At 69.6% G+C, this 55,177-nt stretch carries 56 protein-coding genes (1 of these 56 cut by a window edge); 35 read left to right on the top strand and 21 right to left on the bottom strand.

Annotation, left to right across the window (positions count from 1 at the left end; genetic code table 11):
- Together EP26_RS18570 and EP26_RS18565 are read right to left on the bottom strand one after the other, a co-directional pair.
- On the bottom strand, window positions 1-534 hold the 5' portion of the coding sequence (locus EP26_RS18570) for an MFS transporter (protein ID WP_245624449.1). Its footprint begins 1,158 nt before the window's first position; the window shows 534 of its 1,692 coding nt (coding positions 1-534); it begins with the start codon at window positions 532-534; its stop codon lies off the left edge, out of view.
- Between the two features lie 202 nt (window positions 535-736).
- Complete coding sequence (locus EP26_RS18565; protein ID WP_052389360.1) at window positions 737-1,546, bottom strand: ferredoxin--NADP reductase; 810 nt, start codon at window positions 1,544-1,546, stop codon at window positions 737-739.
- 95 nt (window positions 1,547-1,641) lie between these two features.
- Between EP26_RS18565 and EP26_RS18560 the strand changes: the two genes are divergently transcribed.
- The 3 genes from EP26_RS18560 to EP26_RS18550 all read left to right on the top strand — a co-directional run bounded on the left by EP26_RS18560 (window position 1,642) and on the right by EP26_RS18550 (window position 4,450).
- On the top strand, window positions 1,642-2,889 hold the full coding sequence (locus EP26_RS18560) for an amidase (RefSeq protein WP_245624448.1): 1,248 nt from the start codon (window positions 1,642-1,644) through the stop codon (window positions 2,887-2,889).
- Between the two features lie 74 nt (window positions 2,890-2,963).
- Complete coding sequence (locus EP26_RS18555) at window positions 2,964-3,494, top strand: GNAT family N-acetyltransferase (RefSeq protein ID WP_043340786.1); 531 nt, start codon at window positions 2,964-2,966, stop codon at window positions 3,492-3,494.
- A gap of 53 nt (window positions 3,495-3,547) precedes the next feature.
- Window positions 3,548-4,450 carry an MBL fold metallo-hydrolase gene (locus tag EP26_RS18550; protein WP_043340785.1) on the top strand — a complete coding sequence of 301 codons (903 nt, stop codon included), beginning with the start codon at window positions 3,548-3,550 and terminating at the stop codon, window positions 4,448-4,450.
- Between the two features lie 76 nt (window positions 4,451-4,526).
- Here EP26_RS18550 and urtE read toward each other — a convergent pair whose 3' ends face one another.
- The 6 genes from urtE to EP26_RS18520 all read right to left on the bottom strand — a co-directional run bounded on the left by urtE (window position 4,527) and on the right by EP26_RS18520 (window position 11,062).
- Complete coding sequence (gene urtE / locus EP26_RS18545) at window positions 4,527-5,222, bottom strand: urea ABC transporter ATP-binding subunit UrtE (protein ID WP_043340783.1); 696 nt, start codon at window positions 5,220-5,222, stop codon at window positions 4,527-4,529.
- A 3-nt stretch (window positions 5,223-5,225) separates the two neighbouring features.
- Window positions 5,226-5,963: an urea ABC transporter ATP-binding protein UrtD gene (gene urtD, locus EP26_RS18540; protein WP_043340782.1), complete on the bottom strand. Its 738-nt coding sequence runs from the start codon at window positions 5,961-5,963 to the stop codon at window positions 5,226-5,228.
- Entirely contained in the window at window positions 5,960-7,009 is a 1,050-nt protein-coding gene (gene urtC / locus EP26_RS18535; protein ID WP_456303882.1) for an urea ABC transporter permease subunit UrtC, read from the bottom strand. Before urtC ends, urtD begins: the two co-directional genes overlap by 4 nt.
- A 41-nt stretch (window positions 7,010-7,050) precedes the next feature.
- Entirely contained in the window at window positions 7,051-8,610 is a 1,560-nt protein-coding gene (gene urtB / locus EP26_RS18530) for an urea ABC transporter permease subunit UrtB (protein WP_043340780.1), read from the bottom strand.
- 53 nt (window positions 8,611-8,663) lie between these two features.
- On the bottom strand, window positions 8,664-9,908 hold the full coding sequence (gene urtA / locus EP26_RS18525; RefSeq protein WP_043340779.1) for an urea ABC transporter substrate-binding protein: 1,245 nt from the start codon (window positions 9,906-9,908) through the stop codon (window positions 8,664-8,666).
- Window positions 9,909-10,123: 215 nt separating this feature from the next.
- Window positions 10,124-11,062 (bottom strand): DMT family transporter, encoded by a 939-nt coding sequence (locus tag EP26_RS18520; RefSeq protein ID WP_052389359.1) that lies wholly within the window; start codon window positions 11,060-11,062, stop codon window positions 10,124-10,126.
- A gap of 174 nt (window positions 11,063-11,236) precedes the next feature.
- Between EP26_RS18520 and EP26_RS18515 the strand changes: the two genes are divergently transcribed.
- On the top strand, window positions 11,237-11,875 hold the full coding sequence (locus tag EP26_RS18515) for an MBL fold metallo-hydrolase (RefSeq protein ID WP_043340778.1): 639 nt from the start codon (window positions 11,237-11,239) through the stop codon (window positions 11,873-11,875).
- Between the two features lie 3 nt (window positions 11,876-11,878).
- Here the strand turns inward: EP26_RS18515 and EP26_RS18510 are convergent, their stop codons facing one another.
- Window positions 11,879-12,433 (bottom strand): type 1 glutamine amidotransferase domain-containing protein, encoded by a 555-nt coding sequence (locus EP26_RS18510; protein WP_043340777.1) that lies wholly within the window; start codon window positions 12,431-12,433, stop codon window positions 11,879-11,881.
- 137 nt (window positions 12,434-12,570) lie between these two features.
- Between EP26_RS18510 and EP26_RS18505 the strand changes: the two genes are divergently transcribed.
- The gene (locus tag EP26_RS18505; RefSeq protein ID WP_043340776.1) at window positions 12,571-13,548 is read left to right on the top strand and encodes a tripartite tricarboxylate transporter substrate binding protein; all 978 of its coding nucleotides are present in this window, start codon (window positions 12,571-12,573) and stop codon (window positions 13,546-13,548) included.
- Between the two features lie 3 nt (window positions 13,549-13,551).
- On the opposite strand, the gene EP26_RS18500 is transcribed toward EP26_RS18505, so the two are convergent.
- Both EP26_RS18500 and EP26_RS18495 read right to left on the bottom strand, forming a co-directional pair.
- Window positions 13,552-15,189 (bottom strand): methyl-accepting chemotaxis protein, encoded by a 1,638-nt coding sequence (locus EP26_RS18500; RefSeq protein ID WP_052389358.1) that lies wholly within the window; start codon window positions 15,187-15,189, stop codon window positions 13,552-13,554.
- A gap of 60 nt (window positions 15,190-15,249) precedes the next feature.
- Window positions 15,250-16,026 (bottom strand): 3-ketoacyl-ACP reductase, encoded by a 777-nt coding sequence (locus tag EP26_RS18495; protein ID WP_043340775.1) that lies wholly within the window; start codon window positions 16,024-16,026, stop codon window positions 15,250-15,252.
- Window positions 16,027-16,092: 66 nt separating this feature from the next.
- Here EP26_RS18495 and EP26_RS18490 point away from each other — a divergent pair, with 66 nt between their 5' ends.
- The 12 genes from EP26_RS18490 to EP26_RS18435 all read left to right on the top strand — a co-directional run bounded on the left by EP26_RS18490 (window position 16,093) and on the right by EP26_RS18435 (window position 27,246).
- Entirely contained in the window at window positions 16,093-16,896 is an 804-nt protein-coding gene (locus tag EP26_RS18490; RefSeq protein ID WP_043340774.1) for a shikimate dehydrogenase family protein, read from the top strand.
- A gap of 8 nt (window positions 16,897-16,904) precedes the next feature.
- Window positions 16,905-17,975, top strand: a complete 1,071-nt coding sequence (locus EP26_RS18485) for an amidohydrolase family protein (protein WP_043340772.1) — start codon at window positions 16,905-16,907, stop codon at window positions 17,973-17,975.
- A complete protein-coding gene (locus tag EP26_RS18480) occupies window positions 17,972-19,081 on the top strand; it encodes an amidohydrolase family protein (RefSeq protein WP_043340771.1) in 1,110 nt (369 codons plus the stop codon). Before EP26_RS18485 ends, EP26_RS18480 begins: the two co-directional genes overlap by 4 nt.
- A 2-nt stretch (window positions 19,082-19,083) precedes the next feature.
- Window positions 19,084-19,497 (top strand): Rieske (2Fe-2S) protein, encoded by a 414-nt coding sequence (locus EP26_RS18475; RefSeq protein ID WP_043340769.1) that lies wholly within the window; start codon window positions 19,084-19,086, stop codon window positions 19,495-19,497.
- A gap of 252 nt (window positions 19,498-19,749) precedes the next feature.
- Window positions 19,750-20,685, top strand: a complete 936-nt coding sequence (locus EP26_RS18470) for a calcium-binding protein (RefSeq protein WP_052389357.1) — start codon at window positions 19,750-19,752, stop codon at window positions 20,683-20,685.
- Between the two features lie 154 nt (window positions 20,686-20,839).
- Window positions 20,840-21,814, top strand: a complete 975-nt coding sequence (locus tag EP26_RS18465; protein ID WP_245624447.1) for an apurinic/apyrimidinic endonuclease family protein — start codon at window positions 20,840-20,842, stop codon at window positions 21,812-21,814.
- Window positions 21,815-21,856: 42 nt separating this feature from the next.
- Window positions 21,857-22,189 carry a preprotein translocase subunit SecG gene (gene secG, locus EP26_RS18460; protein WP_043340766.1) on the top strand — a complete coding sequence of 111 codons (333 nt, stop codon included), beginning with the start codon at window positions 21,857-21,859 and terminating at the stop codon, window positions 22,187-22,189.
- A gap of 251 nt (window positions 22,190-22,440) precedes the next feature.
- Window positions 22,441-24,081: a CTP synthase gene (locus tag EP26_RS18455; RefSeq protein WP_043340763.1), complete on the top strand. Its 1,641-nt coding sequence runs from the start codon at window positions 22,441-22,443 to the stop codon at window positions 24,079-24,081.
- A gap of 127 nt (window positions 24,082-24,208) precedes the next feature.
- A complete protein-coding gene (locus EP26_RS34975; RefSeq protein WP_043340761.1) occupies window positions 24,209-25,141 on the top strand; it encodes a hypothetical protein in 933 nt (310 codons plus the stop codon).
- On the top strand, window positions 25,138-25,380 hold the full coding sequence (locus EP26_RS18445; RefSeq protein WP_043340760.1) for a hypothetical protein: 243 nt from the start codon (window positions 25,138-25,140) through the stop codon (window positions 25,378-25,380). The genes EP26_RS34975 and EP26_RS18445 overlap by 4 nt, the downstream gene beginning before the upstream one ends.
- A gap of 85 nt (window positions 25,381-25,465) precedes the next feature.
- Window positions 25,466-26,743, top strand: coding sequence for a phosphopyruvate hydratase (gene eno / locus EP26_RS18440; RefSeq protein ID WP_043340758.1), 1,278 nt, complete (start codon window positions 25,466-25,468; stop codon window positions 26,741-26,743).
- Window positions 26,744-26,916: 173 nt separating this feature from the next.
- Window positions 26,917-27,246, top strand: a complete 330-nt coding sequence (locus EP26_RS18435) for an FtsB family cell division protein (protein ID WP_043340757.1) — start codon at window positions 26,917-26,919, stop codon at window positions 27,244-27,246.
- A gap of 15 nt (window positions 27,247-27,261) precedes the next feature.
- Here EP26_RS18435 and EP26_RS18430 read toward each other — a convergent pair whose 3' ends face one another.
- A complete protein-coding gene (locus tag EP26_RS18430; RefSeq protein ID WP_043340756.1) occupies window positions 27,262-28,284 on the bottom strand; it encodes a phytanoyl-CoA dioxygenase family protein in 1,023 nt (340 codons plus the stop codon).
- A 303-nt stretch (window positions 28,285-28,587) separates the two neighbouring features.
- On the opposite strand from EP26_RS18430, the gene pdhA reads away from it, so the two are divergent.
- From pdhA to EP26_RS18380, 10 genes are all read left to right on the top strand, one after another.
- Window positions 28,588-29,613: a pyruvate dehydrogenase (acetyl-transferring) E1 component subunit alpha gene (pdhA, locus tag EP26_RS18425; RefSeq protein ID WP_043340755.1), complete on the top strand. Its 1,026-nt coding sequence runs from the start codon at window positions 28,588-28,590 to the stop codon at window positions 29,611-29,613.
- A 1-nt stretch (window position 29,614) separates the two neighbouring features.
- Complete coding sequence (locus EP26_RS18420; protein WP_043340754.1) at window positions 29,615-31,045, top strand: pyruvate dehydrogenase complex E1 component subunit beta; 1,431 nt, start codon at window positions 29,615-29,617, stop codon at window positions 31,043-31,045.
- Window positions 31,046-31,058: 13 nt separating this feature from the next.
- Entirely contained in the window at window positions 31,059-32,426 is a 1,368-nt protein-coding gene (locus tag EP26_RS18415; protein ID WP_043340753.1) for a pyruvate dehydrogenase complex dihydrolipoamide acetyltransferase, read from the top strand.
- A 41-nt stretch (window positions 32,427-32,467) separates the two neighbouring features.
- Window positions 32,468-32,908, top strand: coding sequence for a GNAT family N-acetyltransferase (locus EP26_RS18410; RefSeq protein ID WP_245624446.1), 441 nt, complete (start codon window positions 32,468-32,470; stop codon window positions 32,906-32,908).
- 4 nt (window positions 32,909-32,912) lie between these two features.
- A complete protein-coding gene (gene lpdA, locus EP26_RS18405) occupies window positions 32,913-34,316 on the top strand; it encodes a dihydrolipoyl dehydrogenase (protein ID WP_043340751.1) in 1,404 nt (467 codons plus the stop codon).
- Between the two features lie 4 nt (window positions 34,317-34,320).
- Window positions 34,321-35,277, top strand: a complete 957-nt coding sequence (gene lipA, locus EP26_RS18400; protein WP_043340750.1) for a lipoyl synthase — start codon at window positions 34,321-34,323, stop codon at window positions 35,275-35,277.
- Window positions 35,278-35,282: 5 nt separating this feature from the next.
- Window positions 35,283-35,747: a type II toxin-antitoxin system RatA family toxin gene (locus EP26_RS18395; RefSeq protein ID WP_043340749.1), complete on the top strand. Its 465-nt coding sequence runs from the start codon at window positions 35,283-35,285 to the stop codon at window positions 35,745-35,747.
- A 77-nt stretch (window positions 35,748-35,824) separates the two neighbouring features.
- Window positions 35,825-36,448 (top strand): glutathione S-transferase family protein, encoded by a 624-nt coding sequence (locus EP26_RS18390; RefSeq protein ID WP_043340748.1) that lies wholly within the window; start codon window positions 35,825-35,827, stop codon window positions 36,446-36,448.
- Between the two features lie 69 nt (window positions 36,449-36,517).
- The gene (locus tag EP26_RS18385; RefSeq protein ID WP_043340747.1) at window positions 36,518-37,582 is read left to right on the top strand and encodes a threonine aldolase family protein; all 1,065 of its coding nucleotides are present in this window, start codon (window positions 36,518-36,520) and stop codon (window positions 37,580-37,582) included.
- Window positions 37,583-37,635: 53 nt separating this feature from the next.
- Window positions 37,636-37,947: a YraN family protein gene (locus EP26_RS18380; protein WP_245624445.1), complete on the top strand. Its 312-nt coding sequence runs from the start codon at window positions 37,636-37,638 to the stop codon at window positions 37,945-37,947.
- Here the strand turns inward: EP26_RS18380 and EP26_RS18375 are convergent, their stop codons facing one another.
- The 4 genes from EP26_RS18375 to EP26_RS18360 are packed head-to-tail and all read right to left on the bottom strand — an operon-like array spanning window position 37,948 to window position 41,724.
- Window positions 37,948-38,436 carry a CinA family protein gene (locus tag EP26_RS18375; RefSeq protein ID WP_052389355.1) on the bottom strand — a complete coding sequence of 163 codons (489 nt, stop codon included), beginning with the start codon at window positions 38,434-38,436 and terminating at the stop codon, window positions 37,948-37,950.
- Window positions 38,436-38,888, bottom strand: a complete 453-nt coding sequence (locus tag EP26_RS18370) for a phosphatidylglycerophosphatase A family protein (RefSeq protein WP_043340746.1) — start codon at window positions 38,886-38,888, stop codon at window positions 38,436-38,438. Before EP26_RS18370 ends, EP26_RS18375 begins: the two co-directional genes overlap by 1 nt.
- A 2-nt stretch (window positions 38,889-38,890) precedes the next feature.
- Complete coding sequence (locus EP26_RS18365) at window positions 38,891-39,739, bottom strand: alpha/beta fold hydrolase (protein ID WP_052389354.1); 849 nt, start codon at window positions 39,737-39,739, stop codon at window positions 38,891-38,893.
- Entirely contained in the window at window positions 39,736-41,724 is a 1,989-nt protein-coding gene (locus EP26_RS18360; protein WP_043340745.1) for a lytic transglycosylase domain-containing protein, read from the bottom strand. Before EP26_RS18360 ends, EP26_RS18365 begins: the two co-directional genes overlap by 4 nt.
- 154 nt (window positions 41,725-41,878) lie before the next feature.
- Between EP26_RS18360 and dapA the strand changes: the two genes are divergently transcribed.
- Window positions 41,879-42,757: a 4-hydroxy-tetrahydrodipicolinate synthase gene (dapA, locus tag EP26_RS18355; protein ID WP_043340744.1), complete on the top strand. Its 879-nt coding sequence runs from the start codon at window positions 41,879-41,881 to the stop codon at window positions 42,755-42,757.
- A gap of 10 nt (window positions 42,758-42,767) precedes the next feature.
- Window positions 42,768-43,256, top strand: a complete 489-nt coding sequence (gene smpB, locus EP26_RS18350; RefSeq protein WP_043340743.1) for an SsrA-binding protein SmpB — start codon at window positions 42,768-42,770, stop codon at window positions 43,254-43,256.
- 80 nt (window positions 43,257-43,336) lie between these two features.
- Here smpB and EP26_RS34970 read toward each other — a convergent pair whose 3' ends face one another.
- The 3 genes from EP26_RS34970 to EP26_RS18340 form a co-directional block, all read right to left on the bottom strand.
- Window positions 43,337-43,930 carry a hypothetical protein gene (locus EP26_RS34970; protein ID WP_157033613.1) on the bottom strand — a complete coding sequence of 198 codons (594 nt, stop codon included), beginning with the start codon at window positions 43,928-43,930 and terminating at the stop codon, window positions 43,337-43,339.
- A 135-nt stretch (window positions 43,931-44,065) separates the two neighbouring features.
- Complete coding sequence (locus tag EP26_RS18345) at window positions 44,066-45,523, bottom strand: malonyl-CoA decarboxylase (protein WP_043340742.1); 1,458 nt, start codon at window positions 45,521-45,523, stop codon at window positions 44,066-44,068.
- Window positions 45,524-45,587: 64 nt separating this feature from the next.
- The gene (locus tag EP26_RS18340) at window positions 45,588-47,018 is read right to left on the bottom strand and encodes a bifunctional ADP-dependent NAD(P)H-hydrate dehydratase/NAD(P)H-hydrate epimerase (RefSeq protein ID WP_043340741.1); all 1,431 of its coding nucleotides are present in this window, start codon (window positions 47,016-47,018) and stop codon (window positions 45,588-45,590) included.
- Window positions 47,019-47,090: 72 nt separating this feature from the next.
- On the opposite strand from EP26_RS18340, the gene EP26_RS18335 reads away from it, so the two are divergent.
- Window positions 47,091-47,285 (top strand): hypothetical protein, encoded by a 195-nt coding sequence (locus tag EP26_RS18335; protein ID WP_043340740.1) that lies wholly within the window; start codon window positions 47,091-47,093, stop codon window positions 47,283-47,285.
- Here EP26_RS18335 and EP26_RS18330 read toward each other — a convergent pair.
- Together EP26_RS18330 and EP26_RS18325 are read right to left on the bottom strand one after the other, a co-directional pair.
- On the bottom strand, window positions 47,282-47,920 hold the full coding sequence (locus EP26_RS18330) for a uracil-DNA glycosylase (RefSeq protein ID WP_043340737.1): 639 nt from the start codon (window positions 47,918-47,920) through the stop codon (window positions 47,282-47,284). The two genes, EP26_RS18335 and EP26_RS18330, sit on opposite strands and share 4 nt — an antisense overlap.
- Window positions 47,917-48,558, bottom strand: coding sequence for a LabA-like NYN domain-containing protein (locus tag EP26_RS18325; protein WP_043340802.1), 642 nt, complete (start codon window positions 48,556-48,558; stop codon window positions 47,917-47,919). Before EP26_RS18325 ends, EP26_RS18330 begins: the two co-directional genes overlap by 4 nt.
- Before the next feature lie 65 nt (window positions 48,559-48,623).
- Between EP26_RS18325 and folK the strand changes: the two genes are divergently transcribed.
- The 5 genes from folK to EP26_RS18300 form a co-directional block, all read left to right on the top strand.
- Window positions 48,624-49,145 carry a 2-amino-4-hydroxy-6-hydroxymethyldihydropteridine diphosphokinase gene (gene folK / locus EP26_RS18320; RefSeq protein ID WP_043340800.1) on the top strand — a complete coding sequence of 174 codons (522 nt, stop codon included), beginning with the start codon at window positions 48,624-48,626 and terminating at the stop codon, window positions 49,143-49,145.
- A gap of 99 nt (window positions 49,146-49,244) precedes the next feature.
- On the top strand, window positions 49,245-49,643 hold the full coding sequence (rpoZ, locus tag EP26_RS18315) for a DNA-directed RNA polymerase subunit omega (RefSeq protein WP_043340735.1): 399 nt from the start codon (window positions 49,245-49,247) through the stop codon (window positions 49,641-49,643).
- A 10-nt stretch (window positions 49,644-49,653) separates the two neighbouring features.
- On the top strand, window positions 49,654-51,975 hold the full coding sequence (locus EP26_RS18310) for a RelA/SpoT family protein (RefSeq protein ID WP_408735104.1): 2,322 nt from the start codon (window positions 49,654-49,656) through the stop codon (window positions 51,973-51,975).
- Window positions 51,972-52,376 (top strand): holo-ACP synthase, encoded by a 405-nt coding sequence (acpS, locus tag EP26_RS18305; RefSeq protein WP_043340733.1) that lies wholly within the window; start codon window positions 51,972-51,974, stop codon window positions 52,374-52,376. The genes EP26_RS18310 and acpS overlap by 4 nt, the downstream gene beginning before the upstream one ends.
- A gap of 115 nt (window positions 52,377-52,491) precedes the next feature.
- Window positions 52,492-55,177 (top strand): DUF4214 domain-containing protein (locus EP26_RS18300; RefSeq protein ID WP_043340732.1); only part of this gene is annotated, 2,686 nt, incomplete at its 3' end.

The following is a 55,177-nucleotide window of genomic DNA, read 5'->3' as shown; positions in this document are numbered from 1 at the left end:
CAGCGAGAGGAAGAGCCCCGCCGTCGCGGTGATCTGGATGAAGGAGGTGTAGAAGCCGCGCCGGCCATTCGGCGCATGCTCGGCCACATAGGTCGCGGCGCCGCCATACTCGCCGCCGAGTGCCAGGCCCTGGAGGCAGCGCAGCAGGACCAGCAGGATGGGCGCGGCAATGCCGATCGTCTCCGAGCCAGGCAGCAGGCCGACGATGAAGGTCGAGGCGCCCATGATGACGATGGTGACGAGGAAGGTGTATTTCCGCCCCACAAGGTCGCCGATGCGGCCGAAGAACAGCGCGCCGAAGGGCCGTACCAGGAAGCCCGCCGCGAAGGTCAGCAGCGCGAAGATGTTGCGCGTGCCCTCGGGATACTGGCTGAAGAAATGCGTGCCGATGAGCCCGGCGAGGCTGCCGTAGAGATAGAAGTCGTACCACTCGAAGACGGTCCCCAGCGAGGAGCCGAGGATGACCTTCTTCTCTTCCTTCGTCATCGGCGCCGCCCGGCCGGCGGCCGCCGAGGTTGCGGTATTTGCGCTCATTTCCTGCCCTTTCCTCCCGGCCGGTCGCAGCCGGGATGGGGGCAAGGGGCAGGCCGTGGGGAGGGCCCCGACCGCATGCCGCAACGCCAACACCGCCAGCCGCCGCCGGGACCAAACCTTGCCAGGATGGCAACGGACGGCCGGAAAGGCAAGCGGATCGCGAGCTTCCTTACCCCTGGATGAAGGGGGGATTACCCGCGAACTATTTGGTGACGAAGGCCTTCTCGAGGACGTAGCTGCCCGGCTCGTTGTTCGAGCCCTCGGTGAACCCGCGGGCCTCGAGCAGCGCCTTCACATCGGCATTCATCGCCTCGGAGCCGCAGAGCATCACCCGGTCCTGCTCCGGCGAGAGCGGGGGCAGGCCGAGATCGGCGAAGACCTTGCCCGACTCGATCAGGTCGGTGATGCGGCCTTGGGTGGGGAAGGGCTCGCGCGTGACGCTCGGGTAGTAGAGCAGCTTGCCGGCCAGCATCTCGCCGAGAAACTCGTGCTGCGGCAGCTCCTCGGTGATGAGTTGGCGGTAGGCCAGTTCCTTCACCTCGCGGACGGTGTGGCAGACGACGACATGGTCATAGCGCTCGTAGACGTCGGGCTCGCGGATCAGCGACATGAAGGGGGCGAGGCCGGTGCCCGTCGCGATAAGCCAGAGGGTCTTGCCGGGCAGCAGGTTCTCGGTGAGCAGGGTGCCCGTCGGCTTCTTGCCGATGACGACCGTGTCGCCCGGCTTGATGTGCTGCAGGCGCGAGGTGAGGGGGCCGTCCTGCACCTTGATGGAGAGGAATTCGAGCTCCTCCTCCCAGGGCGGGCTGACGATGGAATAGGCCCGCACCAGCGGCTTGCCCTCGACCATCAGCCCGATCATGGCGAACTGGCCCGCGACGAAGCGCAGCGCCGGGTCCCGCGTGCAGCGGAAGGAGAAGAGCCGGTCGGTCCAGTGATGGACCCAGGTGACCGTCTCGCCGTTGAAGGCCGGCGGGATGGCGGGTTTCGGGCTGGGGGCGAGGGCGTTCATGGCATCGCTACATGCTGCGATGCGGCGAAAGATGCAACCGCTGGCGTGAAATGCCTGCCATGCACGCACGAGATTGGGCTTTGCCGGAACCTTGGGTGCGGGGCAGGATCGGCCTGCAACGACAACCGCCGAACGAGGCCGCCATGCCGGATGCGATGACCGACCGCGACAGCCCCTTCATGCCCGGCCCAAGGCTGGAGCTGGCGGGCGCCCCGGACGGGCCGCTGGCCGGGCTCGGCTTCGCGGTGAAGGACCTGTTCGACGTGGCGGGCCATCCGACCGGCTATGGCAACCCGGACTGGGCGCGTACCAACCCGCCGGCGGCGGCCACGGCGCCGGTGGTGCAGGCGCTGCTGCAGGCGGGGGCGAGTCTCCGCGGCAAGACCAAGACGGTGGAGTTGGCCTATGGGCTGACCGGCGAGAACGTCTGGTACGGGACGCCGGTCAATCCGGCAGCGCCGGACCGCTTCCCGGGCGGGTCATCCTGCGGCTCGGCGGCCGCCGTCGCGGCGGGGCTGGTGGATTTCGCGCTCGGGTCGGATACCGGCGGCTCGGTGCGCATCCCGGCCAGCTATTGCGGCACCTTCGGCATCCGGCCGAGCTGGGGGGCGGTGAGCCTCGCCGGGGCGCGGGGGCTCGGGCCGAGCTTCGACACGGCGGGCTGGTTCGCGGGACGCGCTTCCGTGCTCGCCCGGGTCGGGGAGGTGCTGCTGCCGGAGGATGGCGGGGCGCCCGGCCTCGGGCCGTTGCTGCGGGTGGACGAGGCCTGGATCAATGCCGTCCCGACGGTCGTGGTGGCGCTGGCCGAGCCGATGCTGGCGCTGGAGCGGCTGCTGGGCCGGGCGCTGCGGGTCGATCTCGCGCCGGAGGGGCTGGATGCGATCTACGAGCATTTCCGCTGCGCCCAGGCGGAGGAGGCCTGGGCGACGCTCGGCGCCTGGGTGGAGGCGACGGGGCCGGAATTCGGGCCGGGGGTGAAGGAGCGCTTCGCCGCGGCAAAGGGGATGGACCCGGTTAAGGCGGCGGCGGGGCGGGAATTCCGGCGGGGCTTCCAGGCGCGGATGCGGGCGCTGCTGGCCGGCGGCGCGGTGCTCGCCTACCCGACCTCGCCGGTGCCGGCGCCCAGGCTGGAGGCCAGCCAGGCGGAGCAGAACGCGGTGCGCGAGCGGACGATGGGCGTCACCGCCATCGCCGGGTTGGCGGGGCTGCCGGAGGTGACGCTGCCCGTGGGCCGCGCCGAGGGGGCGCCGGTCGGGCTGTCGCTGGTTGCGGCGGCGGGGCGGGACCGGGCGCTTCTTTCGCTTGCCGGGCAGCTGGCGGCGGAACTCGGCCTGCCGGTTTGAGTCGAATGCTTGTCCCGTCCGTCCCCGGCGGTTAGGACGGGGCCGCAACCGAATCTCCTGCCAGGACAAGCTGCATGATCATCCGTGATGCCGGCCCCGAGGACCTTCCGGCCATCACCGACATCTATGCCCATCACGTCCTGCATGGCGCCGGGACCTTCGAGGAGGTGCCGCCGGACCAGGCGGAGATGGCGCGGCGACTGGCCAAGGTTCAGGACAGCGGCTGGGCCTGGCTGGTTGCCGAGGCGGAGGAAGGCGAGGGGCGCGGCATCATCGGCTTCGCCTATTACGCGCAGCTGCGCGACCGCTCCGCCTTCCGCCATGCGGCGGAGGACAGCATCTATGTCCGCAACGACGTGCGCGGGCAGGGCGTGGGCAAGGCGCTGGTGAAGGCGCTGCTGGAGCGGGCGGCGGAGGCGGGCTTCCGCCAGATGTTCGCCCTCATCGGCGACAGCGACAATGTCGGCTCGATCGGGCTGCATGTGTCGCTCGGATTCCGTCAGGCGGGGGTGATGAAGTCGGCCGGGTTGAAGTTCGGGCGCTGGGTGGACCTCGTCTTCATGCAGCGCGGCATCGGCATGGCGGACCGCGATGTTCCCGGCTGACATGTCAGCCTGAGGCGCGCATGCTTCCGCCTCCTCGCAAGGGAGGCGATGCCATGGCGGACAGCGGCAGCCCGGCGATCCGGGCCTTCTTCGGTGCGGCGACCAATACGGTCAGCTACCTGGTCTGGGATGCGGCGAGCCGGGAAGGCGCCGTCATCGACCCGGTGCTCGACTGGGACAATCGCGGCGGCACGGCGGATACCGCCGGGGCCGATGCCATCCTTCAGGCGGCAGAGGCGGAGGGCATCGCGCTCCGCTGGGTGCTCGAGACACATGTGCATGCCGACCACCTGACGGCGGCGCCCTACATCAAGGCGCGGACCGGCGCGCGGATCGGCATCGGCGAGCATATCCGCGACGTGCAGGCGATCTTTCGGCCGGTCTTCGATGCGGCGGACCTCGTGCCGGAGGGCGGGGATTTCGACCGGCTCTTCGCCGATGGCGACCGCTTCATGCTTGGCGGGCTGGAGGCGGAGGTGATCCATGTGCCGGGGCATACGCCGGCCTGCATCGCCTATCGCGTCGGCGATGCGGCCTTCGTCGGCGACACGCTGTTCATGCCCGACTACGGCACGGCGCGCTGCGACTTCCCGGGCGGCGATGCGCGGACGCTCTGGCGCAGCATCCGCAAGCTGCTCGCGCTGCCGCCGGAGACGCGCATCTTCACCGCGCATGACTACAAAGCGCCGGGGCGGGATGAATTTGCCTGGGAGAGTACCGTCGCCGAGCAGCGGGCGCGCAACCCGCATGTGAAGGACGGCATGACCGAGGAGGAGTTCGTCGCCATGCGGGAGGCGAAGGATGCCAAGCTCGCCCCGCCGGTGCTGCTGCTGCCCTCGATCCAGGTGAACATACGGGCCGGACGCTTCCCGCCAGCCGAGAGCAACGGCGTGCGCTACATGAAGATCCCGGTGGTGCTGCGTGGGGGGCTGAATGAGGAGCGGCGTTCCCCGTAACGCCGCTCCTCATTCAGCGAATGGTTTGGACGGGCGACTCACACCTCCGGCCGTTCCGGCCTTCGGCGATCACGCGTCACACGGTCAGTAGGCGGCGGACCGACTCGTCCTCCAATTCCTCGACGGGTCCGCCGAGGGCGACCTCGCCGCGGACCATGACCGCGATGCGGTCGGCCAGCTCGCGGGCGAATTCGAAGTACTGCTCGACGAGGACAACGGCGAAACTCTTCTCGCGCGCGAGGTGGCGGATGACGCGGGCGATGTCCTTGATGACGGAGGGCTGGATGCCCTCGGTCGGCTCGTCGAGGATCAGCAGGCGGGGCCGTGCCGTCAGCGCGCGGGCGATGGCGAGCTGCTGCTGCTGGCCGCCGGAGAGGTCGCCGCCGCGGCGCTTGAGGAATTGCTTCAGGATGGGGAAGAGGGTGAAGATCTCCTCCTCGGGCACCGATGCGCCGCGCGGCGCGGCGGCGAGCGCGGTCTCCAGGTTCTCCTGCACGGTGAGGAAGGGGAAGATCTCGCGGCCCTGGGGGACGTAGCCGATGCCGGCGCGGGCGCGGTCGGCCGGGGCCACGGCGGCGATGTCCTTCCCTTCCCACATGATGCGGCCGGACTGGATGCGCTCCAACCCGACGATCGCCCGCATCAGCGAGGACTTGCCGACGCCGTTGCGGCCGAGGACGCAGGTGATACGGCCCGGATCGGCCTCCAGCGAGACACTGCGCAGGCAGCGGCTGGCGCCGTAGGAGAGGTCGATGGTCTCGACGCGCAGCATGGTTCAGCGCCCCAGATAGACTTCGATGACCCGCGGGTCGTTCTGGACATGGTCGATGCTGCCCTCGGAGAGCATCGAGCCCTCGCAGAGCACCGTCACCTTGCTGCCGAGGGCGCGGACGAATTCCAGGTCGTGCTCGACGACGACAACGCTGCGCTCCCCGGCGATGCGGACGAGCAGCGCCGCCGTGTGCTCCGTCTCCTGGTCGGTCATGCCGGCGACGGGCTCGTCGACCAGCAGCAGCTCCGGATCCTGCATCAGCAGCATGCCGATCTCGAGCCATTGCCGCTGGCCGTGGCTGAGGATCGCAGCGCGGTCCCCCGACCGGGAGGCGAGGCCGACCTCCTCCATCACCCCCTCGATGCGGCGGTGCGCCTCGCCGGTCAGCGTCCAGCGGAGGCAGGCCAGGGGGCCGCGCGGGGCCTTCAGGGCGAGTTCGAGGTTCTCGAAGACGGTGAGTGCGTCGAACATCGTCGGCTTCTGGAATTTCCGGCCGATGCCGAGATTGGCGATGGTGGCCTCGTCGAGCTTCGTCAGGTCGTGCTCGCGGAAGCGGACGACGCCGGCGGTCGGGCGGGTCTTGCCGGTGATGACGTCCATCATCGTCGTCTTGCCGGCGCCGTTCGGGCCGATGATGGCGCGCAGCTCGCCGGCATCGACGATGAGGGAGAGGTTGTTCAGCGCGCGGAAGCCGTCGAAGACGACCGAGACGCCGTCAAGGTAGAGGACCGGCTCGCTCATTTCGGCGCCTTCGAGAACAGGCCGATGAGGCCTCGCGGCAGGAAGAGGGTGACGGCGACGAAGAGGCCGCCGAGCGCGAAGAGCCAGAGGCCGGGTGCTACGGTGGTCAGCCAGGTCTTCAGCGCATTGACCGAGAAGGCGCCGAGGAGCGCGCCGACCAGCGTGCCGCGGCCGCCGACCGCGACCCAGATCACCGCCTCGATGCTGTTGCCCGGGCTGAACTCTCCAGGGTTGATGATGCCGACCTGGGGCACGTAGAGCGCGCCGGCGAGGCCCGCGATCATCGCCGAGAGGACGAAGACGAAGAGCTTGTGCTGCGTCACGTCGTAACCGAGGAAGCGCACGCGGCTTTCGGCGTCGCGGATGGCGACGAGGACGCGGCCGAGCTTCGACTTCGTGATCGAGGAGCAGAGCCAGAGCGCGCCGAGCAGCAGCAGCAGCGAGGCGTAGAACAGCGCGCTGCGGGCCGCCTGGGTGTTCAGCGGCATGCCCAGCAGCTCCTTGAAATCGGTGAAGCCGTTATTGCCGCCGAAGCCCATGTCGTTGCGGAAGAAGGCGAGCATCAGCGCATAGGTCAGCGCCTGGGTGATGATCGAGAGGTAGACGCCGGTGATGCGGCTGCGGAAGGCGAGGTAACCGACGACGCCCGCGAGCAGGCCGGGGACCGCGACGGCCATCAGGATGGCGAAGGGGAAGTGGTCGAAGCCGAGCCAGTACCAGGGCAGCTCCTGGTAGCCGAGGAAGACCATGAAGTCGGGCAGGGTGGGGTGGCCGTAGACGCCGCGCGGGCCGATCAGCCGCATCAGGTGCATGCCGATCGCATAGCCGCCGAGGGCGAAGAAGGCGCCATGGCCGAGCGAGAGGATGCCGGCATAGCCCCAGGCCAGGTCGATGGCGAGCGCCAGGATCGCATAGGTGATCCACTTGCCGGTGACGGTGACGATGAAGTCGGAGACGTGCAGCGCGCTGTCGGCCGGCAGGCGGTTCAGCGCCGGCAGCATGGCGAGAACCAGCACGGCACCGATCAGCACCAGCCGCAGCGTCATCCGCCCGAAGCCGCCGGGCGCGGGTGCGGCGAGAGAGGCGCTCATGATTCGGCGGCCCTGCCCTTGAGTGCGAAGAGGCCCCGCGGCCGGCGCTGGATGAACAGCATGATGGCGACGAGGACGAAAACCTTGGCGAGCACCGCGCCCGCATAGGGCTCCAGCACCTTGTTGACGACGCCGAGGGTCAGCGCGCCGACCAGCGTGCCGGCGAGCGAGCCGACGCCGCCGAAGACGACGACCATGAAGCTGTCGATGATGTAGCCGGTGCCGAGATTGGGCGAGACATTGTCGATCTGACTGAGCGCGACGCCGGCCATGCCGGCGATGCCGGAGCCGAATGCGAAGGTCAGCGCATCGACGCGGCCGGTGCGGATGCCCATCGTCGCCGCGATGCGGCGGTTCTGCACGACGGCGCGCATCTCGAGTCCGAAGCGGGTGAAGCGGATGGCGGCGATCACCAGCAGCAGCACGGCGATGCCGAAGACGATGATCCAGAGCCGGTTCTGCGTCACCGAGATGCCGCCGGGCAGCATGAGCGTGCCCTGCATCCAGGCGGGCGAGGCGACCTCGCGGTTCTGGGCGCCGAAGGCGAGGCGGACGGCCTGCTGCAGGATCATCCCGACGCCGAAGGTCATCAGCAGCGTCTCGAGCGGGCGGCCATAGAGGTGGCGGATCAGCCCGCGCTCCAGCACGGCGCCGGCGGCCGCGGCGAGGAGGAAGGCGGCGGGTACGGAGAGGGGAAGCGACCAGGGGGCGAGCCAGGGGATGCCGCGGCAGGCCTCCTGCACCATGAAGGTGGCGTAAGCGCCGAGCATGACGAACTCGCCATGCGCCATGTTGATGACGCCCATGACGCCGAAGGTCACCGCGAGGCCGAGCGCCGCGAGCAGCAGCACGGAGCCGAGGGAGAGACCCTGGAACAGCGTCTCCACCGCGCGGCGGATGGCGAGGGACTGGTCGATATTGGCGATGGAGGCGTCGATGGCGGCGGCCATGCCGGGGTTGGCGGCGCGGGCCTCGATCAGCAGGGCGCGGGCCTCGACCGTGCCGGCGGCGCCGAGGCGGGCGATGGCGGCGCGCTTGGCCTCCTCGTCGGAGGCGACGAGCTGGGCAGCGGCGAGGGCCAGGATCAGCTTCGCCTTCACGCCGGCATCGGTCTCGCGGGCGATGGCGGCCTGGAGCGTCGGCACGTCCTCCGCGCTGCGGCTGCGGAAGATGGCCTCGGCGGCGGCGCCGCGCTCGGCGGCATCGGGGGAGGCGAGTTGCAGGCGGCCGAGGGCACCGCGCAACGCCTGGCGGACGCGGTTGTTGAGGCGGACGGTCTCGGCGCCGCTGGCGTCGGCGGGCTGGCCGGTCAGGGCGTCGATATTGCCGGGCAGCAGGAGGCGGCCATTGGCGGTCTTCTGCAACTGGCCGGCCTGGAGGACGCGAAGGATGGGCAGGGCACGCGGGTCGGCGAGGGCGCCGAGCTGCTCGACGGAGGTGGCGATGTCGCCGAAGCCGCCGGCGAGGCCGGGGAGCGCGGCGGTGAAGGCGTCCTGCGCCCGGGCCGGCAGCGCCAGCCAGAGCAGCAGCCCCAGGGCCAGGAGGAATTGTCGCATGGGAACTTTCGGGAAGGGGTAGCGCCGGGCGGTACCCGGCGCCACGGTCGGGCTCAGCGGCGGCGGTTCGCGTTCTCGGGGATGAAGGGCGACCAGTTCTCGGCCTTCACCGCATTCGGCGTCTTCCAGACGATGTTGAACTGGCCGTCCTCCTGCACCTCGCCGATGAGGACCGGCTTCGAGAGGTGATGGTTGGGCAGCATCTCCTCCTCATAGCCGCAGGGGGCCATGAGCTTCTGGCCGATCATCGCCGCGCGGACATCGTCGACCTTGGTGGACTTCGCCTTCTCGACGGCCTGGGTCCACATGCGGAAGCCAGTATAGGTGGCCTCCATCGGGTCGTTCGTCACGCGCTTCGGGTTCTTGATGTAGCTCTGCCAGAGCTGCTTGAACTCGGTGTTCGGCGTGCCCTGCACCGACATGAAGTAGTTCCACGCCGCGAGGTGGCCGACCAGCGGCTTGGTGTCGATGCCGGCCAGCTCTTCCTCACCCACGCTGAAGGCGACGCAGGGGATGTCCTCGGCCTTGATGCCCTGGTTGCCAAGCTCGCGGTAGAAGGGAATGTTGGCGTCGCCGTTGATGGTGGAGACGATCGCCGTCTTCTTGCCCTCGGAGGCGAAGCGCTTCACGCGTGCGACGATGCCTTGCCAGTCGGAATGTCCGAAGGGCGTGTACTCCTCCATGATGTCGGCATCGCCGATGCCCTTCGACTTCAGGAAGCCGCGCAGGATGCGGTTGGTGGTGCGCGGGTAGACGTAGTCGGTGCCGAGCAGGGCGATGCGCTTCGCTTCGCCGCCATCCTTCGACATCAGGTACTCGACGGCGGGGATCGCCTGCTGGTTCGGCGCGGCGCCGGTGTAGAAGATGTTCTTGCTCTCCTCTTCGCCCTCGTACTGGACCGGGTAGAAGAGCATGCCGTTCAGCTCCTCGAAGACGGGGAGGACGGATTTGCGCGAGACCGAGGTCCAGCAGCCGAAGGTCACGTCCACCTTGTGGACCTGGAGCAGCTCGCGCGCCTTCTCAGCGAAGAGCGGCCAATTGGAGGCCGGGTCGACCACCACCGCCTCGACCTTGCGGCCCATCACGCCGCCCTTCGAATTCACCCAGTCGACCATCATCAGCACGGTGTCGCGGAGCGCCGTCTCGCTGATCGCCATGGTGCCGGAGAGGGAGTGGAGGACGCCGACCTTGATGGGCGTGCCCTGGCCGAAGGCGGGGCGCAGCGCGGGCATGGCGAGGGCGGCGCCGAGGCCGCCGAGGGCGGCGCGCCGCGTGAGTGTGGGAGAGGTCGAGGTCACCGGTTCTTCCTTCCTTGTTCAGACCTTGGCCTTCAATCCTGAGGGGCGGAGTCCCTCGGGCCTGTGGAGCCTTGGCGGCGAGCAGCCGCAGCACCCCGCGAGGCGGGGCGGCGGGTTGCGCTCAAGCCATTGCGAGATGCATGCCAGCCGGAAGCGGCTCGGATCACTCCGCTGCGAGGCGGATTTGCCTCAAAAATGTGCAGATGGATGGGATTTCATCGCATCCTGGGTGCCAGGGGGGCAGGGGATCGGGCAGGGCGGTTCACCAGCCAGAGGCCGAGCACAACCAGGGCGAGGGCGGCGCCGAAGAGGTGGCCGAGCGGCTCGCCAAGCAGCACCGCCCCGGCCAGCACGCCGAAGATCGGCGTCAGGACGCTGAAGGCGGCAAGCCGCGAGGCGGAGTATTGCGCGACCAGCCAGAACCAGAGTGCGTAGCTCGCCCCCGCGATGACGGCCCCTTGATAAAGCAACGCGCCGATGACGAGCGGGCGGGGCTCGATATGCCAAGCCTCGCCCATCAGCGGCGAGGCGATCAGTAGCAGCGGCGCCGAGACGGCGAGCTGGTAGAGCAGCACCGTCATCGCCGGCGCGCGGCGGAGGGCCGAGGCCTTCACCAGCACCGTCGTCGCGCCCCAGAGCGCGCCCGCCAGCAGGCAGAGCATGTCGCCGAGCAGGGCCCGCTCGCCGGCCGGGGCGAAGAGACCTTCGAAAAAGGCGAGGACGAGGCCGCCGAAGGCTACCAGCAGGCCGATGGCTTTGGCCTGCGTCAGCCGGTCGTCCGGGATCAGCCAATGGGCGCCGAGCGCCACGAAGAAGGGTGCGCCGTACAGGAAGACGACGCCGCGCGAGGCCGTCGTCAGCCCGACGCCGATATAGAGGGCGATGAATTCGACGGCGAAGAGCAGGCCCGCAAGGACGCCGGGCAGGAGCGTGCCGTCGCGGCGCCAGAGGCCGAAGCGGATGCCGCGCCAGCGGCACCAGGCGATGAGCAGCAGCGCGGCGATAGTGGAGCGCAGCCCCGCCTGGAGCACAGGCGGGATGCCCTGGTTGCCCAGTTTCATCGCCACGAGGTTCAGGCCCCAGACGAGGCAAAGCAGCAACATCAGGCCCACGGCCCTCGGCGGGAGTGCGCCGCCGCGCGTCGATTCCGGCATGCGGGGAGGCTGCGGCCCAGAGGCCGGCGCGTCCAGGGTGTGTCTGCGAAGGGGCCGGCGGCGGCTGATGCCGCTGCATTGGTAGGTCCGGGGACGCCGCCACGGCGGCAAGGACGAACCCGGGAATGCCCAGGCCCGCTTGCCCCGGCGGGAGGGGGTGCCTAGGCTTCCTCGATGATCAAAGCCGCCATCATCCCCGTGACGCCCTTCCAGCAGAACTGCGCCCTGCTCTGGGACGAGGCAAGCCTGCGGGGCAGCGTCATCGATCCGGGCGGGGAGGTGGAGCGCATCCTCGCCGCCATCGGCGAGCTGAAGATCACCATCGACAGCATCCTGCTGACCCATGGGCATATGGACCATGCGGGCGGCGCGGCGGAGCTGAAGGAGGCGCTGCCCGGTACGCCGCCGGTGATCGGGCCGGACCGGCGCGATGGCTTCCTGCTCGAGGGGCTGGAAGAGCAGGGGGCGAAATACGGCATGCAGGCGCGCAACCTGGTGCCCGACCGGTGGCTGGCGGAGGGCGATACGGTCGCCATCGGCGGCGAGGAGTTCGGCGTGCTGCATTGCCCGGGGCATACGCCTGGGCATGTCGTCTTCGTGCAGACGGCGTTGCGCGTCGCCGTGGTCGGCGACGTGCTGTTCCGCGGCTCGGTCGGGCGGACCGACTTCGCCTATGGCGACCAGGAGGCGCTGCTCGCCGCCATCCATGGGAAGCTGCTGCCGCTCGGCGACGACATCGCCTTCCTCTGCGGGCATGGCCCTGGCTCGACCTTCGGCCAGGAGCGGCGCGGCAACCCGTTCCTGCGGAGCTAGCGCCTAGGCCGCGTGGCGGCCCTCGCGGAATTCCTCGATCATCTTGCGGCTGAAGGCGGGAATGTCGTCCGGCTTGCGCGAGGTGACGAGGCCCCGGTCGGTGACGACCTCGGAATCCTCCCAGCGGGCGCCGGCGTTGGTGAGGTCTGCCTTCAGCGAGGGCCAGCTCGTCATCCGCCGGCCTTCGACGCCGCCGGCATCGATCAGCGTCCAGGGGCCGTGGCAGATGGCGGCGATCGGCTTGCCGCTCTCGACGAAGTGGCGGATGAAGGCGATCGCCTTCGGCTGAAGGCGGAGCTGGTCCGGATTGACCACGCCGCCCGGCAGCATCAGCGCGTCGTAGCGGGCGGGATCGGCGCCTTCGAGCGGCTGGTCGACCGGGATCGGGTCGGCCTTGTCGAGGTGGTTCCAGCCTTGCAGGCTGCCCTCCTTCGGCGAGACGACGTGGACAGTGGCGCCGGCGGCCTTGAGCGCCCTCACCGGCTCGGTCAGCTCCACCTGCTCGACGCCATCCGTCGCCAGCACGGCGACGCTGCGGCCGCTCAACTCATTTGCCATTCCATGGCTCCTTCCAGGTTTTCGGGAGACTGCCCGCTGAACGGGAGGCCATGCGCGGGGTTGCCTCGCCGCGGTTTGCTTGACGGGCCGATCCGCAGGGCGAATGCTTGCCGCAACGAGAACGACGAGGAAACGCCATGCTCCACCGACGCGGGGTGCTCGCCGCTGCCGGCGCTGCGCTGACTTCGGCCGCCCAGGCCCAGCCGGCCGCTGGCCAAGCCGGTTGGCCTGACCGGCCGGTCCGCCTGCTGGTCGGCTTCCCCGCGGGCGGGCCGACCGACTTCGCCGCGCGGCTGCTGCAGGAGCCCTTGCAGGCGCTCTGGGGCCAGCCGCTGGTGGTGGAGAATCGGCCAGGCGCCTCGCAGAACATCGCCGTCGAGGCGCTGGCGAAATCACCGCCCGATGGCTACACGCTGCTGCTCTGCACCAGCAACCTGACGACCAACCCGGCCGTCTTCACCCGGCTGCCCTACGATACGCTGCGCGACGTCACGCCGATCGTCGTCATCTATTCCTCGCCGACGGTGCTCTTCACCGGGGCAGACCAGCCCTATCGCAGCGTGCAGGACGTGGTCGAGGCGGCGCGGCGGCAGCCGGGGCTGGCGGCGGCGACCTCGGGCGTCGCCACCTCGGGCCACTTCGCCACCGAGATGTTCATGCTGGCGGCGAGGATCGAGCTGACCCATGTGCCCTATCGCGGCGCCAACCCGGCCTTGCAGGACGTGATCGGCGGGCGCGTGCCAGTCACCTTCTCGACGCTCTCCGGCGCCATCGGCCTCGCCCGCGACGGCAAGCTGCGGCCGCTCGGCATCGCCGCCCCGCGCCGCTCCCGCGCCTTTCCCGATGTGCCGACCATGGCCGAGCAGGGCGTGCCGATCCGCGACACCTCGCCCTGGTACAGCTTCACCGGGCCCGGCGGCATGCCGGAGGCACTGGTCGCCCGGATCGCCGCCGATGTGCAGGGATTGCTGCGCCGGCCTGACATCGTCGCGCGCATCGAGGAGTCGGGTGGCGTGGTGGAGGGCGAGGGGCCGGCGGCGTTCCGCGAACGCATCCCGCGCGAGATCGCGGTCAATGCCGAGGTGGCGAAGCTCGCCAATATTCATATCGATTAGGCGTCAGGCCGCCTCCCGCCCGAGCGTCCGGAGGAAGGCGTCGAGCTTCGACTGTAGCGCGGGCACCGCGACGAAGCGCAGCCGCAGCGGGCCGGAGTCCGAGGCGACCACGGCCGGCAGCTCGATCCCGGCGGCCGGCAGACGCAGCCTCACCGCGGAGCCGGATGCAAATGCCGGCGCCTCCGGCCCCAGGCGGCAGCCGCCGCGCGAGATGTCGAGGAGCGTGACGCGGGCAGGCTGGCCGTCGGACAGCAAATCGGCTGGCAGGGTCACCGCGATGCGCTCAGTCTGCCGCCGCTCGACCTCAGGCGCCGCCTCGCGGATGATGCGGGTCAGCACGAGGTTCAGCTGCTGCATCCGTTCCTGAGCCTCCTCCGCGGCATGACGGGCGGAGCTGGACCGCTGCGCTGCCGCATCGGCCCGGCCGGAGACGAGGCCGAGGCGCTCGGTCACCGCCCCGGTCGCGCCTGAGGCCTCGGCGACGGCGCGGCCGATCTCGCGCGTTGCCGCCGTCTGCTGCTCCATGGCCGCGGCGATGGCGGCGGCGGCCTCGTCGACCTCGGCGACGGCACCGGCCATCTCGCGCACCACCGTCACCGCGCTGTCCGTCGCGCTTGCGACCTCCTGCACCTGGCGGCTGATCTCCTCGGTCGCCTTGGCGGTCTCGGCGGCCAGGTTCTTCACCTCGTTGGCGACGACGGCGAAGCCCTTGCCGGCCTCGCCCGCACGCGCCGCCTCGATGGTGGCGTTCAGCGCGAGGAGGTTGGTCTGCCCGGCGATGCCGGCGATCAGGCGCGCGATATTGCCGATCCGCCCGACCTCGTCCGCGAGGGTGGCGATGCGGCGCCGCCCTTCGCTGCCGTATTCCGTCGCGCGCCGCGTGGCGCCGGTGGCGCCGGTGATCTGCTGCGCGATCTCCTGGATCGAGGCGCCGAGCTGCTCGGTCGCCGTGGCCACGGTCTGCACGTTCCGCTGCGCCTCCTCTGTGGCGAGTGTCACGGCCTGGCTGTCCTCGGCGAGGGCGCCGACGGAGTCCGCCATCCCCATCGCGTCGCCGATCACCCGGTCCATGGAGGCGGTGAGGTTGGTGACGGCCTGGCGGCTCTCCGTCTCGACCCGCTCCGCCATGGCACGCAACGAGATCGCGCGGGCCTCGTTGGCGGCTTCGGTGAAGGTCTCGAGCAGCAGCTCGCTGTGCAACCAGACGACGCGCGAAAGGCTGGCCAGCAGCCGCGCCTTGTCGGCCTGGCCGCGAGTGGGCCAGCGCCGGGCGGGCGTGGCCAGGCCGAGCGCCTCGACCACCGCCTGCTGGACGGAGACCGCGCAGAGCGAAGCGCCGAAGATGGGCAGCCCGTGCTCCTGCAGCACCCGGCCGAGCAGGTGGGCGGAGGCGACGAAATCCTCGTCGAGCCGGCCGGTGACCAGGCGCTGCCAATGCGCGACGCGGACCGCATTCACCTCCGGGGTGCGGAGCACGCGGGTGATGTCGGGCCAGTCCGGCAGGGTCGTCGCCCGCTCGCGGATCAGGCCGGGGAGTTCCGTCGCGGCGAAGTCGGCGAGGCCCGACAGCACCTTCAGATCCGCCGGGGAGACATGGAAGACCAGCATGCGCTGCTGCAGGGTCTGAGCGGTGTCGGGCAAGGGAGGAACCTCAGGGCGTTGCGGGCGCCGCCGACCCTAAGCATCAAGCCTGAAGAAAGCCTAAAGCCTGCCGATATGCAGCCCGCCATCGACATGGAAGGCGTCGCCGGTGGAGAAAGGGATGGCGCCCGAGAGCAGGCCCGTGATGGCCCGCGCCACGTCCTCGGCCTCGCCCCAGCGGCGGATGGGGGAAAGGCCCTCGGCGATGCGTTGCGTGTAGCGCTCGGCGACCGGCTCGGTCATCGCGGTACGGATGACGCCGGGGCGGACCTCGAAGACCGGTATGCCGTCTTCCGCGAGGCGCAGAGCGAAACAGCGGGCGACCATCGAGAGCGCTGCCTTGCTCGCGCAGTAATCCGCCCGGTCGGGGCTGGCGAGGGCGGCGTTGACCGAGGTGACGAAGACGATGCCGCGCGGGCCGCGGCGAGGCGCGTCGGCGGCGACCATGCGGCGCGCCAAGCTCTGCGTCAGGAAGAAAGGGGCGCGGGTGTTGACGGCCAGTGCGCGCTCCCAGCTTTCCGGCGCGAGGGCGAGCGGGTCGCCGCGGAGGAGGGTGCCGACGCCGGCATTGTTCACCACCGCTTCGACGCCGCCGCCGATCTCCCAGGCGAGGTCGGCGATCTTCGCCACCGCCTCGGGGTCGGCGAGGTCGCAGAAGCGGAAGTCGAAATCGCCGCCGGCGGCGACCACGGCATGGCCGGTCTCGCGGGCGCCTTCCAGTTCCTTGTCGATGGCGATGATGTCGTAGCCGGCGGCGGCGAGGGCGATGCAGGTCGCCGCCCCCATGCCGCGCCGCGCGCCCGTCACCACTGCTACCGGCTTCGTCCCGCTCGCCATCCCTTCCTCCGCGCAATGCCCGGGGCGAGGATGGGCGAGGGGCGCGGTCAGCGGAAGGGGTGCGGCATGCGGATCACGGGACGGGCGAGGCTCTTCGCCATCATCGGCGACCCGGTGGGGGTGGTGCGCTCGCCGGAATGGTGGAATGCCGAATTCGCGCGGGCGGGGATGGATGCGGCCTTCCTGCCGGTGGAGGTGGCGGCTGGCGACCTCGCAGTGGCGTGGCGGGGGCTCATGCGCATCCGTAACCTCGACGGGGTGGTGCTGACGATGCCGCACAAGCAGGCGGTGGTGCCGCTGCTCGCTGCGCTGGGGCCGATGGCGCGGCTGGCGGGCGCCGTCAACACGGTGCGGCGGCGGGCGGATGGCGGCTGGGAGGGGGAGATGTTCGACGGCGAGGGTTTCGTCGCCGGGCTGCGGGCGGCGGGGCATGAGCCGGCGGGGATGCGGGCCTTGCAGGTTGGTTGTGGCGGGGCGGGAAGGGCGATCGCCTTCGCCCTGGCGCGGGCGGGGGTGGCGTCGCTCGCCCTCTCCGATGTGGCGCCGGGGCGGGCGGGGGCGCTGGCGGCGGCGGTGGCGGCGGCCTTCCCGGGCTGTGCCGTGGCGACGGGGCTGGCGGATCCGGCGGGGCATGGGCTCGTCGTGAATGCGACGCCGCTCGGGCTTCGGCCGGGGGATGCAGTGCCGGTCGATCCGGGGCGGCTGTCGCCCGGACAGGTGGTGGCGGATGTGATTCCGAAGCCGGAGCGCACGCCGCTGCTGGACGCGGCGGCCGCGGCGGGGTGTGATACGGTCTCCGGCCGCGCGATGTTCGAGGGCCAGGCAAGATTGGCCGCGGCCTTCCTCGGGCTCGCGGAACTGGGAGGGTAACGAAGCCGATGTACGGCCGATTCCGCCCGATCGACTGCGACCTGCACCCGATGGTGCCGGGCATGAGGGCGCTCACGCCCTATATGGACGAGTTCTGGCGCGACCAGGTGGAGGAGCGGGGGATCACCACCCTCGATACCCAATCCTGGCCGGTGCGCTCGCCGAAGACCATCCGGGCCGACTGGCGCGGAGCGGATGGGCGGGGGGCCGGAAGCGTCGAGCAGCTCAGGACCCAGTCGCTGGACCGGCTGGGGACCGAGCTTGGTATCCTCAATCCGCTCTATGGGGTGCAGCTGGTTTTCAACGAGGACATGGCAGTTGCCTTCACCCGGGCGCTGAACGACTGGACGCGGGCGGAGTGGCTAGACCGGGACGACCGGTTGCGGGCCTCGATCGTGCTGCCGTTGCAGAGTGTCGAGGCTGCTGTCGCGGAGATCGAGCGGCTGGCGGGGGATCGGCGCTTCGTGCAGGTGCTGGCGCTGGTGATGGGGGAGGTGCCGCTGGGGCGGCGGCAGTACTGGCCCATCTTCGAGGCCTGCCTTCGGCACGGGCTGCCGCTCGGCATCCATGCCGGGAGCGCCTACCGGCATCCGCAGACCTCGGTCGGGTGGACGAGCTGGTACCTCGAGGAATACGCGGCCAATCAGCAGGCCTTCCAGAGCACGCTGGCGAGCCTGCTGACGGAGGGGGCCTTCTCGAAATTCCCCGACCTGCGGGTTGTCCTGCTGGAATCCGGTGTCTCCTGGCTGCCGAGTTTCCTCTGGCGGCTGCAGAAGACGTGGAAGGGCGTGCGCTTCGAGGTGCCCTGGGTGGACGAGCTGCCGGTCGAGATCGTCCGCCGGCAGGTGCGCCTCACCGTCCAGCCGCTGGATGCGCCGGAGGATGGCGCGATCGTGCAGCGGGTGATGGACCAGTTGCGCTCCGATGCGTTGCTGCTCTGGGCCTCGGACTGGCCGCATTGGCAGTTCGACGGGGACGACGCCATGCCGGCGGGCATCCCCGAGAGCCTCTGGCCGAAGCTCATGCGGGACAACCCGCTCGCCACCTATCACCGCCTCAGCGAAGGAGTCGTGGCATGAACGTGATCCAGCCGATTGCCGCCCCGGGGAAGCCGGCCGCGGCGACGCAGGGGCTTGTCGATGTCGATATCCACCCGAGGGCGGACAATATCGAGGCCTTCAAGCCGTTCCTCAGCGAGCGGTGGTGGGAGCACCTGCAGAGCTGGGGGATGCGGGCGCGGCATGGCTTCACCGCCGGGCAGCCGCCGTTTCCGAAGGCGCAGCCGCTGGCCTCGCGGCGGGATGCCTGGCCGCCGACGGGGGGGACGCCGGCCTCCGACCTCGACTTCCTGCGGTTCCAGCTGCTCGACAATTACAGCATCGACTACGGGGTGCTGAACCCGTTGCAGCCGAGTGGGCAGGGGGACCGGAACAACGGCTTCTCGGCCGCCATGGCGCATGCGGTGAATGAGTGGCAGCTGGAAGCCTGGCTCAGGAAGGAGCCGCGGCTGCGGGGGAGCGTGGTCGTGCCCTATGAGGATCCGCAGGCCTCGGCCGCGGAGATCAGGAAGCGGGCGGGCGACCCGAATTTCTGCCAGGTGCTGATGATGAGCCGCACCGGGGAGCCGGCGGGCAACCCGCGCTACTGGCCGATCTACGAGGCGGCGGTGGAGGCGGGGTTGCCGGTCGCCTTCCATGCCTTCGGCTACAGCGGCTGGGCGATGACCAATGGCGGCTGGCCGTCCTTCTATATCGAGGAGGTCAGCGAGCATGCGACCTCCTGCCAGAACCAGGTGATCTCTCTCGTCACTGAGGGGGTGTTCGAGCGCTTCCCGGGCCTGAAGGTCATCCTGATCGAGTGCGGCTTCGCCTGGCTGCCCTCGGTCGGGTGGCGGCTCGACAAGCACTGGCGGCACCTGAAGAGCGAGGTGCCGCATCTGAAGCGGGCGCCCTCCGAATATATCCGCGAGCATATCTGGGTCTCGACCCAGCCGATGGAGGAGCCGGAGCGGGGGCAGCACATCCTCGACATCTGCGAATGGGTGGGGTGGGACCGCATCCTCTTCGCCAGCGACTATCCGCATTGGGACTTCGACGATCCCCGGGCGGCGATCCCGGGCGTGATCCCGGCCGAGCGGCGGCGGGCGATCTATGGGGGGAATGCGCGGGCGCTGTACGGGTTCTGACCATGGCGCGGATCGTGGTGGCGCCGGTCGGCGAGATCCCGGCAGGCGGGCGGAAGCTGGTGGAGGCGGAGGGGAAGCGGATCGTCGTCTTCAACCTCGGCGGCGAATTCTATGCGCTGAGCGACCGCTGCCCGCATCAGGGGGGAAGCCTCTGCGCGGGGCTGGTCTCAGGGCATGTCGAGAGCAGCGAGCCGGGCGTCTACCGCTATGCGCGGCGGGGCGAGATGGTGCGGTGCCCGTGGCACTACTGGGAATTCGACATCCGGACGGGGAAGTCCTGGTTCGATCCGAAGCGGGTGCAGGTGCGGCAATTCCCGGCGCAGGTGACGAGCGGGGCGGCGCTGGTCGAGGGGCCGTATGTGGCGGAGACCTTCGCCGTCAGGGTCGAGGATGAGTACGTCGTCGTCGAGGCCTGAGCGCGGGCCGGCATTTCACCTCAATTCCTATCAAGACTTGAGAGTGGCCAGCAGGTTTGGCATCGGGATCATTGGGTTGACCTGCCGCTTGAGGGTTTGAGGGTTTGAGGCACGGGCCTCCCCGGGGCGCTGTCAAAGGAAGTTGAAGCCGGCCGGGCGGGGCAGGCGGGGAAACAGGTTCGGTGCGGGAGTCCTCCGGGTTACCGATAGGCAAAGCCCATGCAGAAAAATGGGCTTTCGGAGGAAACCCGAATGAGCATCCGATTTGGCGGAGCCGGTGCCGACAGCCTGCCGGGCACGGAGGGCTGGGACCTGCTCGCGGGGGCTGGCGGTGCCGACAGCCTGGACGGGCTGGCGGGGAGCGACGCGGTCTTCGGCGGCGACGGCAATGACAGCCTCTTCGGCGGAGCGGGCGACGACCTCGTCTCTGGCGGCGCCGGAAACGACACGGTGATCGGCGATGCCGCCGGCGGCGGGCCGAACCCGGCGGAGTATGGCGACATGCCGGGCCGCAACCTGCTGCTGGGCGGCGGCGGCGATGATTTCATCCGCGGCGGCTATGGCGAGGACACCGCCTTCGGCGGCGCGGGGGACGACACCATCATCGGCTCGGGCTTCGGGCCGCCGAGTCCATCCGGCGCCGAGGCCTTCGAGCAATTCGATGCCGCAGACCGGCTTTGCGGCGGCGCCGGGCGGGACAGCATCTTCGGCGGGGGTGGGGCGGATACCATCAACGGAGGCTCCGGTGACGATACTGTGCAGGGCGGCTCCGACCTCGATCGCCTGACCGGCGGGGCGGGTGCCGACCTCTTCCTGTTCGACCGCGAGAGCTTTGCCGGGACCGTCCTCGACAGCGGCATCGGGCCGGGCAACCGGGATATCGTCACCGATTTCCGCCATGCCGAGCACGACGTGCTCGACCTCTCGGGCTATCGCAGCAGCTTCCTGCCGCAGGACACGCCGCCGCCGATCTTTATCGGCACGGAGGCCTTCCGGGTCAGCGCGGAGGATGGCCCCCGGATGCAGGTGCGCTACGAGGTCGAGGGCGACCGGACGATCGTGCAGGTCTACAGCGAGTTCAACCTGCCGTCGCCGGACTACGAGCCGCAGCCAGTGCCGCGGGTGACGGTGGAAATCGAGTTGCTGGGCGTGCGGGGCCTCACCGCCGATGACGTGTTTCTCGGCTGAGCGGGTGGAAGGGCGCTGATCGTTCGCGTTTAACAACAAATGGTCGGTTTTGCAAGGAGAACCGGCCGGGCGCGCGGTGCGTTCCGCCTCCATGCGAATCGGATGGTGCTGCAAATGGGTGCCGCCGGCGGGGGATGACCGGCTGGCGGCTTCGATGAACCTGCGGGATACGACCGTTGCGGCGCTCAGCCGGCTTGGGCCGGCCGAGGCGACGGCGAAGTTGCTCGGCCTCGTCCAGGGGAACATGCTGGCGCTGGCCGCGCAGGTGGAGGAGGCGGCGGCGGCGCCGCCGCTGGAGCGGTGCCTTCGGATCATCTCGAGCGTGCTGCCGGTCTATACGCACCCCGTCGCCAGGCCGCGCTATGCGGAGCCCGTGCTGCGGGAGGCGGTGGAGCGGGGGCTGGTCGCCATCGGCGAGCGGGCGCGGGCGGCGGACGTCAGGCTTTCGATGCATCCGGGGCAGTATTGCGTGCTCTCCACCGAGAACCCGCGGGCGCTGGCCAACAGCGTCGAGGAGCTGGACTACCATACCGAGGTCATGGCGATGCTCGGCCTCGCCGGCGGATGGCACCGGCATGGGGCGCATATCAACATCCATGGCGGGGCGCGGGCGCCGGGGGTGGAGGGGTTCCGGCGGGGGTTCGAGTTGCTGTCGGAGGAGACGCAGGGGCTGCTGACCGTCGAGAACGACGAGGTGGCCTATGGGCTCGACGACCTGCTGCCGCTCGCCGAGACGCTGCCGATCGTGCTCGACCTGCATCATCACTGGTGCCAATCGCAGGGGGAGCACATCGCCCCCGATGATCCGCGGATCGAGCGGGTCAGGGAGAGCTGGCTGGGGGTGCGGCCGATGGGGCATCTGAGCGCGCCGCGGGAGGGGTTGCTGCCGGGGGGGCTCGACCCCGACGTGCTGCCGGATTTCGGGGCGCTGGTGGCCGCCGGGGTGCCGGCGCGGGAGCTGCGGGCGCATTCGGAGCGGATGTGGAACCGGGCGATCAACGACTGGGCGGTCGGGCACCTGGCCTGGACCGATCTCGAGGTAGAGGCGAAGGGGAAGAACCTCGCCAGCCATGACCTGGCGGAGGCGGCGGTGCGGGGGAGGGTGGCTTCGCTGGCGGCAAGCCTGTAGAAGGCGGGGCCGAACCTCCTTTTCTGGATCTTGCCGCAGGCCATGGCCACCGTTCTTCTCGTCATCCACCTCTTCGTCACCCTGGCCCTGATCGGGGTGGTGCTGCTGCAGCGCAGCGAGGGGGGCGGGCTCGGGATCGGCTCCTCGCAGGGGATGGGGTCCTTCATGAGCGGGCGGGGGACGGCCAACCTGCTGACGCGGACGACGGCGATCCTCGGGACGGCCTTCTTCGTGCTGTCGCTGGCCCTGGCGCTGCTCGGGCGGGGCACGGGGCTGCGGGGGTCGATCCTCGACACGGCGCCGCCGCCGGGCGCGACCGCGCCTGCCCCGACCCTGCCTGCCGCCCCGGCCGCGCCGAGCGTGCCGACCAACTGATCGCTAAGCTACCTGGCGACCGGCCTGCTGGCTGAACTCAAGGTTTCCGAAGGCCTTTCGGCCTGAGGGGACCCCATTGACGATGCAGCGCATCGTCAATGGGAACCCTGGTGGGGAGGGCTTGGGAGGGGCAAAGCCCCTCTCGATGCGATTCGGCGCGTTACAAGGCGCCTCGCCGCATGGCTGCCACCTCCCGCGGCGATGTGATCCTGGGTAGCCGAGCGCGCCGGAGCCGGTTATGAGGGGCGCCCATGGCGCGGTTCGTATTCATCACCGGCGGCGTGGTCTCCTCCCTCGGCAAGGGCATCGCAGCGGCATCCCTGGGTGCCCTGTTGCAGGCGCGCGGATACAAGATCCGTTTGCGCAAGCTCGATCCCTATCTGAACGTGGATCCGGGGACCATGTCGCCCTATCAGCATGGGGAGGTCTTCGTCACCGATGACGGTGCGGAGACGGACCTCGATCTCGGTCATTATGAGCGCTTCACCGGCGTGCATGCGACCAAGGCCGACAACTGGACGACGGGGCGGATCTATTCCGACGTCATCGCAGCGGAGCGGCGGGGGGACTATCTGGGCGGCACCGTCCAGGTGATTCCGCACATCACCGACAAGATCAAGGAAGTGGTCCAGGCCGAGACCGACGGCTACGACTTCATCCTGGTCGAGGTGGGAGGCACGGTGGGCGACATCGAGTCGCTGCCCTTCCTCGAGGCGCTGCGGCAACTGGCCAATGAGCTGGGGCCGACGCGGAGCCTCTTCGTCCATCTGACGCTGCTGCCCTACATCCCCTCGGCGGGTGAGCTGAAGACCAAGCCGACGCAGCACAGCGTGAAGGAGCTGCTGGGCCTCGGCATCCAGCCGCAGGTGCTGCTCTGCCGCTGCGACCGCCCGATCCCCGAGAACGAGCGGCGGAAGATCGCGCTGTTCTGCAACGTGCGGCCGGAGAGCGTGATCCCGGCCCTGGATGCGAGCACCATCTACGATGTGCCGATCCAGTACCATGCGGAGGGCATGGACCAGGAGGTGCTGCGGCATTTCGGCCTCTCCGCCTATGGGGAGCCGGACATGCGGCGCTGGGACCGCATCGTCCATTCCATCAAGCAGCCCGAGGGCGAGGTGACGATCGCCGTCGTCGGCAAGTACACCAACCTGCTCGACAGCTATAAGTCGCTGATGGAAGCGCTGACCCATGGCGGGATCGCGCACAACGTGAAGGTCAACCTCGACTGGGTCGATTCCGGCGTGTTCGACGAGCGGCGCGGCGAGGAGGCGGTGAAGCGGCTGGAGGGGGCGAGCGGCATCCTCGTGCCGGGCGGCTTCGGCGAGCGGGGGACGCCGGGGAAGATTGAGGCGGTGCGCTTCGCGCGCGAGCGGAAGATCCCCTTCTTCGGCATCTGCTTCGGGATGCAGATGGCGGTGATCGAGGCGGCGCGCAATCTCGTCGGGCTGAAGGGGGCGTCGTCCACCGAATTCGGGCCCTGCGAGCATCCCGTCGTCGGGCTGATGACGGAGTGGCTGCGGGGCAATGCGCTGGAGCGGCGGAATGCCGCGGGCGATCTCGGCGGGACGATGCGGCTCGGCGCCTATGCGGCGAAGCTCTCCGAGGGGTCGCTGGTGCGCGAGGTCTATGGCGGGGCGGCGACGATCGAGGAGCGGCACCGGCATCGCTTCGAGGTGAACGTCAACTACAAGGACCAGCTCGAGGAGGCGGGGCTGCGCTTCTCCGGCATGTCGCCGGATGGGGAGCTGCCGGAGATCGTCGAGTATCCGGACCATCCGTGGTTCATCGGGGTGCAGTTCCACCCCGAGCTGCTGTCGAAGCCGTTTGCGCCGCATCCGCTGTTCCGCGGCTTCATCGGAGCGGCGGTGAAGCAGGCAAGGTTGGTCTGAGGCGCGTCGATCCGCTTGTGATTCCGGGGAAAGCCGGGGTGGGGCATGGCGCCCTGCGGTTGCGCTTGACCTGGGCGCGCGCCGGGGGTCTCACTCGGCGCCGAACCAGCTGAAAGAGGGAAACCGCATGGTCCGGCCTCGCCTGATGCTTCTTGCCCTGCCGCTGCTCGCGGGCTGCGCCCAGATGGGGGAGCGGCCGGAGCCGCCGCCCACGGCCTCGCTGCGCTTCGCCCAGGCGCTGGACCAGGCGGATGACGCGGTGGACGAGGCGATCGGGCGGATGGACGGGTTCGAGCGCCTGGCCCAGCGCGAGGACAATGCCATCGCCTTCGCCATCGGCGGGCGCAGGGCGCCGGCAGGGCATTTCACCGCGCCGCCGGCGGGGGCGTCGGAGGCCGCGGGGCGGGTGCTGGAGCCGGCCTTCACCGCGCTTGGCGACTACGCCCATGTGCTGGCGGCGGCCGCGGGCGGGCAGCGGGTGAGGGACGAGACGGCCGGGAACGGCCGGGCGCTGGCCGAGGCCGTGGCGAAGGGGCTCGACGCGGTGCGGGCGGCGAGCGGCACGCCGGTGCTGGAGCCGGTGCGGACGGCGGGCCTCGCCGGGATCGCGGCGCTGGCCGACCTGCCGGCGGTGCTGGCGCAGCGGCGGGAATCGCCGAGCCTCGCCGCGCTGGTGCAGGAGGGGCAGCCGCATGTGGCGGCCGTCATCGCCATGCTGCAGGCGGTGGTCGGGGCGGAACCGGGGCTCGGCACGCGGGGCGCCATCCGGGCGCGGCGCGAGGGGCTGGATGCGCAGCAGGCGCGCTTCCTCGCCGCGCTTCGCAATGACGGGCGAATCGGGCCGGGCGAGCGCTACAGCATCTTCCGCAGCGTCGCCGAGGGGCGGGACAACGACCCGGCGCAGGGCAATCTCGAGGCGGTCAACGAGCTGCTGACGGCGATCGAGCAGGCGCATGCGGCGCTCGCGGCGGACCGCGCGGATGCGGAGGCCAAGGTGGCGGCGCTGGAGCTGGCGGTCGAGCGGCTCACCTCGCTGACCGAAGGCGCGCGGCGGGGGTGAGGAAGGGGCTGGTCCTCGCGGGGATCGGCTTCGGCGGCGTCGCGCTGTGCGGGCTGGCAGGCGAGGCGGTGGCGGCCTGGGTGGCGCCGCTCACCATCGTCGCCTTCGTGGCCGTTGCCATGGCGATGCCCTCGGAGCCGGACGGAGGCAAGGGGGATGGCGGCGGCGCGGATGGCGTCCAGCCCGTTGGCGACGGCGGCGGGGGCGATGGCGATGCCGGGGGCGATGGTGGCGAATAACGGCTCCGTCGATCCCGGAAAGTTGGGGTCTTGCCGCCCGGCGGCGGGGCCGGTATCCGCGCGCTGAGAGAGCCGGAGGTCCCCCATGTCCGCCATCGTCGACATCATCGCCCGCGAAGTCCTCGACAGCCGTGGCAACCCCACGGTGGAGGCGGAGGTGGTGCTGGAGAGCGGCGCCGTCGGCCGGGCCATCGTGCCCTCGGGTGCCTCGACGGGCGCGCATGAGGCGGTCGAGCTGCGGGACGGGGACAAGGGGCGCTATGGCGGCAAGGGCGTGCAGAAGGCCGTCGAGCATGTCGAAGGCGAGATCTTCGACGCGCTGTCGGGCATGGACCCGAGTGAGCAGGTCCGCATCGACGAGACGATGATCGAGCTGGACGGGACGCCGAACAAGGCGCGGCTCGGGGCGAATTCGATCCTCGCCGTCAGCCTCGCCGTGGCGAAGGCCGCAGCCGAGGAGCTGGGGCAGCCGCTCTATCGCTATGTGGGCGGTGTCTTCGCCCGCACGCTGCCGGTGCCGATGATGAACATCATCAATGGCGGCAAGCATGCGGATAATCCGATCGACATCCAGGAATTCATGATCATGCCGGTGGCGGCCGGCACGATGGCGGATGCGGTGCGGATCGGCGCCGAGGTTTTCGCCGCGCTGAAGAAGCAGCTGCACGACGCGCACCACAACACCAATGTCGGCGACGAGGGCGGCTTCGCGCCGAATATCGGGAGCGCGGACGAGGCGCTGTCCTTCATCGCCAAGGCCTGCGAGGCAGCGGGGCACCGGGTGGGCGAGGACATCATGTTCGCGCTCGACTGCGCCTCGACCGAGTTCTTCCATGATGGCGCCTACAAGATGGAGGGCGAGGGGAAGACGCTCGACCAGCAGGGGATGGTCGACTACCTCGCCGGGCTTTGCGCCAAGTGGCCGATCATCTCGATCGAGGACGGGATGGCCGAGGATGACTGGGCGGGGTGGAAGCTGCTCACCGAAAAGCTAGGCGGGAAGGTGCAGCTGGTGGGTGACGATCTCTTCGTCACCAATCCGGAGCGGCTGCGCCAGGGGATCGAGACGGGGACGGGGAATGCGATTCTGGTCAAGGTGAACCAGATCGGGACGCTGACGGAGACGCTCGAGGCGGTCGAGATGGCGCACCGGGCGGGGTACAAGGCGGTGATGAGCCATCGCTCGGGCGAGACCGAGGATGCGACCATCGCCGACCTCGCCGTCGCAACCAACTGCGGGCAGATCAAGACCGGCTCGCTCAGCCGGTCGGATCGCCTGGCGAAGTACAACCAGCTGATCCGCATCGAGCAGCAGCTCGGCACCGCCGCGCGCTATGCGGGACGGACCATCCTGCGTCGGTAAGCCTGGCGATGGAGAGGGGCGGCGGCAGGATGCCGTCCGCGCCCTCTGTCGGATGATGCCGGAGAGGGGCTGCCGAGGCGGCCGGGATGAATCCCCCGACGGGGCTTGGGATCGTGCTTGCCAGCGGTGCCGGGGCTGGTGCTTATAGTCGCGGGGATTGGGGGATTCCGGACATGTCCTTCGGGCGTGTGGTGAAGCGCAAGCTGGCGGAGGCTTTGCCGCCGGTGGGGCTGGCGCTGCTCTGCGGCTATTTCATCTGGCACTCGCTGCATGGCGAGAGCGGCTTGCTGGCGCGGGAGCAGAAGCAGCAGCAGATCGCCGAGGCACGGGCGACGCTCGTGCGGGCCGAGGCGGAGCGGGATTCGATGGAGCGGCGGGTGAACGGCCTGCGCGGCGAGCGCATCGACCGGGACGAGCTTGACGAGCGGGCGCGGACGCTGCTGAACCTCGTCAACAAGGACGAGATTGTCATCCCCTACGAGGCGCAGCGGCGCCTGTACTGAGCGGCCGGATGGCCCTCAGGGCGGTGTGGCGGGGCTGCGCAAGCCGACCCATCGCCACCCATTGCCGCGCCCGGTGAACCGGGCGATGGCGTCCTGCATGGCCCAGAAGGCCCTGACCTTCCGTCCGCCCGCGCCGGCCAGGCCGAGCCCTGCCCAGGGCGTGAAGGGGTTGCCGCGGGCATAGGCCCAGATGGCGATGCGGCAGGCGGCGCCTTCGCTGATGCCGCGCCGGTGGAAGCCGCTGGTATCGGCGATGACCAGGGTATTGGCCTTGACGGCGAGCTTCCGCGGCGGGGGGTAGCCGAGGCGGGCGAGCTGCGCCTCGTCGATGCGCAGCGAGCCTTCGCCGGTCAGGCGGTCGGCGTGCCGTGCGGCGGTCGTGGAAAGGCGGCGTTCCCAGGCCAGGTGGCGGCGGGTCGGGCGGTGGGAGCCGGGGACATAGGTGAAGCCGGCCGCATCGCCCGGGACATCGGTGAGGAAGAGCCAGGATTTCACCGTCGGGTGGAAGGTGTCGGTGTGGAAGTGGCTCTGCACGTCGGGCGGGGCGTCGCGCACGCCGCTGAATACGGTCTGCACGAAGCAATGCGGGGCGAGGCGGTGGGAGCCCGCATAGTCGTGCAAGGCGCGGTAGCGGGGCGAGGCGAGGGCCTCGGCGGTGGCGGGCAGGGTGGGGAGCGTGACGGCGTCGAGCGGGATGAGGCGGGTCAGGCTGTAGCCGTCGGCGAATTCGCGGGCGGGAGTTTGCCGGGCGAGGAGCTCGGCCTGGAGGCGGGCGAAGAGGGCGGGGGGCAGGAAGTCCGGGAGGGCGAGGTAGCCGTCGCGGTCGAAGGCGGTGCGGTCCCCGGGCGCGAGGGCGGCGGCGAGGCGGGCGCGGCGGCGGGCGGCGAGGCGGGCAGCCAGGCGCTTGCGGGCGATGTGCAGGCCCATGCGGTTCAGCGCGGAGCTGCCGAGGATGGGGTTGTCGCGGAAGGATTTCGCGCCGGTCGCTAGTGCCAGGGCGTGCATTGGGGCGAGCAGCCAGCCGGTCCAGCCGGGCATCCAACCCTCCGATCGGGTCACGGGAATGAGAGCCGGGGTTATCCGGGGTTGGGCCGTGGCGCGTCAAGCGGAACCGGAAGCTGCGCATTCGGACGGAACCGCTTTGCGCTTCTTGCGCTTGCAGCCGGGGTGGAGCAACAGGCTGCAGGCCTGCTGCGGTGCACATAAAACCTATTAACCAAAATCCGGTTAATCGATGTATTTCGTTGCGGCGGCTCGGTTTTTTCAAAGGCTCGCGCTTGTCGTGGCGGCCTGGGGCGCGTATTTCGGCAGGGAGTGATCGCAGGGAAGGGAGGGGACCGCATGGCCCAGGCAGCGGAAGCCACAGGCGCGAAGCGCCGCGGCAAGGCGGCATCGGCGCCGCCGATGACCCAGGACCAGCTGCTCCAGGCCTATCGGGACATGCTGCTGATCCGCCGCTTCGAGGAGAAGGCGGGGCAGCTCTACGGCATGGGGCTGATCGGCGGCTTCTGCCACCTCTATATCGGGCAGGAAGCGGTCGTCGTCGGCATGCAGGCCTGCCTGGAGCCGGGCGACCAGGTCATCACCTCCTACCGCGACCATGGGCATATGCTCGCCACCGGCATGGAGGCGCGGGGCGTCATGGCCGAGCTGACCGGGCGGTCGGGCGGCTATTCGCGCGGCAAGGGCGGCTCCATGCACATGTTCAGCCGAGAGAAGGGCTTCTTCGGCGGGCATGGGATCGTGGGTGCACAGGTCTCGCTCGGGACGGGGCTGGCCTTCGCCAACTGGTATCGTGAGTCGCGGAACGTCTCGCTGACCTATTTCGGCGAGGGCGCCTCCAACCAGGGGCAGGTCTTCGAGAGCTTCAACCTGGCGGCGCTGATGAAGCTGCCGGTGATCTTCATCATCGAGAACAACAAATACGGCATGGGCACGAGCGTGGAGCGGGCCAGCGCCTCGCGCGACCTGTCGAAGAACGGCGCGGCCTGGGGCATCCCCGGCGAGCAGGTCAACGGCATGGATGTGATGGCCGTGAAGGAAGCAGGCGAGCGGGCGACGGCGCATTGCCGTGCGGGCAACGGGCCGTACCTGCTGGAGATGAAGACCTATCGCTATCGCGGGCATTCCATGTCCGACCCGGCGAAGTACCGCACCCGCGAAGAGGTGCAGAAGATGCGCGAGCAGTCCGACCCGATCGAGACGGCGCGCAAGCTGCTGCTGGAGGGCGGCCTCGACGAGGCGGCGCTCAAGAAGATCGACGATGAGGTGAAGGCGGTGGTCCAGGAGGCGGCCGACTTCGCGCAGTCCAGCCCGGAGCCCGACGAGGCCGAGCTCTGGACCGACGTTCTGGTGGAGGCGCGCTGAGATGGGTGTCGAGATCCTGATGCCGGCGCTGTCGCCCACGATGACGGAGGGCAAGCTCGCCCGCTGGCTGAAGAAAGAGGGCGACCAGGTGAAGTCCGGCGATGTCATCGCCGAGATCGAGACCGACAAGGCCACGATGGAAGTCGAAGCGGTCGATGAGGGGACGCTGACGAAGATCGTCGTGCCGGAGGGGACGGAGGGTGTGGCCGTCAACTCGCCAATCGCCGAGCTGGATGGCGGCGGGGCCGGTGGCTCGAAGGGCACGGCGCCGGGGCATGACACGGCGATGCCGCAGCAGCCGGCGCCGCCGGCGGCCGCCAGCCCCGAGGTCGGCGAGGTGGCGAAGCAGGCCGAGGATTACGGTGCCGTCGCGCAGCGCGGGGCCGACCGGAAGGAGGGCGCTGCCAAGATGGGCGAGGCGGCGGCGGCGCCCGAGAAGGACTGGGGCCCGACCAAGCCGATGACGGTGCGCGAGGCGCTGCGCGATGCGATGGCGCTCGAGATGCGTGCCGATGACAAGGTCTTCCTCATGGGTGAGGAGGTCGCGCAGTACCAGGGCGCCTACAAGATCAGCCAGGGCTTGCTGGATGAGTTCGGGCCGCGGCGGGTGATCGACACGCCGATCACCGAGCATGGCTTCACCGGCATGGCGGTGGGCGCGGCCTTCACGGGGCTCAAGCCCATCGTGGAGTTCATGACCTTCAACTTCTCCATGCAGGCGATCGACCAGATCATCAACTCGGCGGCCAAGACGCTCTATATGAGCGGCGGGCAGCTGGGGTGCCCGATCGTCTTCCGCGGGCCGAACGGGGCGGCGGCGCGCGTCGCGGCGCAGCATAGCCAGTGCTATGCGAGCTGGTATGCGCATGTGCCGGGGCTGAAGGTGGTGGCGCCCTGGTCGTCCGCCGATGCCAAGGGGCTGTTGCGGGCGGCGATCCGCGACCCCAATCCGGTGATCGTGCTGGAGAACGAGATCCTCTACGGGCACAGCTTCGAGTGCCCGGTGGCGGATGACTTCATCGTGCCGATCGGCAAGGCCAAGGTCGAGCGGGCAGGCAAGGACGTTACCATCGTCGCCTATTCCATCGCCGTGACCTGGGCGATGCAGGCGGCGGAGGAACTGGCGAAGCAGGGGATCGAGGCGGAGGTGATCAACCTGCGCTCGATCCGGCCGCTGGATGCGGAGGCCATCGCCAACTCGGTGCGCAAGACGAACCGGTTGGTGACGGTCGAGGAGGGCTGGCCCTATGCCAATATCGGCACCGAGATCGCCATGCAGGTGATGGAGGCGGCCTTCGACTGGCTGGATGCGCCGCCGGTGCGCGTCTGCGGCAAGGATGTGCCGATGCCCTATGCGGCGAACCTCGAGAAGCTGGCGCTGCCGACGATCCCGGAGATCGTCGACGCCGTTAAGCGCGTGACCTACAAGTAGGGGGAGCGGGGACATGGCGACCAACATCCTGATGCCCGCGCTCTCGCCGACCATGACGGAAGGCACGCTGGCGCGCTGGCTCAAGAAGGAAGGCGACCAGGTCAAGGCGGGCGACATCATCGCCGAGATCGAGACCGACAAGGCGACGATGGAGGTCGAGGCCGTCGATGAGGGCGTGCTCGGCAAGATCCTCGTCGCCGACGGCACCCAGGGCGTGAAGGTGAACGACACCATTGCCGTGCTGGTGGAGCCGGGCGAGGCGGTGCCGAGCGGTGGTGGCGGCAGCAGCCAGTCGGCGGGGAATGAGTCGCCCTCGGGGCCGGCGCTGGAGGCGGTGAAGGCGGATGGCGGCAAGGTCGCGGGCGCGGCCGAGCAGCCGATCGAGGCGCCGAAGCCCTCAGCGCAGCCGCAGGCGCTCAATCCACAGCCGCTGCCGCCGGTGGCGAATGGACATGACCGGACCTTTGCCTCGCCGCTGGCGCGGCGGATGGCGCAGCAGGCGGGGCTCGATCTCGGCGGCATCAGCGGCAGCGGGCCGGCGGGGCGGATCGTCAAGGCGGATGTCGAGGCGGCGCTGAACCGGCCGAAGCAGGCGCCGGCGGCGCAGCCCGCGGCGGCGGCTCCGCAGGCCCCGGCGGCCGCACTGGCGCCGAAGGCGGCGGCGCCCGCGCCGGTGGTCACCGCGCCGCATACGCCGGTGCCGAACTCCACCATCCGCAAGGTCATCGCCCGGCGGCTGGCGGAGTCGAAGCAGACCATCCCGCATTTCTACGTCACGATGGATTTCGAGATCGACGCGCTGCTGAAGCTGCGGGCCGACCTCAATGCCAAGTCGGCGAAGGACGGGCCGGGGGCGTTCAAGCTTTCGGTCAATGACCTGGTGATCAAGGCGGTGGCGGCGACGCTCAGGCGCTTCCCGAACGTCAACGCGATGTGGACGGACGAGGCGATCCTGCAGTTCCACGACGTCGATGTCTCGGTCGCGGTCTCGACGCCGACGGGGCTCATCACGCCGATCATCCGGAAGGCCGACCAGAAGGGGCTGACGACGATCAGCAACGAGATGAAGGACCTCGCCTCGCGGGCCAAGGCGAACAAGCTGAAGCCGGAGGAATTCCAGGGCGGCGGGTTCAGCATCTCCAACATGGGGATGTATGGCGTGCGGGAGTTCAGCGCCATCATCAACCCGCCGCAGGCCGGCATCCTCGCCGTCGCGGCGGGCGAGCAGCGGCCGGTCGTCAGGAAGGGCGAACTGACGGTCGCCACGGTGATGACCTGCACGCTCTCGGTGGATCATCGCGTCATCGACGGCGCGCTGGCGGCGGAGTTCATGCAGGCGCTGAAGGGCGTCATCGAGGATCCGCTGAGCCTGATGCTGTGACCCTCCAGCTACGCGACGTTCGGCCGGGTGATGAGGGGCTGGTGCTCCACTTCGTCCGAGCGCTCGCGGAGTACGAGAAACTGCTGCATGAGGTGACGGCGACGGAGGAGCATTTCCGTCGCCTGCTCTTCGGCGAGACGCCGCGTGCCTGGGCGCTGGTTGCGGAATGGGAGGGGAAGCCGGTGGGCTTCGCCCTCTGGTTCTACAGCGTCTCGACCTTCGACGGGGCGCCGAAGCTTTATCTCGAGGATGTCTTCGTCGAGCCGGGGCTGCGTGGCCGCGGCATTGGGCGGGCGATCTTCGCGGACCTCGCAAGGCGTGCCATTGAGGCCGGCTGCGGCCGGATGGAGTGGTCCGTGCTCGACTGGAACGCGCCCTCCATCGCTTTCTACCGCTCCATCGGCGCGCTGCCGCGCGAGGGGTGGACCCTGCAACGGCTCAGCGGCGCGGCGCTCGAGGCGCTGGCCGCGCGGGAGGATTGAACCCATGGCAGAGACCCAGAGCTTCGACCTTGTCGTCCTTGGCGGTGGGCCGGGCGGCTATGTCGCCGCCATCCGCGCGGCGCAGCTCGGTATGAGGACGGCGCTGGTGGAGCGCGAGCATCTGGGGGGCATCTGCCTCAACTGGGGCTGCATTCCGACCAAGGCGCTGTTGCGCTCCTCCGAGATCAACCACCTGCTGCATACGCTTGATGCCTATGGCTTCGCGGCCGACAATATCCGCTTCGACATCGGCAAGATCGTGAAGCGGAGCCGGGCGGTGGCGGGGCAGCTCTCGGGTGGCGTCAAGCATCTGCTGCGGAAGAACAAGGTCACGGTCTTCGATGGGCAGGGCAAGCTCGCCGGGCCGGGGAAGATGTCGGTCAGCAAGGACGGCAAGCCGGTCGCCGAATTGGCGGCGAAGCATATCATTCTGGCGACGGGGGCGCGGGCGCGGACGCTGCCTGGGCTAGAGGCCGACGGCAAGCTCGTCTGGTCCTACAAGGAGGCGATGGTGCCGCCTTCCATGCCGAAGTCGCTGATCGTCATCGGCTCGGGCGCGATCGGGGCGGAGTTCGCCAGCTTCTACCTCAATCTCGGGGCGCAGGTGACGCTGGTCGAAGTGATGGACCGTATCCTGCCAGTGGAGGACGCCGAGATCAGCGCCTTCGTCCGCAAGGCCTTCGAGAAGCAGGGGATGAAGATCCTCACCGAGGCCAAGGTGCAGGGGCTCAGGAAGGGCGCGGACAATGTCACCGCCGTCATCGAGGCAGGGGGGAAGGTGCAGGAGGTCACGGCCGACCGGGTGATCTCGGCGGTCGGCATCGTCGGCAATGTCGAGGATATCGGCCTCGAGGGGACCAAGGTGAAGGTCGAGCGGACGCATGTGGTGATCGACGAGTACTGCCGGACCGGGGAGCCGGGCGTCTATGCCATCGGCGACCTGACGGGGGCGCCCTGGCTGGCGCACAAGGCGAGCCATGAGGGCATCCTCTGCGTCGAGACCATCGCGGGGGTGAAGGGGGTGCATCCGATGGAGGTGCTCAACATCCCCGGCTGCACCTATTGCCGGCCGCAGGTGGCGAGCGTCGGGCTGACGGAGGAGGCGGCGAAGAAGGCCGGGCATGAGCTGCGGGTCGGGCGCTTCCCCTTCATCGGCAACGGCAAGGCGATCGCCATGGGCGAGCCGGAGGGGCTGATCAAGACCATCTTCGACGCCAAGACGGGCGAGTTGCTGGGCGCCCATATGGTCGGGCCCGAGGTGACGGAGATGATCCAGGGCTACACCATCGCCAAGACCATGGAAACGACGGAGGAGGAGCTGATGCACAGCATCTTCCCGCATCCGACGATTTCGGAAGCGATGCATGAGGCGGTGCTTGATGCCTATGGCCGCGTGATCCACATGTAGGCCCATGACGACCCGCATCGAAATCCGGCATCCCGAGAAGGTTCATCGACCCGATAACCCGATCCAGCGGAAACCGAGCTGGATCCGGGTGAAGGCGCCGACGCATCCGATCTATCACGAGACCCGGGCGCTGATGCGGGACCAGAAGCTGGTCACGGTCTGCGAGGAGGCGGCCTGCCCGAATATCGGCGAGTGCTGGTCGCAGCGCCACGCCACCATGATGATCATGGGCGAGACCTGCACCCGGGCCTGCGCCTTCTGCAACGTGGCGACGGGGCTGCCGAAGGCGCTCGATGCGGATGAGCCGCGACGCGTGGGCGAGGCGGTGGCAACGCTCGGGCTGCGGCATGTGGTGATCACCAGCGTCGATCGGGACGACCTGAAGGATGGCGGGGCCAGGCATTTCGCCGAGACCATCCGGGCGATCCGGGCGGCGACGCCGGAGACGACCATCGAGGTTCTGACGCCGGACTTCCTCAGGAAAGACGGGTCGTTGGAGGTGGTGGTCGAGGCGCGGCCGGATGTCTTCAACCACAACCTGGAGACGGTGCCGAAGCTCTATCCGAATATCCGGCCGGGAGGGCGGTACTACCACTCGCTCCGGCTGCTGGACGGGGTGAAGCGGCTGGACCCCACGATCTTCACCAAGTCGGGGCTGATGGTCGGGCTCGGGGAGGAGCGGATCGAGGTGCTGCAGGTCATGGACGACATGCGGAGCGCCGAGGTCGATTTCCTGACCATCGGGCAGTACCTCCAGCCGAGCGTGAAGCATGCGGCGGTGGACCGTTTCGTGACGCCGGACGAATTCGAGGATTATGCGCGGATGGCGCGGTCCAAAGGCTTCCTCCTGGTCTCGGCGACGCCGCTGACCCGCAGCAGCTATCATGCGGATCGCGATTTCGCGGCGCTGCGGACGGCGCGCGAGAGGCAGCTTGCCATGGCGCCGGGCGGCGCCACCTAAGGCCCATGCCGACCCATGCCGAGAAGCGCGTGCTGCGCTACACCCCGGAGCAGCTCTTCGCGCTTGTCGCGGATGTGCGGCGCTACCCCGAATTCCTGCCCTGGTGCGTGGGCGCGCGGGTGATCTCGCAGGCCGAGGACAAGCTGATCGCCGACCTGACCATCGGCTTCAAGCTGTTCCGTGAGACCTTTCGCAGCGAGGTCCAGCTGGAGCGGCCGCACGACATCCATGTGCGGTACCTGAACGGGCCCTTCCGCTACCTGAACAACCACTGGAAGTTCGTGCCGCATCCGCATGGCACGCAGGTGGAGTTCTTCGTCGATTTCGAGTTCCGCTCGCGGCTGTTGCAAGCGGTGATCGGCACCGTGTTCAACGAGGCGGTGCGGCTGATGGTTCGGTCCTTCGAGCGGCGGGCGATGCAGCTCTACGGGCGGCCGAACGGCACGCCGAGCCCGGTGCCGGCGGCCTGACCGATCAGCGAGGCTGATCGGGCGCATCAGGCGTTTGTGCTGGCGCCGGATGGGGCGGGTGCGGCAGGCTCGGCGCCATGACCTACATCCTCTATGGCGACAAGGGGTCGGGCTCGGCCCCGGTGGAGATGGCGCTGGCGGAGATCGGGGCGCCTGTCGAGCTGCGCGCGGTGCCGCTCGAGGGCGACCATCAGCTCGCCGAGCAGTACCGACGGATCAATCCCATGGGGCGTGTGCCGACGCTGATCGTGCCGGATGGGACGGTAGTGACGGAGAGCCTCGCCATCCTGCTGACCCTGGCGGATCGGCATCCCGAAGCCGGGTTGTTGCCGGCGGCGGGGGATGCGGGGCGGGCCATCGCGCTGCGCTGGATGGCGCTGGTGGCGGGCGAGTTCTATCCCTGCGTCACGCGGGGGGATTACCCGGAGCGGTTCAGTGCCGATCCGGCCCATGCGCCGGCGATCAGGGCGCGGGCCTTCGAGATGGGGCGGGACATCTGGCGGCTGATCGAGGCGCGGATCGAGCCGGCGCCTTGGCTGCTGGGGGAGCGGTTCTCGGTGGCCGACCTCTACCTCGCCTTCCTGTCGCGCTGGATGGGCGGGAGGGAATGGACGCCGGCCAACTGCCCGAAGGTGGAGAGCATCGCCCGGGCGGTCGCGGCGCGGCCGCGGGCGGGGCCGGTCTGGGCGAAGCATATCTGACGCCGTGGGGGGTGTTGCCAGGGCGGCCGGGCGGTCGCAGGTTCGGCGCCTCTGATAGGGATTCCCGCCATGGTCCATGCCCCCGCCCGTCCGCCCGCCGGTGCTCCGCCGGTGCGCATCAACCTCTATTCCGACACCCAGACCCGGCCGGGCCCGGCGATGAAGGAGGCGATGATGCGCGCCGAGGTCGGTGACGAGCAGCATGGCGACGACCCGACCGTGCATGCGCTCTGCGACCGGATGGCGGAGCTGATGGGGAAGGAGGCGGCGATCTACCTGCCGTCGGGGACGATGTGCAACGTCATCGCCATCCTGACGCATTGCGGCAAGGGCGACGAGGTCATCGCCCATGAGACGAGCCACATCCTCCACAGCGAGGGCGGCACCCATGCGGCGCTGACCGGGGTGCAGATCCTGCCGCTGAAGGGGGAGCGAGGGCAGTTCAGCGCGGATGACGTGCGGGCGGTGATCCGGCCGAAGACGCGCTATGCGCCGCCGCAGCGGCTGCTGGAGGTGGAGCAGACGGCGAATATCGGCGGCGGGACGGTCTGGCCGCTAGCGCAGCTCAATGCCGTCGCCGAGGTGGCGCATGAGCAGGGGTGGTCCACGCATATGGACGGGGCGCGGCTGATGAATGCCTGCGTCGCGGCCGGGATCTCGGCCAAGGAGATGGTGGCGCAGTATGACAGCGTCTGGCTCGACTTCACCAAGGGACTGGGCGCGCCGCTCGGGGCGGTGCTGTGCGGGACGGACGAGTTCATCGGCCGGGCCTGGCGGTGGAAGCAGCGGCTCGGAGGCTCCATGCGGCAGGCGGGCATCTGCGCGGCGGCCTGCCTCTATGCGCTCGACCACAATGTGGAGCGGCTGGCGGAGGACCATGCCAATGCGAAGGCGCTGGCGCGGGGGCTGCGGCAGATCGAGGGCGTCGTGGTGGAGGAGCCGGATACCAACCTGGTCTTCTTCGACATCAAGGGGACGGGGCTGACGGTGGAGGCGCTGCAGGCGCGGCTGGCGCTTCAGGGCATCGCGGTGAGCGGGCTCGGCGGGCGGGTGCGGGCCTGCACCCATCTCGATGTGTCGGCGCCGATGATCGAGGAGGCGGTGGCGGCGATCCGCGAGGCGGTGGCCCGCTGAGGCGGGCGGCGACCGGCGCCAGGGCGGAGTTTGCCGGACGGCAGGCCGAGGCGGTGGCGGAGGCGGCGCTTACCGCCTCCGGCTGGCAGGTGCTCGGGCGGCGGGTGCGGACGCCAGCCGGCGAGATCGACTTGGTCGCCGAGCGGGAGGGGATGCTCGCCTTCATCGAGGTGAAGGCGCGGCCGAGCCTCATCGAGGCCGCCGGTGCGCTCGGGCGGCGGCAGCGGGAGAGGCTGCTGCGGGCCGGGGAGTGCTGGCTGGCCGAGCATCCCGGACATGGGGCGGCGGGGGTGCGGTTCGACCTGCTGCTGGTGGGGGCGGACGGGACGGTGCGGCGGATCGCGGATGCGTTCCGGCTGGAATAGCTACCCGGCCAGCGTCCGGGCCAGGGCAAGGACTTCGGCCACCGTCGCGGCGCGGACCGCCGTACGGTCGCCGGGAAAGACGCGGCGGATCGCCAGAGTCGGGCCGTCGCGGCGGGCGGCGGCCATGTGGACGAGGCCCGTCGGCTTGCCGGGGGTCGCGCCGCCGGGGCCGGCGATGCCGGTGCAGCTGACGGCGATGCCGGTGCCGCTCGCGCGCAGGGCGCCTTCGGCCATGCGGCGGGCGACGGAGTCGCTGACGGCGCCGTAGCCTTCGATCACGCCGATCGGGATGCCGAGCATCGCGGCCTTCGCCTCATTGGAATAGGTGACGTAGCCGCAGGTCACCACCGAGGAGGAGCCGGGGATGGCGGTGAGCGCGGCCGCGATGAGGCCGCCGGTGCAGCTCTCGGCTGTGGCCAGCGTCAGGTGGCGGGCCCCGAGCAGGGCGAGGAGGTCGCGGGCGGCGTCGAGGGTGGATTGGGACAGCATCAGAGGGGAAGCTCCGGCCAGGCGAGGCGTAGCAGCAGCAGGAGCGCGGCGGCCATCGCCCCGGCCATGACATCGTCCAGCATGATGCCGAAGGGGCCGTGCTGGCGATCGGCCCAGCCGACGGGGCCGGGCTTCAGCACATCGAAGAGCCGGAAGAGCAGGAAGGCAAGCAGGATCCCCCAGCCGGTCGGAGTGGGGGGCAGGGCGGCCAATGCGAGGAGCTGGCCGGCGCCCTCGTCGATCACCACCCAACCGGGATCGGCCTGGCGGTCGGTGGCGAGCAGGCGGTCGATGGCCCAGAGGCCGAGCAGGGTCAGCAGCAGGGCCACCGCCAGGCACCAGGCGGGGCCGAGGAGGGCGATGGGCAGGACGAGGGCGGAGCCCCAGCTTCCGGGTGCCGGGCGGAGCAGGCCGATGCCGCCCATGGTGGCGACGAGGCGCAGCGGCGTCATCTTCAACCGAGTTCGGCCAGCCAGCGGTCGATGGCGGTGAGGCTGGCGGGCTCGATCAGCGTCCGGGCGTGGCCGATGCCGGGGAGGGAGACGAACGCCATCTCCGGCCTCGCCTCGCGCATGCGGCGTGCCGTCTCAGCGGAGAGGATGGTGCTGGCTTCGCCGTGGATCAGCAGGAGCGGGATCTCCGGGAGGCCGTGGAAGAGGGGCCAGAGCTCGGTGGGGCCGGCCTCGCGTGGCATCGCCTGGAGGATGCGGGTGTCCCAGCGGGGGTGGAGGCGGCCGTCCGGGCCGCTTGCATAGGTGGTTTCGGCGACGGCACGCCAGCCGGCCTCGGGGATGCCTAAGGGAGGAAGGGTCTGGCGGAGGAAGGCGGCGGCCTCCTCGATGCTGGCGAAGGCGGGGTCGCGGCCGATGAAGGCGCGGACTTCCTCGATACCAGTGGGTTCGATGCGGGGGCCGGTGTCGTTCAGGGCGAGGGCGGCGAGCGCGCCGGGGCGCAGGACGCCGAGCGCCGTGCCGAGGATGCCGCCGAAGCTGGTGCCGAGAAGGGCGACGCGGTGGAGGTGAAGGGCGGCGAGGGCATCCATCAGGTCGCGGATGGCCATCTCCACGCGGTAGCGGGCGGGGTCGGCGGCGCGGCCGCTCTCGCCATGGCCGGCATAGTCGAGCGCCACGACGCGGCGGCGGCCGCGGTGGCGGAGGGCGACGCCGGTGAAGTCGAGCGCCGTGCGGGCAATCCCCGGCAGGCAGAGCAGTGGGACGGCGCGCGGGTCGCCGGGCCATTCCAGGGCGGAGAGGCGGAGGCCGTCGCGGGCGCTGAAGGCGATGCGGCGCGGCAGCGCACTCACGTGGCGAGCCAGCGCGTCATCGAGTGCGGCAAGCCGGAGGCTGCGGGGTCGCGGGCGCGGTAGATGGCCATGTTCTCGATCACCCGCTGCACATAGTTGCGGGTCTCGCCGAAGGGAATGAGCTCCATCCAATCGAGCATGGCGATGGAGCCGCCGCGCGGGTCGCCGAAGGTGCCGAGCCATTCGTCCACCCGGCCGGGGCCGGCATTGTAGCCGGCGATGGCGTAGGGGAGGGTGCCGGCGAAGCGGTCCAGCAACTGCGAGAGGTAGCCGGCGCCGAGGCGCATGTTGGTCGCAGGGTCGGTGGTCAGCATGCCGACGGCATAGGGGATGGAGAGGCGGCGGGCCACCGCCTGGGCGGTGCTGGGAAGGAGCTGCATCAGCCCGCGGGCATTGGCGGAGGAGACGGCCTCCGTGTCGAAATTACTCTCCTGGCGGGTGATGGCGAAGGTCAGGGCGGGTTCCGGCCCGTCGGCGGGGGCGGGGTAGGGAGTGGGCCAGCCATCGGCGAGGAGCATCAGGCCGGAGGCGCCGGCGCGGCGGGCGATCCAGACGGCATGGTCGGGGCGGCCGATGCGGGTGGCCAGTTGGGCGGCCAGCACCCGTTCGGCGGGGTCGGTGGCGGTTTCCTCGAGGCGGAGGAGAAAGGTGCGGGCACGGCGGGTCTCGCCGATATCGGCCAATGCCAGGACGAGGCGGGCCATCTCCTTGGCGGCGAAGCCGGTCATCAGGTCGGCGGAGGCGGTGGGGACCGGCGTGCGGGCGATGCGGGCGGAGAGGGCGGCGCCGTCCTCGCCCAGGGCGAGGGCCGCGAGCTGGCCGTAGAAGGCGACGGGGAACTCGGCCGCCGCCGCGTAGCGCTGGCGGGCCGAGGCGGCGTCGCCGCGGGCGGCGAGGGCGCGACCCTGCCAGTAGAGGGCGCGGGCGCGGGTGATGACGCTGCGGCTGCCCTCGGCGAGCAGGGTGAAGTGGCGTTCGGCGGAGGCGGCGTCGTCGAGGCGACGGAGGGCGATGAAGCCGGCGAGGAATTCTGCCTCCTGGCGGGGCTCGCCGGGGACTTCGAGGCCGTGGCGGGAGGCGACGGCGTAGGCGGTGCGGGCGTCACCGAGGCGGATCAGCTTGCGGGCGAGGAGCTGGCGCTCGGGCCAGGCGGCGCGGGCGACCTCGGGCGAGGGGGCGGGGCTGGTTGCCCAGCAGGCGGCGGCCTCGGCGTCGCGGTCGCGGCGGCGGAGCCAGCGGGCGCGCTCGAAGGCCAGCGCCGGGTCGGAGGCGGCGGCGGTGGCCAAGGCGGGCAGGTCGGCATCGGCGCTGTCGGCGGCGTAGGCGAGGCGGGCGGCGGCGATGCTCTGACGGGCCGGGTCGAGGTAAGCCAGGGTGCGGCCGGCGGCGGCGGCCTCACGAGCGAGGGCTAGGCGGTCGAAGCGCTGCCAGTGGTGCTCGGGCGTCAGGCTGGCGGCGTTGCGGTCGAGATAGGCGGGCTCGGCCATCGGGTCGGCCGGGGCCTCCTGCCAGCCGATGCGGATGACCTTCGCAGCCTCCTCGGTGCGGCCGGCGCGGGCGAGGGCATCGGCCAGGCGCTGGTAGCCGTCGAGGGTGCGGGGGGCGCGGGCGGCGAAGTATTCGGCGGCGAGGGTGTCGTTGGGGTCGGTGGCCAGCGCCTCCTCGGCGCGGCGGGATAGGGCGTCCTGCGCCGGCCAGCCGGGGTTGGATAGGGCGAAGGCCGCGATCTCCTGGGCGGTGGCGGCGCTCGTGCGCGATTGCAGGCGCATCCAGGTGACGAGCTTGCGGATCAGCGGGTCGGCGGACTGGGCGGCGGCATCGGCCTCGGCCCAGCGCTGGTTGTTGGCAAAGGCGATGGCCTGGCGTCCGGCGGAGCGGGCGGATTCCGCGGAGCCGGGACCGACAGGCTGGGCCTGGACGCCGCGTGGCAGGGCGAGAGCGAGCGGGAGGGCGAAGCCAAGGGGGAGGACGGTGCGGCGGCGCATCGGTGCGGTGTACCCTAAATCGGCATGCGGTGTCCCATAGGTGAACTAACGGTTTCCGAAGCCGTTCCGACTGGCCATCCGAGCGCAGGTCGAGCCTGTTGCCACCGGCGGCTTTGGTTTAAGGTCGCCGGCTTGCCGAAGGAGGAAACGGGTCATGTTCAGGGGATCGATGGTCGCGCTGATCTCGCCGATGCGGAGCGATGGATCCCTGGACGAGAAAGCCTTCCAGGAGCTGGTGGAGTGGCAGATCGCCGAGGGCACCGAGGGGCTTGTGCCGGTCGGCACCACGGGCGAGAGCCCCACTCTGAGCCATGCCGAGCACAAGCGGTTGGTCGAGCTCTGCGTCGAGGTGGCGCGGGGGCGGGTGCCGGTGATCGCCGGCGCGGGGAGCAACAGCACCGCGGAGGCCGTGGACTTCGTGAAGCACGCGAAGGCGGCCGGGGCGGATGCGACGCTGGTCGTCACGCCCTACTACAACAAGCCGACGCAGGAGGGGCTGTACCTCCACTTCAAGGCGCTGGCGGATGCCGCCGACTTGCCGCTCTTCATCTACAACATTCCGCCGCGCAGCGTGATCGACATGAGCGTCGAGACCATGGCGCGGCTGGCGAAGCACCCGAACATCGTCGGCGTGAAGGATGCGACCGCCAATCTGGCGCGGCCGCTGCACACGCGCCGGGCCTGCGGCGAGGACTTCATCCAGCTCTCGGGCGAGGATCATACGGCGTTGTCCTTCAACGCGGCCGGCGGGCATGGCTGCATCAGCGTCACCGCCAATGTGGCCCCCCGGCTCTGCGCCGAGATGCAGAAGGCCTGGCGCGAGGGGCGGGTGGCGGAGGCCATCGGCATCCAGGACCGGCTGGTGCCGCTGCACGATGCACTCTTCGCCGAAACCTCGCCGGGGCCGGTGAAGTATGCGGCCAGCCTGCTCGGCAAGGGCACCGACCATTGCCGGCTGCCGATGGCGCCGGTCTCCGAGCCGGTGCGGAAGCGGGTGCGCGAGGCCATGGTATCGGTGGGGCTGCTTAACTAAGTATCAGCTCATGGCAGAAAAGAAGACGAAGAAGGGGCTGATCTCGCACGGCATCGCCTCGCAGAACCGGCGGGCGCGCTACGACTACACGATCGGCGAGACGATCGAGGCCGGGCTGGCGCTGGTCGGGCCGGAGGTGAAATCCCTCCGGGCCGGGCGGGCGACGCTCAGCGAGGCCTGGGCGGGCGAGCGCGACGGCGAGATGTGGCTGTTCAACTGCACCATCCCGGAATGGCAGGCGGGGAGCACCGTCGCGCGCTTCGAGCCGACGCGGCCGCGCAAGCTCCTGCTGCACCGGAAGCAGGTGCAGGAGCTGATCGGCAATATCGCGCGCGAGGGCGCGACCATCGTGCCGATGCAGATCCACTTCAACGAGAAGGGCCGTGCCAAGGTGCTGCTCGGCGTGGCCGAGGGGCGCAAGAAGCACGACAAGCGGCATGCCATCGCCGAGCGCGACTGGGCGCGGGACAAGGCAAGGCTGATGCGGGCAAGGGGGTGAACGGCGACCTAATGACCGCGGAGGCTAGGCACGCCATTATTAGCCATTAATTCCTTCTCGTGTTTGAAAAAACGGCGGCATTACTTTTTGGGGGCAGCACTGCAAATCTGGTCGGCGTAGTTGGTAAACATGGCTCTTTTGGACGCGGCTTCATACTTCGCTGGGACGGCTTTTTCCAATTCGTCTTTCCTGGGAGGTTGGAAGCCCGCCGAGCATGTGGCCACAGTATCGAACACTTGATATGACCAGAATAGCACTCCACCCACCGCAATAACGGCAACAATGGGAGCGCCGGCACCGGTGCTGCTGGCGAAAGCGATGAGAGGCAGCAATTCAAAAGCCTCGACCGTTGCAACGGCCAGAGAAACCAGTGCTATTCCACATTCCAATCCTTTTGCATCATTCATTTTTGCAGAAAGATTCGCGGCATCGAGCGCCTTCTTGAGCGAGTAGATGGCGATGTCTTTCGGCTTCAATTTTCCTCTCGATGCGGCATCCCAAATCAAATCCACCGTCGAATTCAGATAGTTAGCGATGAAAACTGCAAGATCTGGAGGGAGAGCCTTTCCGGTGCTTTCGGCGTACTTCTCACTTGCTATTTTAAGCGCTTCGGACACATAGGAACTGCTTATCTTTCTCCCGCTCCATTTAGTTGCTGCGCTTTGCAAGGCCATCTCACGCCCCCTGACCACAGATTAAGTTGCGATACGATACCGGGAAGGCTTGCTGCTCACTCATAATGCGCGTTCAAGTGATTCTCCCTAGTAGCTCCATCATCTTGTTGCGCGGTGAACAGTATTCTGCCGGTTTCAGGCTTTCGCCAGCCTGCGGATGGCGTTGGCCATGGGGCGCTTGCCCTCGCCCATATAGCCCTCGTGGTATTCCTCGATCCGGGCGGGGTCGTAGAGGTAGTTGACCATGAGGCCGGCGCTCTCGCGCATCCCCTTGTCGGAGGTGTCGCCGCGCCAGTTCAACCGCTCGATCCGTGCGCCGTTGGAGAGGTGGAAATGCTCCACCGGGTCGCGCGCGCGCTTCGGGTTCCGGGTGGAGGCGGCCTGGACCAGGTAGGTGGCGCAGAGGCGGGTCAGCACCGGCTCCAACAGCTTCGCCAGGCCCTCGTCGCGCTGCCAGCCGCGGCGGGCGAGGATGCGGGCAAGGGTCTGGGCGGGCGTCTCCGGCACATGCGAGGGGGCGCTGGTGGTGGCGGCGCCGCCCTCGGCCGGGGCGGGGAGGGCGAGCATCGCCGGGGCGGCGGCGCGGAGGGCGGCCAGCTCCTCATCCGTCACGAGGCCGGCTTCGCCCTCGGCGATGCGTTCGTGCAGCCAGCGGCTGAAGCCGGGGATGGGGGAGAGGGTGGAGAAGGTCTTCAGCCCCTTCAGCTCCGCGCCGAGCAGCGCCACCACGCGCTTGATGAGGAAATTGCCGAAGCTGATGCCGTCCAGCCCGCGCTGGCAGTTGTTGATTGAGTAGAAAATGGCGGTGTCGGCCTGCGCCGGGTCGAGCACGGGGGCCTTCTCGTCGAGCAGCTTCTGCACGCTGCCGGCGAGGCCCTTCACCAGCGCCACCTCGACGAAGATCAGCGGCTCCTCCGGCATGCGGGGGTGGAAGAAGGCGTAGCAGCGGCGGTCGGAGTCGAGCCGGTTCTTCAGGTCGCGCCAGGTGCGGATGCGGTGCACCGCCTCGTAGCTGACGAGCTTCTCGAGCAGGGCGGCGGGGCTGTTCCAGTCGATGCGGCGGAGCTCGAGGAAGCCGACATCGAACCAGCTGGCGAGCAGGCCGCGCAGGTCGCTCTCCAGCGCGCCGAGGACCGGGTCGCCATCCATCAGCCGCAGCAGCTCGCCGCGCAGGTCGACGAGGAACTTCACCCCGTCGGGGATGGTGGTGAACTGGGTCAGCAGGCGCAGCCGCGGCGGCTCCAGCGCGCGGCGGAGGCGGGCCTTGGCGCTGGCGCGCTCGGCGGCGTCGGCGGCGGCCTGGACGCGCTCCATGGCGGCGCGGACGGCGGCCTCGTCGCTGTCGAAGCCGGCGAGGGTGCGGAGGAAGCCGATGCGGCCCGGTGCGTCGAGGCCGAGATAGGCCTGGGCCAGCTTGGCGGCGCGGTTGCGGGCGGAGACCTCGCCGCCGCGGTCGTCCAGGCAGGCGCGCATCTGCTCGGCGATGCCCTCCGACTCGGCGCCGGTGACACGGTCCGCCATGTCGCGCCAAAGGCTGGTGACGCGGCGGAGGGCGCGGTCGAAAAGGCCGGCTTGTTCCAGGACTTCGGACATCGGGTGGTCCTTCGGCGAGGCGTAATGAAATCCCAGGTAATATAGCGGGAGCAAGCGGATTCCGTCAGGTCTGGCGGGTTGCCTCCGCTGCGGCTGGCAGCAGAGTGATGAGGTCCTCGGCGAGCAGGCCGGGGCCGTGGCGGCGGGCGGCCTCGCCCTGCAGCCAGGCGCCGGCGGCGGCGGCCTCGAAGGCGGTCATGCCCTGGGCGAGGAGCGCGGCGATGGTGCCGGCGAGGACGTCGCCGGTGCCGCCGGTGGCGAGGCTGGGCGGGGCGTTGTGGTTGATGATGGTGCGGCCGTCGGGGGCGGCGATGACGGTGTCGGCGCCTTTCAGCAGGACCACGGCGCCCGTCCGGGCGGCGGCGTGGCGGGCGGCTTCGGGCTTGTCTGGGCCGATCGGGCCGAAGACGCGGGCGAACTCGCCGGCATGCGGGGTGAGGATGGTGGCGCCGTGCAGCAGTTCCGATGCGTCGGCGGCGGCGCCGAGGGCGCCGGCATCGGCGACGAGCTGGCGGCCGGCCTCGATCACCTGGCGGAGGGCGGTGCGGGTAGCGTCGTCGGGTTCGAGGCCGGGGCCGATGAGCCAGGCGGCGCGGCGGGGGTCGGCGAGGAGCGACTCGATCGTGGCTTCGGTGACGAGGCTGCCGGGCTCAGTGGTGCGGTAGAGGGTGGCGGCGGTGGCGTCGGGGGCGCGGAGGGTGACGAGGCCGGCGCCGGCCCGGTGCGCGGCGCCGGCGGCGAGGCGGGCGGCGCCGGTCATGGCCGCGCCGGCGAGGATCGTCAGGTGGCCGCGGGTGTATTTGTGCGAGGCGGCGTCGAGACCGGGGAGGCGCCAGAGGCCGGGGCCGTTACGCCATGTCCTCGGGGCGATATCGGCGAGGACGGAGGTGGGGAGGCCGATATCGGCCAGCAGGGTCTCGCCGCATAGGGTTCGGCCGGGCAGCAGGAGGTGGCCGGGCTTGAGGCGGAAGAAAGTGACGGTCAGCGCCGCCTGGGGCGCGTAGCCCATCGTCTGGCCGGTGGCGCCGTCGAGGCCGGAGGGGGTGTCCACGGCGAGGATCGGGGCGCGGCAGGCGGAGAGCACCTTCGCCGCCAGGCCGTCGACCTGGCGGGTGAGGCCGGCGCCGAAGACCGCGTCGATGACGAGGCCGGCGCGGGCCGCTTCGGCTTCCGAGAAGGGGGCGAGGGGGCCGTGCCAGCGGGCGGCCATCGCCGCGGCGTCGCTGCCGGGGCGGGGCGGGGCGAGGGGGGCGACGGCGACGGGCCAGCCGGCCTGCTCCAGAATGCGCGCGGCGACATAGCCGTCGCCGCCATTGTTGCCGGGACCGGCCAGGACGAGGGTGCGGCAGGGGCGGAAGCGGCGGCGGGCTGCGAGTGCGATGGCGCGGCCGGCGGCTTCCATCAGGCGGAGGGTGGAGATGGTCGATGCCGCCAGCGCATCGGCGCGGGCCATCTCGGTGGGAGTCAGCAATTCCGGGGTGGGGTCTGGGGGCATCGATCCGCGCTCCGTCTGAACCGGCAGGGCTCCTATGCGTCCTGACGGGACAGATTTCCGAAGGAGGGGAGAATGCCCCGCATCTCACTGTCTGCCGTCATCGCGCCGCTGCTGGTGGTGATCACCCTGGCGCTGGGCTTCCACAAGCTGACCGCGGGGAAGCCGGAGGCGCCGCCGCCGCCGAACACAGCCGCCTACCGGGAGGCGACGGGTGCCGGGACGGCGCCGGTGCAGCCGCCGGCGACGAATACGCAGACCGGCGGCTAAAGCCGCGGCAGGATGGCGGCGACGACGGATTCGAACATCTCCGTCGTCAGCCGCCGGGTCGAGGTGTTGTAGCGGCTGACATGGTAGCTGTCGGCCAGCAGCAGGCCGCCCGGCAGCGGATGCAGGGCGCCATGGGCGAAGCGCGTTGCGCTGCGCTTCAGGCCGAGGGCGCGCAGGCAGGCGTCATGCGCCAGGACGCCGAGGGCGAGGATCACGCGCAGCTGAGGCATCGCCGCGATCTCGCCGGCGAGGAAGCCGTTGCAGGCGCGGATCTCGGCGGGTTGGGGCAGGTTGGCGGGCGGGACGCAGCGGACGGCGTTGGTGACGCGGCAGCCGGTGAGCGTCAGGCCATCGTCAGGGCGCTCCAGGTAGGTGCCTTCGGCGAGGCCGTATTTCAGCAGGGTAGCGTAGAGCAGCCTTCCGGCATGGTCGCCGGTGAAGGGGCGGCCGGTGCGGTTGGCGCCGCGCTGCCCGGGCGCCATGCCGAGCACCATCAACCCGGACCCGCGCGGGCCCCAGGAGGGGACGGGGGCGTTGTGCCAGTCCAGGAAGGCGGCGCGGTTCGCCTCGCGGAGGGCCACGAGGCGGGGACAGAGCGGGCAGTCGCGATCCGGCTGGGGTGCCGGATCGGTCATTCCGGCAGGTCCGGGCTCTCGCGGAAGGGCTCGGCGGGGGTTGCGCGGACCGGGGCAAGCTTGGGCGAGGAGCCGCCCACGGTACCAGCCTGGCGCTGGCGGGGCTCCACCTGGCGGCGGGTGATGTGCTCGGCGAGCTCGGAGAGGTCGATGAAGGCGTCGGCCTGGCGGCGCAGCTCGTCGGCGATCATTGCCGGCTGGGTGCGGATGGAGGAGATGACGGTGACGCGGACGCCGCGGCGCTGCACCGCCTCGACCAGGCGGCGGAGGTCGCCATCGCCCGAGAAGATGACGACGTGGTCGAGATGCGGGGCGAGGTCGAGCACGTCGACGGCCATCTCGATATCGACGCTGCCCTTGACGCGGCGGCGGCCGGTGGCGTCGGTAAATTCCTTCGCGGGCTTGGTGACGACGGAATAGCCGTTGTAGCCGAGCCAGTCGACGAGGGGGCGGAGCGGGGAGTATTCCTCGGTCTCGAGCAGGGCGGTGTAGTAATAGGCGCGGATGAGGTAGGCCTGCCTGCGGAAATGCGCCAGCAGGTTCTTGTAGTCCACGTCGAAGCCGAGGGTACGCGAAGCGGCATAGAGATTGGCCCCGTCGATGAAGACGGCGAGGCGTTCGATCCGGTCGGGCTGCAAGGTCGTTGCTTTCGAAATATGGGTCGCGCCAGTCTGCGCGCGTGTATTGTAGGTGAACATTGCAGGTGGTTAAGCGACAAAGCGCGGCACTCATCGCCATTGGCGCGAATTTGCCTGGATATGGCGGAATTACACCATTCGAGACGTGTCGCGCGGCCGCCGCTGCGCTCGATGGGTTGTGCGGGATGCGGGTGGCTGCCGTCTCACGCTGGTACGAGACCGTGCCGGTGCCGCCGGTACCGGGCGTGCCGCGCTACGTCAACGGCGTTGCGCAGCTGGTGGGCGAGGGAGTGGACCCGGCGGCGCTGCTCGCCGCCTTGCAGGGGCTGGAGGAGCGGGCGGGGCGGCAGCGGCCCTTTCCGAATGCGCCGCGGACGCTCGACCTCGACATCGTGGCGATCGACGACGTGTTGCGGGCGGCGCCGGACCCGGTGCTGCCGCATCCGCGCGCGCATCTGAGGCGCTTCGTCCTGCAGCCGCTGGCCGATGTCGCTCCGGGCTGGGTGCATCCCTCGCTCGGGTTGACGGTGCAGGCGCTGCTGGCGGGGCTACCCGAGGAGGATCTTCCGGTGGCGATCGGGGAGTGAGCGGCGCGTGGCGCTTGCGGAAAAGGGGCGGCGTGTCTATCTGGAGGGTTCATCCGCGCTGCCCCCATGGGGGCGGCCGATTAAGCTCATGAGGCCGAGATGGCGCGCGTCACCGTCGAAGACTGCATCCTTCAGATCCCGAACCGGTTCGAGCTGGTGCTCACCGCCGCGCAGCGGGCCCGCAACATCGGCCGCGGCGAGGAGCTGACCCTCGAGCGCGAGAATGACAAGAACACGGTCGTCGCGCTGCGCGAGATCGCTGACCAGACCATCGACCTGTCCTCGGTCGAGGCGGACCTGATCAAGTCGCTGCAGCGCGCGCCGGAGCCGGAGCCGGCGGAGGAGGAGGTTCTCGACCTCATCGCCACCGACGAGAACATCTTCGGCGTCATGGACGTCAACGAGGAGCTGCCGGCCGATGGCGCCGGGCTCGAGGAGATGTCGCCGGACGACCTGGAGGCCGCGATCGCCGCCGAGCTGGGCGGCGGCCGGCGCTGAGGCCGGCGCCTTGACCGAGCGCGACACCGGGCCCCTCTCCGCCCCGGTGCCGCGCGCCCCCGAGGGCCCGGCCACCGGAACCGCCCCCGTTGCCAATCCCGCCTTGCCGCCCGGCTATGCCGAGGCGGCGGTGCTCGCCGAGCGGGTCTTCGCCTATGACCCGAGGGCCGATATCGGCCTCATCACCCGCGCCGGGCAGGTCGCCGCCGAGGCGCATGCGGCGCAGAAGCGGGAGAATGGCGAGCCCTACATCATCCATCCGCTCGCGGTCGCCGGCATCCTGGCCGACTACCGGCTCGACAGCGCGACCATCGCCACGGCCCTGCTGCACGACGTCGCCGAGGATACGGCGGTCGGGCTGAAGGAGATCGAGCGGCGCTTCGGTGCCGAGGTGGCGCGGCTGGTGGACGGCGTCACCAAGCTGACGCGGATCGAGCTGCAATCGGAGCGGACCAAACAGGCGGAGAACCTCCGCAAGCTGGTGCTGGCGATGAGCGAGGACATCCGCGTCCTGCTCGTGAAGCTCGCCGATCGGCTGCACAACATGCGGACGCTGCACTTCGTCCCGCAGTTGGCGCGGCGGCAGAAGACGGCGCGCGAGACGCTGGAGATTTTCGCGCCGCTCGCCGAGCGCATCGGCATGGACGCGCTCAAGACGGAGATGGAGACGCTCGCCTTCCAGGCGCTCCACCCGGAGGCGCGGCAGACCATCGCGGCGCGGCTCACCTTCCTCCGCGGCCAGGGCGCCGACCTGATCCGCGAAATCGAGCAGGACCTGAGGCGCGTGCTGGCGAAGCACGGCGTGCAGGCGCTCGACGTCATGGGGCGGGAGAAGTCGCCCTATTCCATCTGGCTAAAGATGCAGAAGAAGAACGTGGCCTTCGAGGCGCTCTCGGATGTCATGGCCTTCCGCGTCATCGTCGATGACCGCAACGCCTGCTACATGGCGCTCGGCGCGGTGCACGACGCCTATCGCGTCGTCCCCGGGCGCTTCAAGGACTACATTTCGACGCCGAAGACCAACGGCTACCAGTCGCTGCACACGGGCGTCACGGTGCCGGAGCGGCGCAATGCCAAGATCGAGGTGCAGATCCGCACGCGGGAGATGCATGAGGTCGCCGAGTATGGCGTCGCGGCGCATTGGATCTACAAGCAGGGGCCGGAGACGGCGGGCGCCGGCACCACGCGCAAGCGCTATCCCTGGGTGCGGGCGCTGCTAGACATCCTCGAGAATGCCGAGGGCGTGCAGGAATTCCTCGACGACACCAAGCTCGAGCTGCACCGGGAGCTGGTCTTCTGCTTCTCGCCGAAGGGCGACCTGATCGAGCTGCCGCGTGGCGCGACGCCCGTCGATTTCGCCTATGAGGTGCATAGCCAGGTCGGCGACACCTGCGTCGGGGCCAAGGTCAACGGCAAGATCGTGCCGCTGCGGCACATGCTGGAGAATGGCGACCAGGTCGAGATCATCACCGCCCGGGGCGGGCAGCCGAACCCGGCCTGGGAGCGCTTCGTCGTCACCGGCAAGGCGAGGGCGCGTATCCGCCGCTTCGTGCATGCGCGGCAGCGGGAGGAGAACCAAGAGAGCGGGCGGGCGGCCATCACCAAGGCCTTCCGGCAGGAGGGGCTGGATTTCTCCGAGAAGCTGCTGGAAGGGGCGCTGAAGGCGCTGAAGCAGCCGGGGTTGCCGGAACTCTACCTGCTGGTCGGCTCGGGCTCGCTCTCGGCGCGGGAGGTGGTACAGGCGGCGGTGCCGGAGCTGCGGACGCCGCCGCGCATCGCCGACCCGTTGCCGCTGGCGCGGCCGCGGGGGCGGCTGGGCGCGGGGCCGATGCTCGGGCGCCCGGGGCCGGGGCCGGGGGCGGGGCGCGGGGCGGCGCTGGCGCCGGCGGGAATGCCGGTGACGGGGCTCGTCAGCGGTATGCCCTACCATTTCGCCGGTTGCTGCCATCCTTTGCCGGGCGAGCGCATCCTCGGCATCGTCACCACCGGCAAGGGGGTGACGATCCATGCCGCGGATTGCCCGAGCCTGCAGAATTTCGCGGCCGCGCCGGAGCGCTTCCTCGATATCGATTGGGAGGAGGGGGCGGTCGGGCACCATGTCGGGCGGATCATCGTCGAGACGCGGAACAAGCCCTCCGCGCTGGCGGCGCTGACCGAGACGGTGGCGCAGCAGGACGGGGCGCTGGCCGGGCTGAAGGTCAATCACCGTGACCCGGAGAGCTGCGAGATCGCGCTCGACGTGGAGGTGCGGGACCTCCGCCACCTGGAGCGGATCATGGGGGCGTTGCGGGCGCCGGCGGACAATCTTCGGGTGGAGCGGGCGCGCGGATGATCCTTGGCCTCGGCAACGATGTCGTCGATATCCGGCGCATCGAGCAGAGCATCGCGCGCTTCGGCGAGCGCTTCCTCGAGCGGGTCTTCACCGAGACGGAGCGCGCGAAGGCGGAGCGGAGGACGGAGAAGATCCGCGCCAGCACCTATGCCAAGCGCTTCGCGGCGAAGGAGGCGGCCTCCAAGGCGCTGGGGACGGGGTTCCGGGCGGGGGTGTTCCTGCGCGACCTCGGCGTGGTCAACCTGCCGAGCGGGCAGCCGACGCTCCGCATGACGGGAGGGGCGGCGGAGCGGCTGGCGCGGATGACGCCGCCCGGACACCGGGCGGAGGTGGCGCTGACGATGACGGATGAATATCCGTATGCCAGCGCGGTGGTGATCATCTCGGCGGTCAGGATGTAACCGACCGAGTTGCCTTTTGCCTCAACTTTGAAATTCTGAGACACGATATTTACAGGCCGATATTTTTACGTAATGGTCCGGATGCGGTAGGGTGTAGTCCGGAGACAATAGCACTATGGCAGTTTTTACCGGCACTACGAGCAATGACAGCCTGACGGGGGGTGCCGGCAATGACACCCTACTCGGCCTTGCCGGCAACGACACGCTCTCGGGCAGCGGCGGGGCGGACAGCCTGGACGGCGGCTCAGGCATGGATAGCCTGTCGGGTGGCCTCGGCAACGACACGTTGCTCGGTGGTGACGACAATGACTCGCTGACGGGCGATGCCGGTGACGATTCGCTCGATGGCGGAGCGGGGAGCGACTATCTTTACGACAGTGCCGGCACGAATACCCTGCGTGGCGGTGATGGCAACGACGTCATTTCTGGCTATTCATCGGGCGGCCTGCTCGATGGCGGGGCCGGGAACGACAGCATCTATGCCGGCTCCTATGCCAGCACCATCCTCGGCGGCGACGGCGACGACAGCATCACCCTCGGCGGTTCTGCAACCAGCGTCATCACGACCGGGCTCGGGCGTGACACGATCATGCTGCCAAGCAGCTTCTTGAGCCCTCCGGTCCTAGGTGGCGGCACGGCTCCAGCGCCCATCGTCGTCAACGACTTCACGCTCGGCACCCTCGGTGACAAGCTCGACTTCACGCAGCTGCTGAGCGGCTTCAACATCGCCGGCTACGACGGCAGCAACCCGTTCGGCAGCGCCGGATACCTCCGCCTGCGCCAGGACGGTGCCGACACCGTCATCGACCTCGACTACAATGGCGGCGCCAACAGCTTTGCCGAACTGGTCCGCCTCAAGAGCGTCACCACCACAAGCCTCACCGCCGACAATCTAGGGTTCGACCCAGGCGGCGGTACGACGCCTGGCCAGATGCTCACCGGCACCGCCGGCAATGACAGCCTGACGGGGGGTGCCGGCAATGACACCCTGCTCGGCCTCGCCGGCAACGACACGCTGACTAGTGGAGCGGGTGACGATTCCCTCAGTGGCGGGGAGGGAGACGATTTAGTCATCGCAGGCCTGGGCATCGATACAGTTGCCGGCGGCGTTGGCTTCAATGCTGTCGACCACAGGCTGCTCAATACCGGTTCCGTCAATATCGTGCTTAGCGCGCTGGGAATTGGCTTGTTTGGCTTAGGGAACGCCACCGTCACAAAGGGCGTAGATGGCACAGACACAATCGTCGACGTCAACGAGTACCGAGGCACTGCAGGTGCCGACAGGCTGACCGGATCGGCGGCATCCTATAGCTGGAGCACGCTACGTCTTCATGGCGGTGCCGGGAATGATACTATCGAGGGCAAAGGCTCAACTTTCAACCAGGCCAGCTACTTCACAGCGACAACAGCCGCCTATGTCGACTTGAGCACCGGTTTCGCGCAGGATGGTCAAGGTGGAACAGATACGCTGATCAATGTCCGTAATGTACTGAGTTCGAACTATAACGATACGCTGTACGGAAGTGCGTTTGCAGACACCGTATCGTTGCAGGCACTGGGTAGCCATTTCGTGGATGGCCGGGGGGGCGCCAATACGGTTACCTACCGTGGTACCGACAGCGTCACCATCGATCTTGGCGCTAGTCTCGCAGCGCCCGGCGGGTATGGCGGCTGGCAGGGAAGCATCGTCAAGACGGCCGGCGCGGACACGCTGTATAACATGCGCGGAGCTATTGGCGGCGGAGGCGACGACACGGTTCGTGGTACCCCCGACGATGACACTCTTGGCGGTGGTCAGGGCAACAACGTCATCGACGGCCGTGGTGGCATGAACACGGTTACTTTCGGTGCTTACCAGGGCGCTGCCCCGACTCATGGCGTCATCGCCAATCTTTCCCTTGGGACCGTCGTCAATTCGTGGGACGGCACCGATGCGCTGTTCAACATCCAGAACGCCTTCGGGAGCCAGTTCGACGATCGGATTACCGGCCTGGCCCTGGCTGGGACACGAACGCTTCTACGTGGCGGTGGCGGCAACGATACGCTAGTCGCCGGCACGGCCGATACCTTGATCACCGCCAACTACAGCAACTCGCTCAGCGGCGTCAAAGTCGACCTGGCACAGCAGAGGACGCTGGACGATGGCTGGTTCGGCGGCAACGACACGCTAGTCAACATCCAGTCGGTCATTGGCTCTTCCTTTGGCGACTCGATTCGTGGCGGAGCGAGAGCCGATTGGCTGACCGGCGGCACCGGTAACGACACCATTGGCGGCGGAAGCGGGAATGACACAATCAATGGCGATGACGGCATCGACGTCTTGGTAATGGACCTGCCGCGCGGGTTGCTGAATTTCAGTGCGAGCAACATTGCTGGCAGCAGCGTCACCTCTTCGACCGGCGTCGCCTACACACCATCATCGTTCAGCGGCACGCTGGTGCGTGGCAGCGAAGTGGACAGCTTCAGCGGCATCGAGAACATCCAGTTCACGGATGGCCGCCTGGTCTTCGACCCGGGCGATGCGATCGGGCAGGTGGCACGGATGTATCTGGCCGCGCTCGGCCGGCCGGCGGACACGCTCGGGCTGAATGCCTGGGCCAACTACGTCCAGCAAGGCCACTCGATCAGCGAGCTGGCCGGCGCCTTCGTCTCCAGCAGCGAGTTCAATGCCCGCTACCCCTCGGTCAGCAATGCCGGCTTCGTCACGCTGCTCTACCAGAACACCCTCGGGCGCAATCCGGACCAGGGCGGGCTCGACGCCTGGACGAACTACATGAATGCCGGCCATGGCAAGGTCGAGT

It is taken from the genome of Belnapia moabensis DSM 16746, assembly GCF_000745835.1.
Lineage (GTDB): Bacteria > Pseudomonadota > Alphaproteobacteria > Acetobacterales > Acetobacteraceae > Belnapia > Belnapia moabensis.
The sequence above is the reverse complement of the archived record's forward strand: the minus strand, read 5'-3'. Positions and strand labels throughout refer to the sequence as shown.

Excerpts from the sequence above, each read along its gene's own strand:
- EP26_RS18430 (WP_043340756.1), bottom strand. The coding sequence starts at position 28,284 with ATGCCCGGCTGGACCGGCTGGCTGCTCGCCCCAATGCACGCCCTGGCA.
- EP26_RS18420 (WP_043340754.1), top strand. The coding sequence starts at position 29,615 with ATGGGTGTCGAGATCCTGATGCCGGCGCTGTCGCCCACGATGACGGAG.
- secG (WP_043340766.1), top strand. The coding sequence starts at position 21,857 with ATGGCCACCGTTCTTCTCGTCATCCACCTCTTCGTCACCCTGGCCCTG.
- pdhA (WP_043340755.1), top strand. The coding sequence starts at position 28,588 with ATGGCCCAGGCAGCGGAAGCCACAGGCGCGAAGCGCCGCGGCAAGGCG.
- EP26_RS18455 (WP_043340763.1), top strand. The coding sequence starts at position 22,441 with ATGGCGCGGTTCGTATTCATCACCGGCGGCGTGGTCTCCTCCCTCGGC.
- EP26_RS18555 (WP_043340786.1), top strand. The coding sequence starts at position 2,964 with ATGATCATCCGTGATGCCGGCCCCGAGGACCTTCCGGCCATCACCGAC.
- EP26_RS18340 (WP_043340741.1), bottom strand. The coding sequence starts at position 47,018 with ATGCCCCCAGACCCCACCCCGGAATTGCTGACTCCCACCGAGATGGCC.
- EP26_RS18330 (WP_043340737.1), bottom strand. The coding sequence starts at position 47,920 with ATGACCGATCCGGCACCCCAGCCGGATCGCGACTGCCCGCTCTGTCCC.
- EP26_RS18475 (WP_043340769.1), top strand. The coding sequence starts at position 19,084 with ATGGCGCGGATCGTGGTGGCGCCGGTCGGCGAGATCCCGGCAGGCGGG.
- EP26_RS18515 (WP_043340778.1), top strand. The coding sequence starts at position 11,237 with ATGATCAAAGCCGCCATCATCCCCGTGACGCCCTTCCAGCAGAACTGC.
- EP26_RS18480 (WP_043340771.1), top strand. The coding sequence starts at position 17,972 with ATGAACGTGATCCAGCCGATTGCCGCCCCGGGGAAGCCGGCCGCGGCG.
- urtE (WP_043340783.1), bottom strand. The coding sequence starts at position 5,222 with ATGCTGCGCGTCGAGACCATCGACCTCTCCTACGGCGCCAGCCGCTGC.
- EP26_RS18370 (WP_043340746.1), bottom strand. The coding sequence starts at position 38,888 with ATGACGCCGCTGCGCCTCGTCGCCACCATGGGCGGCATCGGCCTGCTC.
- EP26_RS18495 (WP_043340775.1), bottom strand. The coding sequence starts at position 16,026 with ATGGCGAGCGGGACGAAGCCGGTAGCAGTGGTGACGGGCGCGCGGCGC.
- EP26_RS18485 (WP_043340772.1), top strand. The coding sequence starts at position 16,905 with ATGTACGGCCGATTCCGCCCGATCGACTGCGACCTGCACCCGATGGTG.
- EP26_RS18360 (WP_043340745.1), bottom strand. The coding sequence starts at position 41,724 with ATGCGCCGCCGCACCGTCCTCCCCCTTGGCTTCGCCCTCCCGCTCGCT.
- EP26_RS18470 (WP_052389357.1), top strand. The coding sequence starts at position 19,750 with ATGAGCATCCGATTTGGCGGAGCCGGTGCCGACAGCCTGCCGGGCACG.
- EP26_RS18395 (WP_043340749.1), top strand. The coding sequence starts at position 35,283 with ATGCCGACCCATGCCGAGAAGCGCGTGCTGCGCTACACCCCGGAGCAG.
- eno (WP_043340758.1), top strand. The coding sequence starts at position 25,466 with ATGTCCGCCATCGTCGACATCATCGCCCGCGAAGTCCTCGACAGCCGT.
- EP26_RS18390 (WP_043340748.1), top strand. The coding sequence starts at position 35,825 with ATGACCTACATCCTCTATGGCGACAAGGGGTCGGGCTCGGCCCCGGTG.
- EP26_RS18465 (WP_245624447.1), top strand. The coding sequence starts at position 20,840 with ATGAACCTGCGGGATACGACCGTTGCGGCGCTCAGCCGGCTTGGGCCG.
- lpdA (WP_043340751.1), top strand. The coding sequence starts at position 32,913 with ATGGCAGAGACCCAGAGCTTCGACCTTGTCGTCCTTGGCGGTGGGCCG.
- lipA (WP_043340750.1), top strand. The coding sequence starts at position 34,321 with ATGACGACCCGCATCGAAATCCGGCATCCCGAGAAGGTTCATCGACCC.
- EP26_RS34970 (WP_157033613.1), bottom strand. The coding sequence starts at position 43,930 with ATGGCCTTGCAAAGCGCAGCAACTAAATGGAGCGGGAGAAAGATAAGC.
- EP26_RS18345 (WP_043340742.1), bottom strand. The coding sequence starts at position 45,523 with ATGTCCGAAGTCCTGGAACAAGCCGGCCTTTTCGACCGCGCCCTCCGC.
- dapA (WP_043340744.1), top strand. The coding sequence starts at position 41,879 with ATGTTCAGGGGATCGATGGTCGCGCTGATCTCGCCGATGCGGAGCGAT.
- urtB (WP_043340780.1), bottom strand. The coding sequence starts at position 8,610 with ATGCGACAATTCCTCCTGGCCCTGGGGCTGCTGCTCTGGCTGGCGCTG.
- urtD (WP_043340782.1), bottom strand. The coding sequence starts at position 5,963 with ATGAGCGAGCCGGTCCTCTACCTTGACGGCGTCTCGGTCGTCTTCGAC.
- smpB (WP_043340743.1), top strand. The coding sequence starts at position 42,768 with ATGGCAGAAAAGAAGACGAAGAAGGGGCTGATCTCGCACGGCATCGCC.
- EP26_RS18565 (WP_052389360.1), bottom strand. The coding sequence starts at position 1,546 with ATGAACGCCCTCGCCCCCAGCCCGAAACCCGCCATCCCGCCGGCCTTC.
- EP26_RS34975 (WP_043340761.1), top strand. The coding sequence starts at position 24,209 with ATGGTCCGGCCTCGCCTGATGCTTCTTGCCCTGCCGCTGCTCGCGGGC.
- EP26_RS18550 (WP_043340785.1), top strand. The coding sequence starts at position 3,548 with ATGGCGGACAGCGGCAGCCCGGCGATCCGGGCCTTCTTCGGTGCGGCG.
- EP26_RS18435 (WP_043340757.1), top strand. The coding sequence starts at position 26,917 with ATGTCCTTCGGGCGTGTGGTGAAGCGCAAGCTGGCGGAGGCTTTGCCG.
- acpS (WP_043340733.1), top strand. The coding sequence starts at position 51,972 with ATGATCCTTGGCCTCGGCAACGATGTCGTCGATATCCGGCGCATCGAG.
- EP26_RS18335 (WP_043340740.1), top strand. The coding sequence starts at position 47,091 with ATGCCCCGCATCTCACTGTCTGCCGTCATCGCGCCGCTGCTGGTGGTG.
- EP26_RS18375 (WP_052389355.1), bottom strand. The coding sequence starts at position 38,436 with ATGCTGTCCCAATCCACCCTCGACGCCGCCCGCGACCTCCTCGCCCTG.
- EP26_RS18415 (WP_043340753.1), top strand. The coding sequence starts at position 31,059 with ATGGCGACCAACATCCTGATGCCCGCGCTCTCGCCGACCATGACGGAA.
- rpoZ (WP_043340735.1), top strand. The coding sequence starts at position 49,245 with ATGGCGCGCGTCACCGTCGAAGACTGCATCCTTCAGATCCCGAACCGG.
- EP26_RS18385 (WP_043340747.1), top strand. The coding sequence starts at position 36,518 with ATGGTCCATGCCCCCGCCCGTCCGCCCGCCGGTGCTCCGCCGGTGCGC.
- EP26_RS18510 (WP_043340777.1), bottom strand. The coding sequence starts at position 12,433 with ATGGCAAATGAGTTGAGCGGCCGCAGCGTCGCCGTGCTGGCGACGGAT.
- EP26_RS18505 (WP_043340776.1), top strand. The coding sequence starts at position 12,571 with ATGCTCCACCGACGCGGGGTGCTCGCCGCTGCCGGCGCTGCGCTGACT.
- urtC (WP_456303882.1), bottom strand. The coding sequence starts at position 7,009 with ATGACGCTGCGGCTGGTGCTGATCGGTGCCGTGCTGGTTCTCGCCATG.
- EP26_RS18490 (WP_043340774.1), top strand. The coding sequence starts at position 16,093 with ATGCGGATCACGGGACGGGCGAGGCTCTTCGCCATCATCGGCGACCCG.
- EP26_RS18520 (WP_052389359.1), bottom strand. The coding sequence starts at position 11,062 with ATGCCGGAATCGACGCGCGGCGGCGCACTCCCGCCGAGGGCCGTGGGC.